56 protein-coding genes (1 of these 56 cut by a window edge) are annotated in these 56,464 nt (G+C 61.7%); 20 read left to right on the forward strand and 36 right to left on the reverse strand.

Annotated elements, in window-relative coordinates; all coding sequences use genetic code 11:
- Positions 1-36 precede the first annotated feature (36 nt).
- Together FHT79_RS01360 and FHT79_RS01365 are read left to right on the forward strand one after the other, a co-directional pair.
- Positions 37-1,275: a sensor histidine kinase gene (locus tag FHT79_RS01360; RefSeq protein WP_028758885.1), complete on the forward strand. Its 1,239-nt coding sequence runs from the start codon at positions 37-39 to the stop codon at positions 1,273-1,275.
- A gap of 13 nt (positions 1,276-1,288) precedes the next feature.
- Complete coding sequence (locus tag FHT79_RS01365; RefSeq protein ID WP_008536437.1) at positions 1,289-2,011, forward strand: response regulator transcription factor; 723 nt, start codon at positions 1,289-1,291, stop codon at positions 2,009-2,011.
- Between the two features lie 21 nt (positions 2,012-2,032).
- On the opposite strand, the gene FHT79_RS01370 is transcribed toward FHT79_RS01365, so the two are convergent.
- Positions 2,033-3,358 carry a PLP-dependent aminotransferase family protein gene (locus FHT79_RS01370; protein ID WP_183902874.1) on the reverse strand — a complete coding sequence of 442 codons (1,326 nt, stop codon included), beginning with the start codon at positions 3,356-3,358 and terminating at the stop codon, positions 2,033-2,035.
- 101 nt (positions 3,359-3,459) lie between these two features.
- On the opposite strand from FHT79_RS01370, the gene FHT79_RS01375 reads away from it, so the two are divergent.
- The 8 genes from FHT79_RS01375 (at position 3,460) to FHT79_RS01410 (ending at position 12,989) form a co-directional block, all read left to right on the forward strand.
- Positions 3,460-4,422 carry a nitrate ABC transporter substrate-binding protein gene (locus FHT79_RS01375; protein WP_028758887.1) on the forward strand — a complete coding sequence of 321 codons (963 nt, stop codon included), beginning with the start codon at positions 3,460-3,462 and terminating at the stop codon, positions 4,420-4,422.
- Between the two features lie 73 nt (positions 4,423-4,495).
- Positions 4,496-5,386: an ABC transporter substrate-binding protein gene (locus FHT79_RS01380; protein WP_047612092.1), complete on the forward strand. Its 891-nt coding sequence runs from the start codon at positions 4,496-4,498 to the stop codon at positions 5,384-5,386.
- Complete coding sequence (locus FHT79_RS01385; RefSeq protein WP_097542564.1) at positions 5,383-6,312, forward strand: amino acid ABC transporter permease; 930 nt, start codon at positions 5,383-5,385, stop codon at positions 6,310-6,312. The genes FHT79_RS01380 and FHT79_RS01385 overlap by 4 nt, the downstream gene beginning before the upstream one ends.
- On the forward strand, positions 6,309-7,088 hold the full coding sequence (locus tag FHT79_RS01390; protein ID WP_097542565.1) for an amino acid ABC transporter ATP-binding protein: 780 nt from the start codon (positions 6,309-6,311) through the stop codon (positions 7,086-7,088). Before FHT79_RS01385 ends, FHT79_RS01390 begins: the two co-directional genes overlap by 4 nt.
- 70 nt (positions 7,089-7,158) lie before the next feature.
- On the forward strand, positions 7,159-8,349 hold the full coding sequence (locus FHT79_RS01395; protein WP_028757909.1) for a M20 aminoacylase family protein: 1,191 nt from the start codon (positions 7,159-7,161) through the stop codon (positions 8,347-8,349).
- 133 nt (positions 8,350-8,482) lie between these two features.
- On the forward strand, positions 8,483-8,962 hold the full coding sequence (locus FHT79_RS01400; protein WP_028757908.1) for an MEKHLA domain-containing protein: 480 nt from the start codon (positions 8,483-8,485) through the stop codon (positions 8,960-8,962).
- 278 nt (positions 8,963-9,240) lie between these two features.
- Positions 9,241-10,365, forward strand: a complete 1,125-nt coding sequence (locus tag FHT79_RS01405) for a metallophosphoesterase (RefSeq protein WP_028757907.1) — start codon at positions 9,241-9,243, stop codon at positions 10,363-10,365.
- Complete coding sequence (locus tag FHT79_RS01410) at positions 10,362-12,989, forward strand: AAA family ATPase (protein ID WP_183902875.1); 2,628 nt, start codon at positions 10,362-10,364, stop codon at positions 12,987-12,989. Before FHT79_RS01405 ends, FHT79_RS01410 begins: the two co-directional genes overlap by 4 nt.
- Before the next feature lie 13 nt (positions 12,990-13,002).
- Here FHT79_RS01410 and FHT79_RS01415 read toward each other — a convergent pair whose 3' ends face one another.
- The 8 genes from FHT79_RS01415 to FHT79_RS01450 all read right to left on the reverse strand — a co-directional run bounded on the left by FHT79_RS01415 (position 13,003) and on the right by FHT79_RS01450 (position 21,638).
- Complete coding sequence (locus FHT79_RS01415) at positions 13,003-14,271, reverse strand: trehalase family glycosidase (RefSeq protein WP_183902876.1); 1,269 nt, start codon at positions 14,269-14,271, stop codon at positions 13,003-13,005.
- A 19-nt stretch (positions 14,272-14,290) separates the two neighbouring features.
- On the reverse strand, positions 14,291-15,349 hold the full coding sequence (locus tag FHT79_RS01420) for an ABC transporter ATP-binding protein (protein WP_183902877.1): 1,059 nt from the start codon (positions 15,347-15,349) through the stop codon (positions 14,291-14,293).
- Positions 15,350-15,362: 13 nt separating this feature from the next.
- A complete protein-coding gene (locus FHT79_RS01425; protein WP_183902878.1) occupies positions 15,363-16,220 on the reverse strand; it encodes a carbohydrate ABC transporter permease in 858 nt (285 codons plus the stop codon).
- The gene (locus tag FHT79_RS01430; protein WP_183902879.1) at positions 16,217-17,068 is read right to left on the reverse strand and encodes a sugar ABC transporter permease; all 852 of its coding nucleotides are present in this window, start codon (positions 17,066-17,068) and stop codon (positions 16,217-16,219) included. Before FHT79_RS01430 ends, FHT79_RS01425 begins: the two co-directional genes overlap by 4 nt.
- 72 nt (positions 17,069-17,140) lie before the next feature.
- Positions 17,141-18,415 carry an ABC transporter substrate-binding protein gene (locus FHT79_RS01435; RefSeq protein WP_183902880.1) on the reverse strand — a complete coding sequence of 425 codons (1,275 nt, stop codon included), beginning with the start codon at positions 18,413-18,415 and terminating at the stop codon, positions 17,141-17,143.
- 41 nt (positions 18,416-18,456) lie between these two features.
- Entirely contained in the window at positions 18,457-19,467 is a 1,011-nt protein-coding gene (locus FHT79_RS01440; RefSeq protein ID WP_183902881.1) for a substrate-binding domain-containing protein, read from the reverse strand.
- A gap of 144 nt (positions 19,468-19,611) precedes the next feature.
- Positions 19,612-19,935 carry a hypothetical protein gene (locus tag FHT79_RS01445; RefSeq protein ID WP_097542572.1) on the reverse strand — a complete coding sequence of 108 codons (324 nt, stop codon included), beginning with the start codon at positions 19,933-19,935 and terminating at the stop codon, positions 19,612-19,614.
- 167 nt (positions 19,936-20,102) lie between these two features.
- Positions 20,103-21,638 carry a cache domain-containing protein gene (locus FHT79_RS01450; protein WP_097596057.1) on the reverse strand — a complete coding sequence of 512 codons (1,536 nt, stop codon included), beginning with the start codon at positions 21,636-21,638 and terminating at the stop codon, positions 20,103-20,105.
- A 457-nt stretch (positions 21,639-22,095) separates the two neighbouring features.
- Between FHT79_RS01450 and FHT79_RS01455 the strand changes: the two genes are divergently transcribed.
- Entirely contained in the window at positions 22,096-23,055 is a 960-nt protein-coding gene (locus FHT79_RS01455) for an HD-GYP domain-containing protein (RefSeq protein WP_047614585.1), read from the forward strand.
- A gap of 67 nt (positions 23,056-23,122) precedes the next feature.
- Here the strand turns inward: FHT79_RS01455 and speB are convergent, their stop codons facing one another.
- Complete coding sequence (gene speB / locus FHT79_RS01460; RefSeq protein ID WP_097622441.1) at positions 23,123-24,178, reverse strand: agmatinase; 1,056 nt, start codon at positions 24,176-24,178, stop codon at positions 23,123-23,125.
- A 96-nt stretch (positions 24,179-24,274) separates the two neighbouring features.
- Between speB and FHT79_RS01465 the strand changes: the two genes are divergently transcribed.
- On the forward strand, positions 24,275-25,438 hold the full coding sequence (locus FHT79_RS01465) for an aminotransferase (RefSeq protein ID WP_183902882.1): 1,164 nt from the start codon (positions 24,275-24,277) through the stop codon (positions 25,436-25,438).
- Here the strand turns inward: FHT79_RS01465 and FHT79_RS01470 are convergent.
- From FHT79_RS01470 to FHT79_RS01485, 4 genes are all read right to left on the reverse strand, one after another.
- Positions 25,418-25,954 (reverse strand): flavin reductase family protein, encoded by a 537-nt coding sequence (locus FHT79_RS01470; RefSeq protein WP_183902883.1) that lies wholly within the window; start codon positions 25,952-25,954, stop codon positions 25,418-25,420. The two genes, FHT79_RS01465 and FHT79_RS01470, sit on opposite strands and share 21 nt — an antisense overlap.
- A complete protein-coding gene (locus FHT79_RS01475; protein WP_097622439.1) occupies positions 25,951-27,306 on the reverse strand; it encodes an LLM class flavin-dependent oxidoreductase in 1,356 nt (451 codons plus the stop codon). The genes FHT79_RS01470 and FHT79_RS01475 overlap by 4 nt, the downstream gene beginning before the upstream one ends.
- 111 nt (positions 27,307-27,417) lie before the next feature.
- Positions 27,418-28,356 (reverse strand): LysR family transcriptional regulator, encoded by a 939-nt coding sequence (locus FHT79_RS01480; protein WP_183902884.1) that lies wholly within the window; start codon positions 28,354-28,356, stop codon positions 27,418-27,420.
- Between the two features lie 28 nt (positions 28,357-28,384).
- Entirely contained in the window at positions 28,385-29,092 is a 708-nt protein-coding gene (locus FHT79_RS01485) for a UTRA domain-containing protein (protein WP_097622437.1), read from the reverse strand.
- Positions 29,093-29,326: 234 nt separating this feature from the next.
- Between FHT79_RS01485 and FHT79_RS01490 the strand changes: the two genes are divergently transcribed.
- The 4 genes from FHT79_RS01490 (at position 29,327) to FHT79_RS01505 (ending at position 32,345) form a co-directional block, all read left to right on the forward strand.
- The gene (locus FHT79_RS01490) at positions 29,327-30,154 is read left to right on the forward strand and encodes a transporter substrate-binding domain-containing protein (RefSeq protein ID WP_025570099.1); all 828 of its coding nucleotides are present in this window, start codon (positions 29,327-29,329) and stop codon (positions 30,152-30,154) included.
- A gap of 96 nt (positions 30,155-30,250) precedes the next feature.
- Complete coding sequence (locus FHT79_RS01495; RefSeq protein ID WP_025570101.1) at positions 30,251-30,892, forward strand: amino acid ABC transporter permease; 642 nt, start codon at positions 30,251-30,253, stop codon at positions 30,890-30,892.
- Entirely contained in the window at positions 30,889-31,557 is a 669-nt protein-coding gene (locus FHT79_RS01500) for an amino acid ABC transporter permease (RefSeq protein ID WP_025570102.1), read from the forward strand. The genes FHT79_RS01495 and FHT79_RS01500 overlap by 4 nt, the downstream gene beginning before the upstream one ends.
- Positions 31,554-32,345, forward strand: a complete 792-nt coding sequence (locus FHT79_RS01505) for an amino acid ABC transporter ATP-binding protein (protein WP_025570103.1) — start codon at positions 31,554-31,556, stop codon at positions 32,343-32,345. Before FHT79_RS01500 ends, FHT79_RS01505 begins: the two co-directional genes overlap by 4 nt.
- Before the next feature lie 51 nt (positions 32,346-32,396).
- Here FHT79_RS01505 and FHT79_RS01510 read toward each other — a convergent pair whose 3' ends face one another.
- Genes FHT79_RS01510 through FHT79_RS01545 form a run of 8 tightly spaced genes read right to left on the reverse strand, consistent with a single transcriptional unit; the run spans position 32,397 to position 39,901 of the window.
- A complete protein-coding gene (locus FHT79_RS01510) occupies positions 32,397-32,750 on the reverse strand; it encodes a cupin domain-containing protein (protein ID WP_183902885.1) in 354 nt (117 codons plus the stop codon).
- Complete coding sequence (locus FHT79_RS01515; RefSeq protein WP_025570106.1) at positions 32,743-33,411, reverse strand: cysteine hydrolase; 669 nt, start codon at positions 33,409-33,411, stop codon at positions 32,743-32,745. The genes FHT79_RS01510 and FHT79_RS01515 overlap by 8 nt, the downstream gene beginning before the upstream one ends.
- On the reverse strand, positions 33,411-34,961 hold the full coding sequence (locus FHT79_RS01520) for an ABC transporter ATP-binding protein (RefSeq protein ID WP_183902886.1): 1,551 nt from the start codon (positions 34,959-34,961) through the stop codon (positions 33,411-33,413). Before FHT79_RS01520 ends, FHT79_RS01515 begins: the two co-directional genes overlap by 1 nt.
- Complete coding sequence (locus FHT79_RS01525; protein ID WP_025570110.1) at positions 34,958-35,659, reverse strand: isochorismatase family cysteine hydrolase; 702 nt, start codon at positions 35,657-35,659, stop codon at positions 34,958-34,960. The genes FHT79_RS01520 and FHT79_RS01525 overlap by 4 nt, the downstream gene beginning before the upstream one ends.
- Positions 35,660-35,670: 11 nt before the next feature.
- Positions 35,671-36,687, reverse strand: a complete 1,017-nt coding sequence (locus FHT79_RS01530; protein WP_047612049.1) for a formamidase — start codon at positions 36,685-36,687, stop codon at positions 35,671-35,673.
- A gap of 12 nt (positions 36,688-36,699) precedes the next feature.
- A complete protein-coding gene (locus tag FHT79_RS01535; protein WP_183902887.1) occupies positions 36,700-37,626 on the reverse strand; it encodes an ABC transporter permease in 927 nt (308 codons plus the stop codon).
- On the reverse strand, positions 37,626-38,753 hold the full coding sequence (locus tag FHT79_RS01540; RefSeq protein WP_047614568.1) for an ABC transporter permease: 1,128 nt from the start codon (positions 38,751-38,753) through the stop codon (positions 37,626-37,628). The genes FHT79_RS01535 and FHT79_RS01540 overlap by 1 nt, the downstream gene beginning before the upstream one ends.
- Positions 38,754-38,773: 20 nt before the next feature.
- Complete coding sequence (locus FHT79_RS01545; RefSeq protein WP_025570118.1) at positions 38,774-39,901, reverse strand: BMP family ABC transporter substrate-binding protein; 1,128 nt, start codon at positions 39,899-39,901, stop codon at positions 38,774-38,776.
- Between the two features lie 339 nt (positions 39,902-40,240).
- On the opposite strand from FHT79_RS01545, the gene FHT79_RS01550 reads away from it, so the two are divergent.
- Entirely contained in the window at positions 40,241-40,915 is a 675-nt protein-coding gene (locus FHT79_RS01550) for a GntR family transcriptional regulator (RefSeq protein ID WP_025570068.1), read from the forward strand.
- Positions 40,916-41,002: 87 nt separating this feature from the next.
- Here the strand turns inward: FHT79_RS01550 and FHT79_RS01555 are convergent, their stop codons facing one another.
- The 5 genes from FHT79_RS01555 to FHT79_RS01575 form a co-directional block, all read right to left on the reverse strand.
- Positions 41,003-41,800 carry an ABC transporter ATP-binding protein gene (locus FHT79_RS01555; RefSeq protein ID WP_025570514.1) on the reverse strand — a complete coding sequence of 266 codons (798 nt, stop codon included), beginning with the start codon at positions 41,798-41,800 and terminating at the stop codon, positions 41,003-41,005.
- Positions 41,801-41,811: 11 nt separating this feature from the next.
- The gene (ntrB, locus tag FHT79_RS01560) at positions 41,812-42,705 is read right to left on the reverse strand and encodes a nitrate ABC transporter permease (RefSeq protein WP_183902888.1); all 894 of its coding nucleotides are present in this window, start codon (positions 42,703-42,705) and stop codon (positions 41,812-41,814) included.
- A 56-nt stretch (positions 42,706-42,761) separates the two neighbouring features.
- Positions 42,762-44,075 (reverse strand): CmpA/NrtA family ABC transporter substrate-binding protein, encoded by a 1,314-nt coding sequence (locus FHT79_RS01565; RefSeq protein ID WP_183902889.1) that lies wholly within the window; start codon positions 44,073-44,075, stop codon positions 42,762-42,764.
- 446 nt (positions 44,076-44,521) lie between these two features.
- Positions 44,522-45,526: an inorganic phosphate transporter gene (locus FHT79_RS01570; protein ID WP_025570519.1), complete on the reverse strand. Its 1,005-nt coding sequence runs from the start codon at positions 45,524-45,526 to the stop codon at positions 44,522-44,524.
- On the reverse strand, positions 45,526-46,170 hold the full coding sequence (locus FHT79_RS01575) for a DUF47 domain-containing protein (protein ID WP_025570521.1): 645 nt from the start codon (positions 46,168-46,170) through the stop codon (positions 45,526-45,528). Before FHT79_RS01575 ends, FHT79_RS01570 begins: the two co-directional genes overlap by 1 nt.
- Before the next feature lie 96 nt (positions 46,171-46,266).
- Between FHT79_RS01575 and FHT79_RS01580 the strand changes: the two genes are divergently transcribed.
- On the forward strand, positions 46,267-46,800 hold the full coding sequence (locus FHT79_RS01580; protein ID WP_063475746.1) for an NUDIX hydrolase: 534 nt from the start codon (positions 46,267-46,269) through the stop codon (positions 46,798-46,800).
- A 35-nt stretch (positions 46,801-46,835) separates the two neighbouring features.
- Here FHT79_RS01580 and FHT79_RS01585 read toward each other — a convergent pair whose 3' ends face one another.
- The 9 genes from FHT79_RS01585 to FHT79_RS01625 all read right to left on the reverse strand — a co-directional run bounded on the left by FHT79_RS01585 (position 46,836) and on the right by FHT79_RS01625 (position 55,449).
- A complete protein-coding gene (locus FHT79_RS01585; RefSeq protein WP_183902890.1) occupies positions 46,836-47,747 on the reverse strand; it encodes an ABC transporter permease in 912 nt (303 codons plus the stop codon).
- Positions 47,744-48,844: an ABC transporter permease gene (locus tag FHT79_RS01590; RefSeq protein WP_183902891.1), complete on the reverse strand. Its 1,101-nt coding sequence runs from the start codon at positions 48,842-48,844 to the stop codon at positions 47,744-47,746. The genes FHT79_RS01585 and FHT79_RS01590 overlap by 4 nt, the downstream gene beginning before the upstream one ends.
- Positions 48,841-50,364, reverse strand: a complete 1,524-nt coding sequence (locus FHT79_RS01595) for an ABC transporter ATP-binding protein (RefSeq protein WP_183902892.1) — start codon at positions 50,362-50,364, stop codon at positions 48,841-48,843. Before FHT79_RS01595 ends, FHT79_RS01590 begins: the two co-directional genes overlap by 4 nt.
- A gap of 3 nt (positions 50,365-50,367) precedes the next feature.
- Positions 50,368-51,465: a BMP family ABC transporter substrate-binding protein gene (locus FHT79_RS01600; RefSeq protein ID WP_183902893.1), complete on the reverse strand. Its 1,098-nt coding sequence runs from the start codon at positions 51,463-51,465 to the stop codon at positions 50,368-50,370.
- 25 nt (positions 51,466-51,490) lie between these two features.
- The gene (locus tag FHT79_RS01605) at positions 51,491-52,870 is read right to left on the reverse strand and encodes an amidohydrolase (RefSeq protein ID WP_183902894.1); all 1,380 of its coding nucleotides are present in this window, start codon (positions 52,868-52,870) and stop codon (positions 51,491-51,493) included.
- Positions 52,871-52,872: 2 nt separating this feature from the next.
- Positions 52,873-53,532 carry a glutathione S-transferase family protein gene (locus FHT79_RS01610; protein WP_183902895.1) on the reverse strand — a complete coding sequence of 220 codons (660 nt, stop codon included), beginning with the start codon at positions 53,530-53,532 and terminating at the stop codon, positions 52,873-52,875.
- Positions 53,529-54,374, reverse strand: a complete 846-nt coding sequence (locus tag FHT79_RS01615) for an aromatic ring-hydroxylating dioxygenase subunit alpha (RefSeq protein WP_183902896.1) — start codon at positions 54,372-54,374, stop codon at positions 53,529-53,531. Before FHT79_RS01615 ends, FHT79_RS01610 begins: the two co-directional genes overlap by 4 nt.
- Entirely contained in the window at positions 54,371-55,024 is a 654-nt protein-coding gene (locus FHT79_RS01620; RefSeq protein ID WP_183902897.1) for a Rieske (2Fe-2S) protein, read from the reverse strand. The genes FHT79_RS01615 and FHT79_RS01620 overlap by 4 nt, the downstream gene beginning before the upstream one ends.
- Before the next feature lie 155 nt (positions 55,025-55,179).
- Entirely contained in the window at positions 55,180-55,449 is a 270-nt protein-coding gene (locus tag FHT79_RS01625; protein ID WP_063475742.1) for a hypothetical protein, read from the reverse strand.
- Positions 55,450-55,625: 176 nt separating this feature from the next.
- Between FHT79_RS01625 and FHT79_RS01630 the strand changes: the two genes are divergently transcribed.
- Together FHT79_RS01630 and denD are read left to right on the forward strand one after the other, a co-directional pair.
- A complete protein-coding gene (locus FHT79_RS01630; protein ID WP_183902898.1) occupies positions 55,626-56,354 on the forward strand; it encodes an FCD domain-containing protein in 729 nt (242 codons plus the stop codon).
- 21 nt (positions 56,355-56,375) lie between these two features.
- Positions 56,376-56,464, forward strand: the 5' portion of a protein-coding gene (gene denD / locus FHT79_RS01635; protein WP_183902899.1) for a D-erythronate dehydrogenase. 898 nt of this gene lie beyond the right edge of the window; the window shows 89 of its 987 coding nt (coding positions 1-89); its start codon is at positions 56,376-56,378; its stop codon lies beyond the right edge, outside the window.

Raw genomic sequence — 56,464 nt, forward strand, 5'->3', positions numbered from 1 at the left:
CGAGGAGCCTGCTGCCATCTCGGGGAGGAACTGACGATGCTGCATCTTTCACCCGCAGTCATGTTCGACCACTATCTCGGCATTTCCCGGCTGCTCGCGGGCCAGCTCGACTTCCGCTCGGCTATCCGTTCCGTCGCCGCCGAGGTCGCCCATATCATCCCGCACGACCATCTCGATGTCTGCGTGCTGCTGGAGGGCGGCAATTACCACACGGCCTACGAGACGGGGATCGAGACCGCCTGGGGCGATCTGGCCGGCGCGCCCGTCGTCAACAGCCCCATCCGCTCGCTGCTCCGGGGCGAGGTGGACTTTCTGCTGGCGGACGACGCCATGACGGATCCGCGTTTCCACTTCGAGGGTGCGTTCAAGCGGCCGATCGTCGAACAATCGCTGAGGAGCCGCCTGCATGTGCCGATGAAGGTGCAGGGCACGATCATCGCGGCACTGTCCTGTTCGTCGCACCGGGCGGGCGTCTATACGATGGAGGATATTGAACGCGCCCGCATCATCGCCGACCTGCTGACGCCCTATTTCTTCGCGCTGCAGGCGGCCGAGCAGGCGCAACGCTCGGCCATCGTCGAGGCCGAAGCCCGCGCCCGCGAGGAGGGATTGCGGCAAGGTGCGCTGAAGCTTACCGAAGCCCTGGAGCAGGAACGCCAACGCATCGGCATGGACCTGCACGACCAGACGCTTGCCGACCTGACGCGGCTTGCCCGGCGGATCGATCGGCTGTCGCGCAACGGCGAAGTGGCGTCCGAGGCACTGGAGCCCGTTTCCCGTTCGCTCCAGCATTGCATGCAGGATCTGCGGCAGATCATCGAGCAGGCGAAACCCTCGGTGCTCCAGCTCTTCGGCCTCGCCCAGGCGATCGAGCATCATCTCGACCGGTCGACCCGCGACACCGGATCGGCCATCGAATGGGGCCTCGTCGACGAGACCCACGGCGCGTTGGAACGACTGGAGCCGACCGTCAGCGTCGCGCTGTTTCGCATCGCCCAGGAAGCGATCAACAATGCGGTGCGCCATGCAGCTCCGCTCACCGTCACGGTGCGGCTCGAGGCCGACGACGAACGGCTGTCGATCGAAATCTTTGACGACGGAACCGGGCTCGCCAAGGCGCGGGGACGGATCGGCGGCGGCATCGACAATATGAAGACCCGGGCGCGGCTGATTTCGGCGCGCTTCACCACCGGGCCTGGCCACAACAATCGCGGCACCGTGGTGCGTGTCGTGCTGCCGCTTGGCCCACATGACCCGGCGAACGGGCCAAACTGAGGAGAAGGGCACGATGAAAGTTCTGATCGTCGAGGACGACCCGCTGCACCGGTCCTATCTGCACGAGGCCGTCAACGCGGCCCTGCCGGAATGCGACACGGTGATCGAGGCGGAGAACGGAACCGTCGGCGAGAAGCTCGCCCGCGACCACAAGTCTGCGCATATCGTCATGGACCTGCAGATGGCGAACCGCAACGGCATCGAGGCGGCGCGCACCATCTGGAAGGAGCGGCCGGAGACCCGCATCCTGTTCTGGTCGAATTATTCGGACGAAGCCTATGTGCGCGGCGTCTCGCGCATCGTGCCGGATGGCGCCGCCTATGGCTATGTGCTGAAGTCCGCCTCCGACGAACGGCTGAAGCTTGCGCTGCGCTCGATCTTCATCGAGAGCCAATGCGTCATCGACCGCGAGGTGCGGGGCCTGCAGCAGAAGAGCCTCGGCCAGACGAACGGCTTCACCGACTCCGAATATGAGATCCTCGTTGATATCGCGCTCGGCCTCACCGACCGGGCCATCGCCAAACGCCGGGGTCTGTCGCTGCGCAGCGTCCAGAACCGCCTGCAACAGCTCTACGACAAGCTCGACGTCTACCAGAGCGCCGGCGACGACCACGAGGACGGCCGCTTCAATCTGCGCGCCCGCGCCGTCACCGTCGCTTTCCTGCGCAAACTGCTGAATTACAGCGCGCTGGAGCGGGCGGAGGCAGAGCTGCAGGAGTGGCTTGACGGAAAGTAGTGTCCCCGCGGCGTCTGCCTTTCACGGCGCATGCGCCAGCGCGATCGCGTCGGCAGCTTCCTCGCAACGATCCACAAGCGTGCTGGTTGCAACGCGAATATGACTGCTGGGCAGGACGGAGAATTTGCTGCCCGGATTGACGGCGATATTGCGTGCGGCGAGCGTCACCATCGCGAATGGTTCGGAGACGACGGGCACCCACAGGCACAGGCCCTGGCCTGGGGGTATCGCCATTCCCCGTTCGCAGAGTGCGTCGGCAAGAGCGTCGCGCCTCTGCTGATAGATCGCGCGCGCCTCGCCGATGAGGCGCCAGGTTGCCGGATCGCGCAACAGCCAGGCGGCGGCACTCTGCAGGATGCGGCTGGTCCAGCCGGCGCTGAAGGAACGGTAGGACTGGATCTGGTCGACGATCGGCGCGGAGCTCGACAGGACGGCGAGCCGCAGATCCGGACCGAGGCTTTTCGAGAGTGAGACGATATGGATCGTCCGCTCCGCAAATCGGCCGCCGAGCGAATGCGGAGGTGCCGCCGACACGTCGCCGACGCCGTCGTCCTCGATGACAAGCGTGTCGCTGCCTTCCAGCACATCTCCGAGCTGATGGAGGCGGGATGCACTGACCGTCGTGCCGGTCACGGAATGCAGCCGCGGCTGGAACAGGAAGGCCGCCGGACGTTGCTGCAACGCCTCGCGCAGCGAATCCGGCAAGGGGCCGTCGCTGTCGCAGGCGACGGGGATGATTTTTACCCCGAGATCTTCCAGGATATCGAGCAGCCGCATCGCGGTCGGATGTTCGATCGCGACTGACGAACCCGGAGAGACCAGCGCATGCAATACCGTATAGACGGCGTTGTAGCCGCCATTGGTGGCCAGAAAGGCTTGCGCCTCATGGGGCCATCGCACAGAAACGGCGTCCTTCAGCTCCGGCACGATACGACTGCGCTCATAGCTGTTGAGGTCGGCGGCTGACGCGCCATAGGCCATGGCTTCGGAAAGGCGGGGAAGAAGTGCAGCATCCGGCCCGGCCAAGGTGAGGTCGAGCACACCTGCGGCATAATTTCCCGAGCTCGCAAGACGCTCCGGCCTGGCGACAAAGCGGTCGCCGCTGACCCAGGTGCCGTTTCGCCCCCGGCCGCTGATAATTTTCTGTCGCCGCAATTCACTCCAGGCCTGGGAGATCGTCGCCGGGCTGACACGCAATTCGTAGGCGATATCGCGGATCGCCGGCATGCGCGTGCCGACCGGCAGGGCACCGGCGCGGATCAGCGCACTCGTTTCGAGGGCGATCCCCCGGATGCTGCGATCGGCTATTTTTTCGGCAAACCAGGAAGCCTCGACCGTGTCGCCCATTTTTCTCTCACTTTAAATGTTCAATAACGTAATAACATTTGTACTCACCATTTTGAACATTTAATTTCCCGCTCGTCGAGCCATTTCAGTGAGTTTTTGCATTGCCTGTGACGCTTCGCATCGCCCTCAGAGACTGGGATTACATGACGCCGCTTGTTCTCGGAGATGTCAGTTCGTCCCGTCTCGACATCAAAGTGGATCGCGTCGGCACGCTGGTCTCCAGCCTTGGCGATGACGAGGCTCATGACGCCGCGGAAATGTCCTTCAGCCGCTATTCGCAGATGCGTCATGACGGCGATGATCGGATATTCGGCATGCCGAACTTCATCATGCGCGGCTTCCGCCATCGCTGCATCATCACCGCCAAGGGCAGCCCGATCCGCACGCTGTCCGATTTGGCCGGCAAGAAGATCGGCGTGACTGGCTGGCGCGATTCCGGAAATACATGGACCCGGGCCGCGCTGCGCCGCGAAGGCGTCGGAGTCGAGGATGCCATGTGGTATGCCGGACGCCTGACGGAGGCCCATCCGATCGCCGACCGGCTCGATGGCTTTGGACGGCCCGGCCGCATCGAGGCGGCCCCCGGCGAGCGCCCGATGGTCGATCTCTTGCTGGATGGCGGGCTGGATGCCGTCTTCACGCCTTTCATGCCGAAGGGTTTTTTCGATCAGGAATCGCCCCTGCGCCAGGTGCTGGATGATTTCCGCGCCGCTGAAGTCGCCTACTTCCACGAGGTCGGTTACGTCCCGGGCATGCATCTGATCGGCTTCAAGGCTGATATCGTCAGGGAGCATCCCTGGATCATGGATGAACTCAGCGGGCTGATCGACGAGTCCCAGCGTCTCTGGCTGGAGAAGCGTGAGAAATATGCCGACACCACGCCCTGGATGATCGACGAATTGCGCCGCTGCGCGGCCGACCTGCCGCCAAGCTGGAACGTCAGCGGGTTTGCCGAGAACGAGGCGATGATCGCCGACTTTGCCGAGGAACTTTACGAACAGAAGATCATGCCGCGCCGTTTGACGCCGGCCGAGCTGTTTCCGTGGCACGCCAAGGTCCGGTGAACGAGGCCAGCGAAACTCCTCACAGGCCTCGACGTTGAATCACTATTTTCGCAAAACCAAAAAGGGGAATGACATGCATTCGAAACTGATCGCTTCCGCCGCCCTGATGGGCTTGATGATGACGACGTCGGTCTTCGCCGAGGAGTCCGCCGTTGCCAAGCAGACCGTCAACGACGCGCTTCGCGCCCGCCTGCCGGAGAAGATCCGCACGGACGGCAAGATGATCTCCGTCAACAACGGTTCCTTTCCTCCCTATGAGATCGTCACCGGCACGGAACTGACCGGCGCCAGCGCCGATCTGACCGATGCGATCGGCCAGATGCTCGGCGTCACGATCGAGCACGAAACCGTCAGCGGACTGACCGCATTGCTCGCCGGCATCAATTCCGGCCGATACCAGTTCGCCTTCGGCCCGATCGGTGACTTCAAGACCCGTGAAGAGGCCAATGACTTCGTCGACTGGGTTCAGGAATACGTGGTCTTCTCCGTCCAGAAAGGCAATCCGAAGGCCATCGCTTCGCTCGACAGCGCCTGCGGCAATCGCATCGCCGTCATGGCCGGCGGCTCCGCCGAAAAGGTGATCCAGGCTCAGGTCGAAAAGTGCAAGACGGCGGGCAAACCCGCGCCCGAAGTGCAGTCCTATACGGACCAGCCGAGCTCGATCCTGGCGGTCCGCTCCAAACGCGCCGATGCCTTCTTCTCGTCGCAGGCACCATTGACCTATTTCGTGTCTCAGGCAAACGGCCAGCTGGAACTGAGCGGCGTCGGCCAGAAGAACGGCTTCGACGATCTCTACCAGGGTGCCGTCGTGCCGAAAGGCTCGCCGCTCGGCCCCGTTCTGCTCGACTCGATCAAGGCGTTGATGGATAACGGCACCTATGCCGCCATCATGAAGAAGTGGGGTCTTGAGAACAACATGATCAAGCAGCCCGGCCTCAATCTTGGTGGAGCCCTGCCGAAATGAGCAATCACGGCGTGACTGCCGCATCGCCTTCGGGCGGTGCGGACTTCCGGGATGTTGCCCACGCCCACAAGCCCTTTCGAACGGGTCGGCTCGTCCTATGGATGGCCGTGCTCCTCATTGCCGCGAACTTCCTGTGGATCGTCGCCCATAACGAGAATTTCGGCTGGCCCGTCGTCGCGGCCTACTTCTTCGATCCGACTGTCATCAGTGGCCTCTACGTCAGCCTGGGCCTGACTGTGATCGCAATGGCCATCGGCATCGTTCTCGGCCTCGGGCTGGCGATCGCCCGGCTGTCGAACGACCGGCTCGCAAGGTCGCTGGCATCGCTGTTCATCTGGTTCTTTCGCGGCACGCCGCTCTTGGTGCAGCTGATCTTCTGGTACAATCTCTCGACCCTTTTTCCCGAACTTTCGATCGCCATTCCATTCGGCCCGACGCTGGCGAGCTGGGAGACGAACTCGGTGATCACGCCGATGACGGCGGCGATCGTCGGTCTTGCCTTGAACGAAGCGGCCTATATGGCCGAGATCATTCGCGGCGGCCTGCTCTCGGTCGATCGCGGCCAGTTCGAGACGGCGGAAGCCTTCGGCATGACCAAGGGCAGGGCGCTGTGGCGGATCATCATTCCGCAGGCGATGCGCTCGATCGTGCCGCCGACGGGCAACCAGCTGATCAGCATGATCAAGGCGACCTCGCTCGTCAGCGTCATCGCCATGGCCGATCTGCTCTATTCCGTCCAGTCGATCTACAATCGCACCTTCGAGATCGTGCCGATGCTGCTCGTCGCGGTCCTCTGGTACCTGTTCATCACCTCGATCCTCAATCTCGGCCAGAGCTATATCGAGGCCTATTACGGCCGTAGCGAACGGCGCAACAATGCCGTCACCGCCAAATCTGAGACCCTTGTCGAGGAGGCAAGCCATTGACCGCCGCCGCGATTGCAAAGCCGCTCGTCAGAGCCCGCAACGTCCACAAGTCCTTCGACCAGCTCGAAGTGTTGAAGGGGATCGACCTCGACGTCATGCCGGGTGAAGTGGTCGTCGTGCTCGGCCCGTCCGGCTCGGGAAAATCGACCTTCCTGCGCTGCATCAACCATCTCGAAGCGATCAATAAGGGGTTCATCGAAGTCGATGGCGAACAGATCGGCTATCGCCTGCGCAAGGACCGGCTGGAAAAGCTGTCCAGCAACAGGATCGCTCATCAGCGGCGCAAGATCGGCATGGTGTTCCAGCAGTTCAATCTCTATCCGCATATGACGGTGCTGCAGAACATCATCGAGGCCCCGGTCGGCGTGCACGGAGAAAGCCGCAAGGCCGCGACCGAGAACGCCATGCGGCTTTTGGAGCGGGTCGGCCTGGCGGAAAAGGCGGGGAGCTATCCCCGCCAGCTCTCCGGCGGTCAGCAGCAGCGCGTCGCCATCGCCCGCGCCCTTGCGATCAAGCCGAAGCTGATGCTGTTCGACGAACCCACCTCTGCGCTCGACCCGGAGCTCGTCGGCGAAGTCCTGTCCACCATGCGCGATCTCGCCAAACAGGGCCTGACCATGATCGTCGTTACCCACGAGATCGGTTTCGCCCGCGAGGCGGCCGATCGGGTGGTGTTCATGGACGGCGGCAATGTCGTCGAGATGGGCAACCCCGAGGATGTCATCGGCAATCCGCAACATCCCCGGACCCAGGCCTTTCTCGCCCGTTTTCTCTGAGCGATATCAGTCGGTTGCTTCGACCCTCGGGCCGGATCAACGGTTCTTTCGATCAATACTGGATGTTTTCATGCCCACGCTCGACAATGCCTATGCCCGCCTTTCCGATTTCGAAGCCATGGAAGCGGAGTTGAAGGCGACCCGCCAGTACCTGCATGCCCATCCGGAACTCTCCTTCGAAGAGGCGGAAACGGCGCGTTATGTCGCGGAAAAGCTGGAAGGCTGGGGTTATGATGTGACCCGCAATGTCGGTGGCCATGGCGTCGTCGCGCGGCTCAGCGCCGGCCGGGGTAACAAGGGCATCGCCATTCGCGCCGATATGGATGCATTGCCGATCATCGAGGCAACCGGACTTCCCTATGCCAGCAGCACGCCAGGCAAGATGCATGCCTGCGGCCATGACGGCCACACCACCGTGCTGCTTGGGGCCGCCGAATATCTTGCCCGCACCCGTCGCTTCAACGGCACGGTGACGCTGATTTTCCAGCCGGCAGAAGAGGCGGGCAAGAATAGCGGCGCCCAGGCGATGATCGCCGACGGCCTGTTCGAGCGGTTTCCGTTCGACGCCATCTTTGGCCTGCACAACCACCCCGGCGCTCCTGAAGGCACCATCCTGCTGCGATCCGGCCCGATGATGGCGGCGTCCGATACCGTCGAGATTACCATCAAGGGCAAAGGCGGCCATGCCTCACGGCCGCACCTGACCATCGATCCGGTGGTCGTGGCGTGCAACCTCGTCGTCTCGCTGCAGACGGTCATCTCGCGCAACCTCGATCCAACCCAGACGGCGGTCATCACCGTCGGCACCATCCATGCCGGCGATGCCGTCAACGTCATTCCGGAATATGCCAAGCTCGCCTTGAGCGTGCGCTCCTTCGAGCCTGGCATTCGCGATCTCTTACAGGAGCGCATCACCAAGCTTGCCCACTCGGTGGCCGAGGGTCACGGTGCTTCGATCGACATCGACTATGATCGCGGCAATCCTGTCGTCGTCAACTCGCCTGCCGAGACGGATTTTGCCCGCATCGTCGCTGGAGAATTGATCGGCGAAGACAAGGTCGCGACCTGCCCGCTCATTCCCGGCAGCGAGGATTTTTCACACTTTCTCGAGCACAAGCCGGGCAGCTTCCTGCGCCTCGGCAACGGCATGAATTCCGCCATTCTGCATAGCCCCAAATATGACTTCGCCGATGCCAGCCTGACGGTCGGTGCGGCAATGTGGGCAAGGCTCGCGGAGCGTTACCTCCGGGACGACACCTGAAATCCCGGATGCCCAGCTTTTACGGCGTCCCATTTGGAGCTTGCACTTTTTTGTAGCGCGAAAGGATTTCCTAGTCCCTTTTCATGCGAGAACTTCCCTTCAGGATCTCTCGTCGCAATCCAGGATGCGCAGCATGATTGCCAACTATCACGACGCCGGACTCGACTTGTCCTGCGATCTCGAATTTTACGCCCTGATGGCGGAAAGCTTCGAACGAAGCGTGGGACGCCGCCTGGCGCCGGAGGGCCAAGGGGCCGAATGGCTTTACCACACGTCGCCGGCCGTGGTCCTTGCTCACAACACCGAAGCCGATCCACGCTTCATCTACGCCAACCGTGCGGCCCAGGCCTGCTTTGAATATTCATGGGACGAGTTCATCACTTTGCCGTCGCGTCTTTCCGCAGAGGCGCCGGACCGTGCGGAGCGCGAGAGATTGCTGAATGTCGTGGCAGCCAACGGCTTTATCGCCGACTACCGCGGACTTCGCATCGCCAAGTCAGGGCGGCGTTTCTATATCGAGAAAGCCATCGTCTGGAATCTCGTCGACCGCAACGGACGCCGTCACGGTCAGGCGGCAACGTTCGATTCCTGGCAGGACGAGCAGGTGAGCTGAGCGCTGGTGGTGTTCGACCAGGTTCCTCAACGCCGGCATTCCGTCGCTGTTGGCAGCTGACAATAGCGGACAAGGGACGGTGGCGGCTGGGCAATGCGATGTCGTATATCGCTGAGAGTTAGACAAGCATTGGATAACAGTGCGTTTGTCCAGGATAAGCTTGCCTCGCCAGTTATCGGGAGGCATGGTCTGTCCCTGAACAACGGAATCACGACGCTGCGGGCGAAGCCCTTGGCCATGCTCGGAAGCTCGCGGCACATCGTAGACATGGCTGGCTAATGTTTTCCTTTCTGCACAGTTCGGACCTTCATATTGGCAAGCGATTTGGCAATCTTCCGGAGGATTTGAGAGGGCGCCTGCGTGAGGCCCGGCATGGCGTGATCACCAGGCTTGCCAATGCGGCGCGAGAGCATGGGGCGGGCGTTGTCCTGCTGGCGGGCGATACATTCGATACCGAGACGCCGACACCCGCCGTGCTTCGGCAGGCGCTTGGCGAGATGGCCCGGAATACGCCGCTGCGCTGGGTCCTGCTTCCGGGCAATCACGATTCGCTGCTGGCGGACCAGCTCTGGAGCGCGGCGCGCGGCGTGTTGCCCGACAATGTCATTCTGGCGACGGAAGCAGCACCCCTTGCGCTTGGACCTGACGCCGTCCTGCTGCCGGCGCCTTGCACGACCAGGAGGCCGGGCCGCGACCTGACCGAATGGATGACGGGTGCCGCCACGCCGGACGGCGCTATCCGCATCGGCCTCGCCCATGGCCCTATCCAGGAATTTTCGGAGGATGCCACGGCCACGAACGTGATTGCGCCGAACCGCGCGGCGCTGGCCGGCCTCGACTATATGGCGCTTGGCGATTGGCACGGATCGGTAACGGTGGACGCCAGAACATACTACAGCGGCGCTCCCGAGCCGGACCGTTTCAAGCATGACCGGCCAGGGCAGGCGATGGTCGTTTCCATTGCCGGACAGGGGGCGATGCCGACAACGACGGCGGTGACGACCGCCAGCTTTTCCTGGCAGACATTGCACCTTCCTCTGCTGGCATCGGAAGACGGTGTTGAAGCGCTGAAGGCCGCATTGCCGGAACCGTTCGCGCGGCGACAAACCCTGTTGCGCGTCGCGCTGTCTGGCCGTGCCCGGTTGAACGGGCGGACGGCAATGATCAGCCTGCTGGAGCAGGTCGCGCCGGAATTTGCACATCTGGAGATCGATACCGACCTCCTAGGGACCGATTGCGAGAGCGATGATCTCGAGACTATCGACCGAGCCGGTGCGCTGCGCGATGCTGCGGACTTGCTGCTTGCCGAGAGCCTCGACGAGGCCCGTTCCGGCGACGACAGGGCCGTGGCGCGTCAAGCATTGATCCGGCTGTTTTCTTATTGCGAGGCGATCGATCGATGAAACTGACCGCCCTTCGCCTCCACAATGTCAAACGCTTTGCCGGCCGCGGCATATCAGTCGAAGGAATCACCGACGGCGTCAATGTGCTGAGCGCCGCCAACGAACATGGCAAATCAACCTGTTTCGAGGCGCTGCATGCCCTGTTTTTCCAGCCGCACAGCGGCACGCCAAAGAACGTGCAGATGCTGCGTCCCTATAGCGGCGGCAATCCGATCGTCGAGGCCGATATCACGATCGACGCCGGCCGCTACCGCCTGACCAAGCAATTCTATGGCGGACGGCGCGCCAGCGTCACCGATCTCGGCAGCGGTCGGCTCGTCGCCCAGGCCGACGAAGCCGAGGCTTTCATCGGCGATCTCATTTCCGGCGGAACGTCGGGTCCGGCAGGTCTGCTCTGGGTGCGCCAGGGTGTCACTGGCATCGAAAATCGCAGCAAGAGCGAGGAAGAGAACGACAAGCGGGTCCGCGAAAGCCTGCTGTCGTCGGTGCAGGGCGAAGTGGAGGCGCTGACCGGCGGACGGCGCATGTCGGCGGTGCTTGAAGCCTGTGAGGAAGAACTCAATCGCCTGGTCACCGCGACGCTCCGGCCGAAGACCGGAGGCCGCTTTGCCGCCGCTCTCGAGGAGCGTGACCGGCTGCAGGAGGAGGAGGCGCGGCTGGCCAAGGAGGTGGAGATGCTGCACGGCGCGCTCGACCGCCGCCGCTCAGTGCAGGCGAGACTGAACGAGCTGGAAAATCCGGACGAGGAGGCCGGCCGGAAGGCGGCGATTGCCAATGCCGAGGCGGTGCTTGAAGCCGCCAAGCTGCACGAGAGGGAACTCAAGGCGCTCGATGCCGAGGCTGCCTTGGCCGCCAGCCGCCGCGAGGAGGCGCAGCAGGCATATGAGCGCTTCCAGGCCGCATTGAACCGCAGCGGCGAACTCGCGCGGCGTTTCGCCTTGGCGGAGAACGAGCTTTCCAGTGCAGCCGAGCGACGCACGGCATCGCTAGTTGAAAGCGAGGCCGCAACGGCGGAGGTGCAGGCGGCCGAAGAAGACGAGCGGGTCAACCGCGAATTACTCGCGCGGCTGGAGGCGGCGCTGCGTTCGCGCCACGCCGCCGAGCGTCTGGCCGAGGTTCGTCTGCGTCTCGAACAGGCGGAAGCGGCGCGGCAGCAGATCGAGGACGGGGAGGCGGCGCATGCCTTGCTCGCCATTCCAGCCGATGGGATCGAACGGCTCGAAGCGCTGGATCTCAAGATCGTTGGCCTGCGCGCAGCCGCCGAAGTCGACCTTCCCACGCTCCGGATCGACTACCTGAAAGACGCCTCCGGATCGGTGAGCATGGACCACCAGCCTTTGCCTGGGGGCGAGGATAAAAGCTTTGCCGGAATGGCGAGGCTCGACATAGCAGGCGTCGGCACCCTGACCATTCATTCCAGCCGGCAGGTTGAGCAGGACGGAGCGCTGGAGACCGCGCAATCCGCCCGCCAAACATTGCTTGCCAAGCTCGGTGTCGACAGTCTGCTCGCGGCGCGGCAGCGCGACATTGCCGCGCGGAGCAAACACGAGGAGCTGGTGCGGGCGCGCCAGCGGCTCGCCGATCTCGCCCCGAAGGGCATCGACGCCCTTCACCTCGACGCCGCCCGATTTGCCGAACTCAGCCAGGGTCCGATCGAACTCGACGCCGACCCGGAAGAGGTGCGCGCCCGTCTCGCGGATGCGACGCGGCGCATCGAACTGGCGCGGAACCGGGCGCGGGAGGCATCGGTGATGCGCACCGAGGCCGGCGAGGCGATATTGCGCGCGCAGACAGAGCACGCCAGGCTTGGTCAGGAACTCGAGGCCATCGAGGCGATCATCGGTCCCGAAGCCGGCCGAAATGCCGTGCAACAGGACCTTGCCGTAAAATTGTCCAGCGCCAAAGAGCGGTTCGATGCGGTCGAGCTCCGGGCCGGACCCTTGCGCCGGACAGCGCGGGACCTCGCAGGCGCAGAGGCCGCCCTTGCCCGGGCGCGCTCGGTTGCCGACGCCGCAGGACGCGAAATTGCCAGGCTTCGCGAGGAGCTTGCCGATCTCGGCGGTCAGATCCGCACCCGCTCGGACAGCGCGGTGGAAGAAAACTGGTTGGAAAGCCGGGATTTGCTTGCAGCGGCGCGCGAGCAGGTGAAGCGTTTCGAGATGGAGGTCGGCGTGCTCGATCGCCTGCGCAAGGCGCTGACGGCGACGCGGGCGGCGGCGCGCGACCTCTATCTCAAGCCGGTCATGAACGAACTCGCCCCGCTGCTCGGCCTGCTGTTCGACGATATCTCGATCACCTTCGACGGCGACACGCTGCTACCGCAGATCGTGCGCCGCAACGGCCAGGACGAGGATGTCGATCGGTTGAGCGGCGGCATGCGGGAGCAGCTCTCGGTGCTGACCCGCCTTGCATTCGCCCGGCTGCTTGCCCGCGACGGCCGGCCGGCGCCTGTCATCCTCGACGATGCGCTTGTTTATTCCGACGACGACCGGATCGAGCGGATGTTCGATGCGCTGCACCGCCAATCGCGCGACCAGCAGATCCTCGTCTTCTCCTGTCGCCAACGCGCCTTCGCCAAGCTTGGCGGAAACGTGCTGACCATGCAGCCATGGCAGCCGGATTGATCGAGATCGATGCTCAGGTAACGCCGACGCGTCGCTCAAGCCACAGATAGGCGGCAGCCGTCCAGGAAAAGCCGAGGCCACCGCAGCCTTGGCCGGTGACCGGGTCGAAATATTCGGCAAAACCTTCCGTTTCGATCGCTGTGATCGTGGATCGCCGCAGCCTTTCGGCGACAGCCGTGTGGCCGTTGCGCTTCAATCCGTCGATCAGAAGCCAGTTGATGATTGCCCAGGCGGGACCGCGCCAGTAACGCTTCGGCTCCCAGCTGGCGATGCCCGGCTTCGTCGTCGGAAAGGCGACCTTGAGATCCTTCGACCAGGCCTTCATTTCCGCAACCAGCGCGTCGGCAATCTGCTTGTCGAGATCCAGTGAGAGGAGGGGGATGAAACCGGCTTGCGTCGCCGCTTCGACATCTTCTCCCGAGATCAAGTCTTGCGAGACGAAGCGCGCGAGGTCCGGCCGCCATTGGGCCATGATCGCCTTGCGAGTGCGGTTGTTGAAGGCAGCGGTCTCGATCGCGTCCTCGGTCCGGTCGAACAGCCGGGCAAGGTGCTCGAGGTCTTCGCCGGCCTTGAGCAGGATAGCGGTCGTCTGGATCTCGGCGACCTTGAAGGACGCCTTTTCCCATTGTTTCGCCGGATCCCAGCCGCAGGCGGCATAGGTATCGACCAGATGAATGAAGCGGCGGTAATCCTCGTCACGCGGACGCATGTCGGCATCGACATGGCCGGTATCCTTGCGCACGACAGGGGTATCGGTGGTGGTGGGTACACGAGCGAGCGCGATGTCCCAGGCGGGAGAATTGTCGCTGCCGCTTTCCCAGGGATGCAGCAGCGCGACCAAGCCGGTGCCATCGGGATCGCGGGCGGAATACCACCAGCGGTGCCATTTCAGCGCCGCTTCGTAAAGTGGCAGGGTACGGGCTTCGGCACCCTTGCCGGCGGCTTCATGCAGCTTGCGCAGTGCGATCGCGAAGACCGGCGGCTGGGTTATGCCGGAGGTCGCGATCGTGTGCTTCGTGCGCCAGACATCCGGTCCAGGAAAATAGGTTTCGCTTGGGGCGTGGAAGACGATATGCGGGATCATCCCGTCCGCCCACTGGCCCTCGACCAGCCGCTCCAGCTCGCGATAGGCGCGGTCGGTGTCGTAGAGCGCGAAGCCCATGGCGACGAAGGCGGAATCCCAGTTCCACTGGAAAGGGTAGAGCCGGTCGGTCGGCACCGTATAGCCGCCGCGATCGTTGGCGGCGAGGATGCGCTTGGCTTGGTCGACATGCATGTTCATTTCGAGAACTCCGGTATTCTCAGGCCAAGACGGCCGGAAACGACTTGCCGCTTTCGGGCGAAAGCCAGGTGATGCGCTTCTGGTCGAGCTTCAGGCCAATCGTCTCGCCGCTCTTCACGGTTTCCGAGGCCGGCAGGATGACGCGGACCGGCTGATCGTGGATCGAACCGGTCAGAAGCAGATGCGAGCCCATCGGCTCGGCAACGCGCACTCTCATTTCGAGACCCTGCGGCAACGGCGCGAGTTCGACGGCCTCGCCACGCAGGCCAAGGATGACTTCATTGCCGGATTCCCCAGGCGCTGCAAACTGCTCGGACCCTGCCGCCACCTGGCCGTTCGAAACCGGCACCTTGATGAAGTTCATCGGCGGATTGCCGATAAAACCGCCGACAAAACGTGTTGCCGGGTGATTGTAGATCTCGACCGGATGGCCGACCTGTTCGACCACGCCGCCATGCATGACGGCGATGCGGTCGGAAAGGCCCATGGCTTCCGTCTGGTCGTGGGTGACGTAGATCGTCGTCGTCCCCGCCGATTGCAGCACGGTCTTGAGTTCCGTGCGCATTTCGAGGCGGAGCAGCGCATCGAGGTTCGAAAGCGGCTCGTCCATCAGGAGAACCTTCGGTTCGACGGCAAGGGCACGAGCGACCGCGACGCGCTGGCGCTGGCCGCCGGAAAGCTTGTTCGGGTAGCGGTCGAGATATTGCTCGATATGCAACAGGCCGGCGGCCATTTCGACCTGCGCCTTCACCCTGGTGTCGTCGGCCTTCTGCATCCGCAGCCCGAAGGCGACGTTCTCATAGACCGTCATATGCGGAAAGACGGCGTAGTTCTGGAAGACCATCGCCAGGCCGCGATCCTTAGGCGGTAGACCGATCACCGACTTGTCGCCGATACGGACATCGCCTGATGTTGCGGTCTCGAGGCCGGCGATGATGCGCAGCAGCGTGGTCTTGCCGCAGCCGGACGGACCGAGCAGCGAGACGAATTCGCCGTCGTTGATCGTCAGCGAGACCTCTTTCAGCGCCTGGAAGGCTCCGAAGCTTTTGCGGATGCGGTCGATGACAATATTGGCCATGTCGATGGTCCCGTTATTTGGAGGAAATGCCCCAGATCGCGAAGAGGTAACGCCTGACCGCGAAGATGAAGACAACCGAGGGAAGGATGAGCATCAGGCCGCCGGCAAAGCGGTAGTGCATCGGGCTTTCCGACAGCACCGTCAGCAGGTAGGCGGTCAGCGTGCGGTTGCGCACCGTCAGCACCGACGCGGCAAAGACCTCGTTCCACGAGATGACGAAGGCAAAGACCGCTGTCGCGACGATGCCGGGCAAAGCCAGGGGCGCGACCACCTTGAAGAAGGCCTGGATGCGGGTGCAGCCGAACACCCAGGCGGCTTCTTCCAACTCTCTGGGCACGCCGAGGAAAATGCCCTGGGTGACGAGCGCGGCGAACGGAAGCGCCAGGACCGTATGGATGAGGCCGACGCCGACGATCGTATCGTAAAGGCCGAGCCGGATGAAGGAGACGGTCAGCGGCAGCGCCAGGATTGCCAGCGGGAAGGCGCGGGTCAGCAGCACCAGAAGGCGGTAACTGTCCTTGCCGCGGAAATCGTAGCGGGCGAGGGCGTAACCGGCCGGCGCGCCGAGCAGGATCGAAAGCGCCACCGTGATGCCGGCCGCACCAAGCGAGTTGAGAAAGGACTGGACGACGCCTTCGGTCTTCAGGAAGAGAAAAAAGGGCTCGAGGGATAGACCGGTGGGAAGGCCGGTCTTCGGCCAGACATAGACGCCCTGGCGACCGCCGAGTGCGCCGAGCGCCACCAGATAGATCGGCACCAGCACCCAGGCGCAGAGTGCGGCAATGCCGCTCCAGAGCAGCCAGCGGCGTGAAGAGATGAAGCCGGCGGCTTTGGGTGTGTCTGCGGCCGCGCTGATGGTGTCCGTGGTCATGGCAGGCGCTCCGGATCGACCTTCAAGGCCTTCAGATAGATGAGCGTGGCGGCGAGCGAGATGATCATGATCAGCACCGCATAGGCGGCAGCGACGCTGTAGTTCTGGTTCTGGTTCTGCCAGTTGTAGGCCTCGCCGACGAGGACCGGGAAATTGCGCCCGCCGAGCGCATAGACCACCGCGAAGACCTCGAAGGCGAGCACGGTGCGCAGGATCAGCGCCGATTGCAGGGCGGGGCGGATCAGCGGCAGGGTGATGCGCCAGAAGCGCGTCCACGGACCAGCCCCGAAGATTTCGGCGGCTTCTTTGAATTCCTTTGGCACCTGGTTCAGGCCGGCGACGATGATGACCATGACGATGGCCGTGCCGCGCCAGATTTCGGCAACCGCAATGGCGATGAAGAGCGCGACCGGCGTCTGGTAGGAAAGCCAGCTTGCCTGCCTGCCGATGATGCCGAGGCCGAAGAGCAGCGAATTCAGATAGCCGGTATTCTGCAGGATCGACAGCCAGACGAGACCGGCGGCGAGATCGGAAATGCCGAGCGGGATTGTCCAGATCCAGAGGATCGTCTCGCGGCCGCGGCCGACTTTGGCGACCATCGTGCCCATGGCAAGCGCAATGGCGATCTGCACCGGCACGACCGCGATCGTCAGCAGGAAGGTGTTCCTCACGGAGCGGGTGAAATTGATGTCGGTGACCATGCGCTCGGCATTCGCCAGCGACGGCGCGCCATTGTCCGAAACCGCCAGCCAGATCGTCTGCACCAGCGGCACGACGAACAGCAGCGCCAGAAAGGCGACGGATGGCAGGATCAGCAGATAGGGGATCCAGGGTCGGCTATTGGTCATCGGCTTCCGCCTCGACGAGCAGAGGGTTGAAAGAGCGCCCGGGCATTTCGCCCGGACGCGTCTCGGGCGGATTTATTCGACCGGGCAGGGGCCGTCGCTCTTGGCATCGGGCGCCCAGCAGGCAGCCTTTGTGTCGGTCATCAGCTTGGCCATGGTGGCGCCCTGGGCTTTCAGCACGTCTGCAACGGGCTCGTTCTGCAGCACGATGCGCTGAAAACTGTCCATGTAGACCTTGTTGAATTCGCCGCCCTTGTCGCCGAGGCCGACCGGCAGCAGCGAGATGATGGCGTCCTTGGAAGCCTGGGTGGCCGCGACCGCCCCGGCGAGCAGCGCGACGCCGGCATCGAGATCCGGCGGCAGCTTGACGCTGAGGGTCGGGAAGAAGCCGACCTTGGAGGCGGTCAGCAACTGCGTCTCCGGCATGGAAAGGTGCTCGATGATTTTTTCTGCGCCGGCCTTGTCAGGCGCGCCCTTCGGAATGGCGAGACCTGCAACGACTGGCATGTAGCCGCGGCCCTTGGGACCGGCGGGAGCGGGGAAGACCACATAATCATCCGGTGCGGCGGAAATGGCATTCTTCAGCCGGGCGATATGGTCCCAGGCGACCATGACTTCGCCGGCAGCCAGCGGCTCCTGCATGAAGTCGTAGCTGGTCGAGTTCGGTGTCACATAGGTCCATAGCGCCTTCAGCTTCTCCCAGCCGGCCGCGGCGTCCGCACTTTGGAAGGTGCGCACGACACCCCCTGTGAAGGATGGATAGAAGTAGCCCTGGAAGTAACGCGCCATCAGCCCCTTCGGGCCGGCCGGGAAGCCGATCTGCGGCTGGCCGGTCGCCTCCTGCATATTCTTGCCCCACGCGATCAGCTGATCGTAGCTCAGCGCGTTTACGTCGGCGCCATCAGGCAGGTATTGCAGCGCTTCCTTTTTGGCGGCCATCACATAGGTCGCCTGCATCCACGGAATGTACTGCTGGGTGGACTTGCCGAGCTTGCCGAGATCGAGCAGCGACTGCGGCATGCCGCTCGCTGCCAGCTTCGTGGCGAGATCGTCGAGCGGTTCGAGCGTGTCCTTGTCGGCGAGCGGCGAAAGCTCGCCATGCAGCGCGCCGACGAGGCTGACGGTGCGCTTGCCGGCCTGGCGCTCGGCTTCCATGCGGACAGCAAACTGCGGCGGCTCTTCGACCACGTAATCAACCGTGCCGACGTCCTTCAGGAGTTCCTCGCGCACGACCGTCGCCTCCTCGATCGGGCGAAGCTGGGTGGACACGAACACCGTCTGGGCAAGCACTGGCGAGGCGAAGGCCAGCACGGTGGAAGCCAGAATTCCAAATGACATGATATGTTTCATCTTCTCCTCCTTCATTGTTTTTGTTTGAGATGCACTGCTGTCTATGCCGCCTTCAGGGGACGGCGATGGCTGTCGCGATCGACGAATTCGATCGCGTGAAGCTCCTGGAGTTCTTCGGCGGGTTCCCCGGCAATGGCGCGCAACAGCAGCGAGGCGAAGCTCGCGCCGAGATTTTCGCCGGTCATGCGCATGGTCGAGAGCGGCGGACTGGTAAAGGCGCCCATCGGCAGGTCATCATGGCCGACGATGCTGATCTGATTGCCGCCATCGACCTCGCGCAGCGCCCTCAGCGCCCCGATCGCCATTTCGTCGGTGGCGCAGACGAGCGCGGTCGGACGCGACGGCTGGCGCAGTAGTTCGAGCGCCGCGAGATAACCGCCCTGTTCCAACGGCGCACCTTCGGCGCAGAGGTCGGTGGCTAGGCCGCATTCCTCCATCGCCGCCCGCCAGCCACGGCAGCGGTCATGTGCGAAATAATATTCCTGCGGGCCGGCGATATGGCCGATACGGCGGTGGCCGGTGGCATGAAAACGCAGCGTCGCGGCCCGAAAACCGGCAAAGCCGTCACCGTCGATAAACGGATGCGGCAGCAGGCTTTCGGTGCGGCCGTTGGTAACGAAGGGAATACCGCGCGACTGCAGGAATTCGACGCGCTCGTCCTTCCGCTTGGTGCGGACGAGAAGCATGGCGTCGACGCGCCGGCCATCGACGAAGCGGCGGCAGATATCGAGTTCGCTCTCGCCGCGCGGCACCGGCGCAATCACCAGATTGAGGCCGGCAGCAGCAAGATGTTCGGCGCAGCCCGACAACATATCGAGGAAATGCGGAGGGCCGATATGGCCGGGATCACTCGGCAGCGTGACGGCGACCAGTTCGGCGCGCTGCCTGCGCAGACGGCGGGCCGAAGCATTCGGCCGGTAACCAACCTTGTCGGCAGCCTCGCGGACCCGCTCGCGCGTGGCCGCCGACACATCAGCATAACCGTCAAGCGCACGCGACACAGTGGTGATCGACAGTCCCAGCGATTGCGCGAGTTGTTTGAGATTGGCCAAGGTCTTCCTCCCGAAGTGAGAAAAAGATTCTCCAAAACGTTTTGGGAGTCAAGCCAAAACGTTTTGGATTTCTGGCGACGTCATGCGTATGATCTTTCCATATGAGCAGAGACGTCACGGAGATATGCAAAGGGCGGGGTCTTCTCAGCGCAGCCTAGGCGGAACCACTATCTTGTGTATCTGGATACGCTCGGGAAGTTCGCACAGTAGTTCTGCGTCCCGTTCCAAATGGTGAACCTGCTGTGGATCGCCTTTCGTAAACGCGGTCATCGATTCCATGTCGGCCCAATACGAAATTGTCGTGAACCACGTCTCATCCTCACGGTCTTCGCGCAGCAGTTGAACGCCAAGCGCTGTCTTTAACAGGGGAGGAATTCCCACTGCCCGGTTGTAGGCTTCATATTCGTCAGCGAATTCCGGCTTCGTGCGGCCGCGCCAGATGCGAGCTATGCTTGGAACATTCGTCATGTCTTTCTCCCGGTGACATCTGACAAGCTGCGGTCGAGGAAATCGCGCACCAGCGGCAGTGCATTCTGGAAGATGGGTCGCCCAAGCGCGACGAAAAGTGTTCCCCGATGCAGCAGGCATAGAAGGCCTGCATTGCGCAGGGACGCAGGCATCGAGTTGATGCTCGCTCAATCAGTGAGCTTGAGTGTCGCCGTAAACTGCGTCCCGTCCTCGCGGTAGTATTCCGCCTCGCCATGCAGTTGATTTACAAAGGCTTTAATCAGCCTTGTCCCCATTCCGGGTTCGTCCGATCGACCGTCGAATCCGATCCCGTTATCTGCGACGGTCAGCCTGGATTGCTCTCCCTCTGTCGCGTGCAGCATGACGCGAATATTTCCGGATTCTCGGCCCTCGAACGCGTATTTCATGCTGTTGGCAATCAACTCGTTGAGCAGGAGGGCAAACGGCGTTGCCTTGTCAGCAGCAATGACGATGTCGTCGATTTCAAAGGCGACGGACACGGCGCGACCATGGACGTCGACCAGCGTCTTGACGAAGGATGGAATGAATTCGCGCGCGGATATCCCGCTAAACTGGTCGAAGCCGTACATCTGCTCGTGAACGGCGGACATCGCAGAAATGCGCTGATTTAGTTTTTGAACGGCTTCCTGCTCAAAACCCTGTAAGCGCAACAGGGCCATCACCGTCTGCAGGTTGTTCTTCACTCGGTGATGTATCTCCCGCATGAGCGTTTCATTTGACCGCAACGCATCCGCAAGCTGCCTGGTGTGCAATGTGTCGACCTTGATGAGATTCTGGATCCACAAAGCGGCTGCCAAAGCTCCGATGAGGGCGAAGGCGATCAACGAAGCCGCAATTTTGGCATCCTCCCAGAAGGGCTGCATGATTACATGGATGTCTGCCGACGCAATGGCCACAAAAGGGGTGCGTTCGAGGATCCGGTATGCGACCAAGCGATCCTCATGGTCGACTGGCGACACGGAGCGGTAGGTGCCTGATGTCGCCTTCCTCATATAGTCGGTAAACAGCTTGTGGTTTCGCATATCGACCGGTCCGTCGGGTTCCGGGTATCGGGCGATAAGTTGCCCGTCGCGTCTGATGAGGCTGACGATCGAGTTCTCGCCTAACGCGACTGCGTCCCATATTGGCCTTAGAATGCTCGCGTCGAAGGCAATCACGGCGACGCCGGCGAACACGCCGTTTCGTTCTAGCCTGCGGCTGAAGACGAATATCTGCCGCTGGCTAAGGCGGCTGATGATCAGCGAAGATGTATATTCGTCGGCACCGTTTCTCAGCCGGACGAAGTAGTCGCGGTCTCTAACGTCGATCGGCTTGATATCGCGATCATTCGAGAAGAGCGTTTTTCCGTCGGCCCCGATGACATAGGCAGTCGCCAGAGGCGGGAGGTCGTTGACGGCAGCGGCAAGATCGCGCAGGCGATCCGGGCCGGGCAAAGATGTGCTCGGCCCCAGAGTATCATCGATCCGGTGCAGGGTCTCACGAGCAAGGGAATTCAACCAGTTCGCGTTGGCTGCAACGATTTTGGAAGCGGCGCTGACACGCTCGTCGCCACGGCGCACAGTTGTCTCGTAGCTGGATACCAGCCAGAGCGACAAGAGGGTGATCAGCGACAGAAACATCAGCGCGATGATCGCGAGCGATGCTTTTCCTACGGAGCCAACATATTTATCGCCACCGATCATCTCTTACGCCAAATTCCATTGTGCGGCGACGGCCAGATGGGGACATTGCAACGCATTCCGAACCATATCCGATAAGCTGATTTCTTACTCTCGAAAATTATGCGGCTCACGCTCCGGCGCTCTCAAGGGTACGACTTAGGATTGTATGTTCACAGTCTTTAGAGAATGACGTGACATCAGGTCAATCTCACTGCTTTCGAAAAGGAGTCAGAATGGTGGAGAAAACCTTTCATACGCGAAGCTCGGCTTCCGGCGTCCATTCGATCAAAATCTAATCAACCTCGTAACCTGATCTGAAAGTCGGTTTGGTAGGGAGCATGGACAGCGGCTCAGCAACAATAACACCTCTGCGAGAGCCTTCAGCCCCTCTTGACCCCGGATGGCGGGATTTCCGCGCCAGGACCATCCGATACCCGACACTACGCTGATACCAAGGTCATTCTGAATCGGATTAGAAATGCGAAAAAGAATACATGTGAGTCAATTGCGGGTGGGAATGTATGTCGAGGATGTTGAAATTCATGGAGAAGATACGACACGCCGGTTCAAACCGTTCCTGATCTCATCGGCCGGTCAGGTTGAGAGCTTGATGGCACGTCGCCTGATGACTGTCGTCATTGACGTCAGAAAAGGCTCGGATGTCGAACCAGGTGGGCCACAGGAAATCGATCGGGTTGCGTTTGACGCCCAGCTCCGCGCCGTGTTTTCGGCGCGGGAAATCAAGCAGGCGAGACAATGCGTAGAGGATACGAGACCGCAAATTCGCCACATGCTGGCTGACGCCAGGATCAAAGCCACTTTTGCCAGTGATGCGGCAAGCTCTGCTGTGGAGAGGATCATGTCTGCAGCCCTCGACAACGCCGGTGCACTCATCGCAATCGCGAGGCTGAAGGACAAGGATGAGTTGACGTTCCTCCACTCGCTGGCGGTTAGCGCGTTGATGATCACTCTCGGGCGCGGCCTCGGTCATGGTGAAGAGGAGGTACGGGTACTGGGACTTGGCGGCCTGGTTCATGATCTTGGAAAAATGGCGCTCCCCGACGAAATTTTAACGAAACCCGGCAAGCTGACGGCTGAGGAAATGAGTCTCGTTCGCGGGCATCCTCAGCGGGGATATGAGCTGGTTTCTCATGTCGCCGATGTGCCCAAGCAGGTGCTCGACATTTGCCGCCATCACCACGAGAAATTCGACGGCTCCGGCTATCCTAGTCGGCTCGCGGGAAAGAATATCCCATACGTAGCCCGGCTCGCGGCCATCTGCGACGTGTATGAAGCCCTGACGACAATCAGGCCGTATAAGCGCGCTTTCTCACAAGCTGAGGCGATCAACATCATGATGAATTCGCCAGGTCATTTTGACAGCCAGCTGCTATCCGCGTTCGTGTCAAAAATGGTGATCAGCGGCACGCTTCACTAAGCATGTCGCGAAAAGGTGCCGCGGTGGCCCATCCGTCCAATTGCCAGAGTTGACCGAGAGGTCGGCCTTAGCGTTTGCCGATCGACGGACTAAACACCATGAGGCTCAGAATTTCGAAGAGCACCTGTGCTGCGGCGTGGGCCGTGTTGGTCGTTGCGTCATATTGCGGGGCGACTTCGACGACGTCCCCACCCACCAGGTTGATCCCTTTCAGCCCGCGTATCAGTTCCAGGACTTCACGCGTGGTCAATCCACCGACCTCGGGCGTGCCCGTGCCGGGCGCAAAGCTCGGATCAAGGCTGTCGACGTCGAAAGAAAGATAAGTCGGGCCATCGCCGACGATGGATTTTGCCTTGGCAATGACAGCGGCAATCCCCATTCCGCTGATGTCTTCTGCGTGGATCACCGTCATTCCCGACGCATAGGAGAATTCCCACAAATATTCCGCCGAACCCCGGATGCCGATCTGGATCGTCCTTGTCGGATCGAGCACGCCGTCCAGCACCGCATTGCGGAACGGTCCGCCGTGATGAAACTTCGTCTGATCGAAGGCGCCGCTTGTGTCGCAATGGGCATCGATGTGAATGAGGCCGACCGGTTGCTGCCGACCGATGGCCTTCAAAATCGGTTGGCTGATGGAATGATCGCCTCCGACGGAAAGCGGGGCAACGCCGGCATCGACGATCTGGCCGACGCGTTTTTCGATGTCGTCGTGGCTGAGCTCCAGCCGGTAACGGCTCTGGAACGGCACGTCGCCAATGTCGGCGACCCGAAGATCGAAGACCGGCGCCGTGGCGAGAACGTGATTGTAGGGGCCGATCCTTTCGATAGCGCGAAGCGCTCTCGGTCCGAAGCGCGAGCCTGGACGATTGGTGACGCCAAGATCCATGGGGATGCCGGTGATCGCAACCTGGAGATTGCCGAAGTCCGGATCCTCGGCCGCAACCTGCATGTAAGGCGCGCTGAGGAAAGTCGGTATTCCGGCATAGGGCGCCAGTCTCGTGCCGTTCTTGGAGATGATCTTCTCCGCCACTTTCCGAAACTTCTCGTCGAAGATCTCGCCGCCATTGGCGTCCGCAAATTCTGCCCGCAGTTGTTCCAGCCGCGTTTTGTCCCACACCATGCGCTTGCGTCTCCGCTTCAGGTCCGTCTCGTCAGACAAAGAGGTTGAGAAAGCAATTGGTATCGTTGTAGCAATCGGTATCAAAGAGAAATCGACATGATCGCTGCAAAACCCAATTCCCTCGTTGCCCGCCTCTCTGCCCCGCCTATTCCTTCGGTCGTCGCCTGGAGCCGCGAATACAAGGGCGAAAAAGGACCGCTCATCGATCTGTCGCAAGCCGTCCCCGGCTATCCCGCGCATCCGGAAATGCTTCGTCTTCTGGCCGAGGCGGCCGGTCAACAGGCGATGACCGGATACGGGCCGATCGAGGGCGAACCTCTGTTGCGCAAGACCTATGCGGCTCACCTTGCCGAGCTTTACGGCGCCGAGCTTTCCGCCGGCAATATCCATATCACCGCCGGCTGCAATCAGGCCTTCATGTGTGCGGCGATCGCGCTTGCGGGCGCCGGCGATACGGTGGCGCTCACCAATCCCTTTTATTTCAATCACGACACAACGCTGTCGATGCTGGGCATCGGGCGTCGATTGGTCGATTGCGCCGCCGCCGGCGGGTTCCTTCCCGATCCGCGTTCGGCCGAGGCTGCACTTGCGGCCGGCGCGAAGATGCTTGCCGTCGTAACACCCAACAATCCCACCGGAGCGGTGTATCCGCCAAGCCTGCTGCACGAGCTTTTCGTCCTCTGCCGGAAATATGGCGCCTGGCTGATCCTCGATGAAACCTATCGCGATTTCCTTGGCGAGGATTATGGGCGGCCGCACTCTTTGCTGTCCGAGCCGGACTGGGAGGACACGCTCGTTCTTCTCTACAGTTTTTCGAAATCCTTCTGCATTCCCGGTCATAGACTGGGTGCGATCACGGCAGGCCCCAAGCTCATCGCCGAGATCGCCAAGGTCATGGACAATATGCAGATCTGCGCGCCGCGCTCGGCTCAGATCGCCGTTGCATTGGCCCTCCCGGCGCTTGCCGATTGGCGGGCCGGCAATCGGCTGGAGATCGCCCGCCGGGCCGATGCGTTGAGGCAGGTCTTTTCCGGGCTGCCGGATTGGAAGATCGGAGCGATCGGCGCCTATTTTGCCTTTGTCCGCCATCCCCACGCCGATCGATCGTCTTCAGAGGTTGCCGAAAAGCTCGCCAGGGAAGCCGGCATAGTTTGTTTGCCCGGCGCCTATTTCGGGGAGGGACAGGAGCGCTACCTCAGACTTGCCTTCGCCAACGCGGATGTCGGCTCGATCGGATTATTATCCGAGCGCCTTCGCTAGACCGCCGCGATCGGCCTCCGCCGGAAGTTGATGATAGCCACCGCGCCAGTAAAGCAGGGGTCCCATGTCCTGCCGGATTTCGATAGCGCAGACATGTCCGACCAAAATCGCATGAGAATTGTAGTGGAATGCGGTTTCGAGCTTGCAGTCCAGGACCGTCAGGGCATTTTCAAGGGCGGCGGCACCCGTCTTGAGGCGATACCATCCCGCGTCGCCGTAACGTTCGGCGCCTTTTCGCCCGTCGAGACCGGCAAAGGATTGGGCCACCTGCTGCTGGTCGGCGGCGAGCACGTTGACACAGAAGCAGCCGTACCGCTGCAGCGCCGGCCATGAGGAAGACGCGCGGTTGACACTGACGATGACGGAAGGCAACGCCGCCGAAAGCGAGGACACCGAGGTTGCGGTGAAGCCGGTGCGGTCTTGCCCGTCGCCGACCGTAATCACGCTGACCGCCCCTGCCAGATGACGCATCGAAAGCTTGAAGTCCGCCTCGCTGATCAAAGCCTCGGCACTCATCGGGCTGACTCTTTCGTTTTGGCAAAGCGGTTTACAGGCATTGAAAGACCGAGGTTTTCACGCAAGGTCTTGCCCTCGTATTCCTCGCGGAACAGCCCGCGGCGGCGAAGCTCGGGCAGGACCAGCCGCACGAAGTCGTCGAGACTCGACGGCAAGGTCGGAAACATCAGGATGAAGCCGTCGGCGGCGCGCGTCTCGAACCATTCCTCCATGAAGTCGGCAATCTGGGACGGCGTGCCCGTGATACCATTTCCAGTATGTTTCTCGGCATAGTGCCGGATGAGTTCGCCGACGGTGTGGCCGCCTTTCACGAAATCGACCAGCTCGTCGAACAGAGCGCGTGACCCCTTCGGCGCCGCCGGCAGCCGATCCATAGGGAAGGGCTTGTCGAGAGCGACGTCGTGCAGGTCCGCTTCCAGGAATTCGGAGAGCATCAATCGGCCGACATCCGGATGCATCTTGTCGATCAGATAATCGACCTTGGCCTTTGCCTCGGCCTCGGTTTCACCGACATTGATCACGATGCCCGGCATGATTTTCAGATCGTCCGGATCGCGTCCATAGGCCGGCATCCGGCGCTTGACGTTTTCGTAGAAGGCCCGGTTACGCTCGATATTCGATGCGAGGCTGAAGACGATCTCGGCGGTTCGCGCCGCCATGTCTATTCCGGGTTCCGAACCGCCCGCCTGGGCGATGACGGGGCGGCCCTGGGGCGTTCGCGCGATGTTGAGGGGGCCGCGAACCTGGAAGTGCTTACCTTTGTGATTGAGCGTATGGTGCTTGTCCTTGTCATAATAGACACCGTTTTCACGGTCGAGAAGCAGTGCGCCTTCCTCGAAGCTGTCCCAAAGACCGAACACGACATCGACGAATTCGTTGCCGCGCTCATAGCGTAGAGCATGCGGGTCGAGCCCCTCGCGGTTGAAGTTGTAGCCGGTTTCGTCGTGATCTGACGTGACGACGTTCCAGCAGACGCGGCCCTGGCTCAGATGGTCGATCGAGGCGAACAGACGCGCGACATTGTATGGCTCGTAGTAACTGGTCGAGACGGTCGCCACGAGACCGAGATCGCTGGTGGTGACCGCCAGAGCCGAAAGCAGCGAGAGGGGTTCGAAACGGTTCATCTTGGTCGGAATGCGGGCAAGCGCATTGGCGTCGCCGACGGCAGCGGCGGGGGAATCCGCCATGAACATGAAATCGAATTTCGCCGCTTGGGATCGTTTGGCGACATCGAGCAGATGGGCGAAGTCGTTGGCGCCCTTGACGTCGCTTGCCGGATGCAGCCAGGAGGCAGGATGAAAGCCGAAGGTATAGACGAAAGTCCCGAGTTTCATCTTGTCGGTGCGCGCCATTGAGCTCTCCTGCTTTGTCGGGTCATGCCGCCAACGCAGGGCGACTGAGCGAATTATCGCCCAGCGCAAATTTTCATCAATATCGCCCAGCTGGGTTCCATTTTAGTTTTTCTAAAGCATTGGCTTGGGTGCCGATGCCACGGCCTGCTGACGGGAAATAGCGATGAGCCAATCGCGGAATTCGCGCCCATGGGGCTTCTGCAACGCCGCACGATCCCAGGCGAGGAAATAGCTTTCACGCAGTGCAATGCGTATGTCGACCGGAATGACGAGCGTTTGCGCCGCGAGCTCATCTGATATCATCGACATTTGCGCCAGCACGACGCCGCGTTTGTTGACGGCCGCGTCAATCGCACTGCTCGACAGGGTGAAAGAGAGGCCTGATGTCGACGCATCGAAGGAAACGCCGGCCTTGGCGGCAAACTCCGCCCAGCTGGGATAAGGAGTGAAGTGTCGTTCCCACTCGACATGCAGCAAGGGCTGTTCGAAGAGATCGCGAGCCGCATGCGCGCGATCCTGCATCAGCGCCGGCGAGCAGGCCGGCACGACCCAATCCCGAAACAGTTCGGTATAATGTTCGTGCTGCAGCACGTCCGACCCATAGCTCACGCGGAAATCGACATCATCGAAGCCGATCCGGGGCTCTTTGTCGCGTCCGATGATTCTCACCTGCACGTCGGGATGAAGGGCCTGCCAGTCGAAGATGCGCCTGCCGATCCATTTGTTGACGACAGAGGACAGCGCACTGAGGACCAGTGCCGTCTCATTGCGCGCCTTTTCCAGCAGTTGTTCGGCGCGCGCAAATTGCTCGAACCCCTTCGATATCTCCTGATGATAGAGCCGGCCCCAGGCGGTCAACTCGACGGTTCGTCCGCTGCGCTCCAGAAGTGAAACTCCCAGAAAGCTCTCGATCTTGCGAATCTGCTGGCTGATGGCCCCTGGCGAAACCTTGAGCTCCAGTGCCGCAGCCGTCACGCCGCCGCAGCGCCCCACGGCCTCGAAGGCTTGCAAACTCTTCAGCGGGATCGTCTTGAAGCGCTCATCGGTCACTTGCAGAGCCTCTCGTGATTTGCGCCACTCAATTTGCCATCGGATGAAAGGTCCCCGCAAACTGGAACCGGTCGCCTGGATGGACAAACTCGACATAAGTCACCGTGCGGCCATTCTGCCAGGTCTGGCGGACGAGGCTAAGGCAGGCCTCGCCTTTCTCTGTCTGCAGGATTCGGGCGGTCGCACTATCGGCCGAAACGGCACGAATGACATGTTTGGCCTTGGACCAGGGAACCTCCTGCAGCAGCCATTTGCCGGGGGGAGTCGAGGCAAAGCTTTCTTCTCTCGCCCGCGGGACGGCATCAAGCATGATGATGCGCCGCTCGATGGCATTCGGTCTGCCGTCGACGATATGCAGGCATTGAAGCCTGAGGACTTCTGCATCGGCAGCTTCCGACAGCTGCTGCGCTTCCACCTCTCCGAGGCGCTCGATCTTGCGGGCGAGGATTTCGAAGTGGTGTTCGTGCCCGGCCAGTTCCGCCTCGGTGCTGATATCCTGGATATCCATCACCGTGCGGTCGATCTGGGGGGAGGCGACGAACGAACCGGTCTTGCGCCTTCTGACGATCATGCCGCGCTCGGCCAGCGCCGACAGCGCCTTGCTGACCGTCATGCGCGAGCATTGATATTGCGCCACGAGTTCGCGCTCGACGGGAATGCAGTCACCCGGCCGCCAAATGCCGCTGATGATCTTCGTCTCGATATCCGTAAAAATACGCTGGTAAATCGATACCAAGTCCGCACCTCATCCGGCGTCAACGATCATAAGTTCCGGAACGGTCGGGTCGCGCCGGTGCAGATCGCTGCCGCCCGGCACAAATTTTGCGTTCCTCGTCTTTTACATTGACACTCTAGGCCCGCCTATATCTATTTGTATAGTCAAAAGCGGAGCATAGAAATCCGCGCAGAGGAAATCGAAGTCGAGAACCAAAACTCCTCCACCGGGGGAATGAAAACTGGAGAGATGATCATGAAGGCAAATTCACTGCTGAAGGGTCTGGTCGGCGCTGCGTTCCTCATCGGAGCAGCCGTTTCCGCCCACGCAGCCGACACGCTTGCGGCCGTCAAGGCAGCCGGCACCCTCAAGGTTGGCACCGAAACAGCTTTTGCCCCGTTCGATTATATCGATGCCGGGGAACATACGGGCTTGAACGTCGACCTCTTTGCCGAGATCGGCAAGGAACTCGGCGTCAAGATCGAGTGGGTCGCCCTTCCCTGGGACGGTGTCTTCCCCGCGCTCGAGGCCGGCAAATTCGATGTCGTCGCAGGTCCTGCAACAATTACCAAGAAGCGCTTGGAGCGCTATCGCTTCACGCCGCCGATCGCCGAAGCGACGATTGCCATTTTGAAGAAGGCTGGCGATACGACGATCAGCAAGCCGGAGGATATTGCCGGCAAGACGATCGGTGTCGGCAAGGCAACCGCTCAGCTCGACCAGTTGAAGGAGTTCTCCGCCACCCTGCCGACCAAAGTTGACGTGCGTGAATATCCCGCCTTTACCGAATCCTACGCCGATCTCGCCGCCGGCCGTATTGCCGGCGTTGCCAATTCGCTACCGAATATCGCCTTCGTCGCCAGCCAGCGAAAGGGCACGTTCGAAGTCGTTCTGCCGCCATTCGGCAAGAAGTCTTATTTCGGCTTTATCGGCCTCAAGGATGCCGATCATGCGCCCCTGATGGATGCGATCGATGCCGCGATGCTCAAGATCAAGGCAGATGGACGCATGGCGGAGCTGCAGAAGAAGTGGTTTGGTGCGTCTTTCGATACGCCTGATGCTGTCAAGGATCCGGCATTCTGATGAGCCACCGGTGAACGAACGCGCCCCGCCAATGGTCGGGGCGCAATCTGCCGTGGCATCAGAGCTCACGGCCGCAGCGCCAGGCAAACACCGCCCATGTCCATCAAACTTTTCGAACTGCTTCTGCAAGCGTCGATCTACACGGTAACGATCAGCGTGGTTTCTATCCTGATCGGCTTTGCGATCGCGATCGTTATTTCCGCCATGCTGCTGTCGCGACAGCAGCTCTTCGTCCTGCCGGCGCAAATTTTCATCAGTTTTTTTCGTGGCGTGCCGCTGCTGGTGCAACTGCTGCTGATCTATAACCTGCTGCCGGCGATTGGCCTCAACGTGCCGAGTATCGTTGCGGCCGTCGTTGGTCTTTCGCTGTGTACGGCAGCCTATCAGGCTGAAAATCTGCGTGGCGGTTTTGCCAGCGTTCCCATGGGTCTTGTCGAGTCTGCCGAAATGGTCGGCATGACTCCCGTTCAGATCTTCCGCCGGATCAAGGCCCCGATCGCCCTGCGCCTGACTTTCCCGGCGCTCGTCAACGAAGCGATCCTTATCCTGAAGGCGTCGTCGCTGGTCTCGGTCGTCGGGGTCATCGAGCTGACGCGCATGGCCCAGGACCTTGCCGGCAGCACCTTCCTGCCGCTCGAGATTTTCGCGTCCGCAGGGCTGATCTATTTCGTCATCAATTGGATCGTCGCCCTTGCGGGCGGCCTGATCGAACGCTCCCTGCCGGGAGTGCCGCGATGACCTTCGACATCAATGTGATTTTCAACAACCTGCCCGATATCGTCAGCGGTGCATGGCTTACCCTCCTCATCTGGATCGTCACCACGCCAGTCGCTGCTGCGCTCGGCTTCCTTATCGCCGTTGCCAGACGTTTTGGCGGCGTCATCCCGGACAAGGCGTTCGGCATTGTCATTGCGGTGCTGCGCGGCACGCCCTTCCTCATCCAGATATTCCTCGTCTACTACGGCGGGCCCTTCGTCGGCTTGTCACTCGATCCGATCCCGGCCGGCATCATCGGCCTTTCCATCTACGGCGCGGCTTATTTCAGCGAGATCTTCCGCTCGGGTTTTGCCGCCGTCCCGAAGGGACATATCGAGGCCGGCCTGTGCGTCGGCCTGACACAAGGGCAGATCATCCGGCGCATATTGCTGCCGGAGATGACCATGCTGGTGCTGCCGCCTTCGATCAACATGACGATCATCCTCATGAAGGAGACGGCCGTGCTGTCCATCATCACCGTGCCGGAATTGACGGCGACGCTGAGTGCGATCGGCTCGCAGCAATATGCCTTCGTCGAGGCGCTCTTCGTGCTTGCCCTATTCTATTGGGCGCTCGTCGAAATCACCGGCTGGCTCGGTCATCTCGCCGAAACGAAACTCTCCAGATTCAGGTTTTTCAACATATGAGCGTTCCTGCGATCGCAGTCAAAAATCTCGTCAAGACGTTCGGCGGTTCCACCGTGTTGCACGGCATCGACCTCGATATCGTGCAGGGACAGGTTTCCTGCGTCATCGGCCCGTCCGGCTCCGGCAAGAGTACGTTGCTGCGCTGCATGGCCTTTCTCGAGGAATCGACGAAGGGGACGATCGCCATCAATGGCGAGGTGCTTGGCTTTACGGAAAACGCCAAAGGCGTCCGTGAGCGGGTGCCGGCGGCGGCGAACCGGCGGATACGATCGCAGATCGGGATGGTTTTTCAGCAGTTCAATCTCTGGCCGCATATGACGGCGCTCGGCAATGTCAGCGAAGCGCTGAAGACCGTTCACAAGATGAGCCGTAGGGATGCAGAGGAGCGGGCCATGGCCCAGCTCGTCAAGGTCGGCCTCGAGGCCAGGGCAGGGCACTATCCGTCGCAGCTTTCCGGAGGTCAGCAGCAACGCGTCGCCATCGCCCGGGCACTCGCCCTCAACCCGAAGATCATGCTGTTTGACGAGCCGACCTCATCGCTCGATCCCGAGCTGACCGGCGAAGTGCTGAACGTCATGCGCGATCTCGCCGCCGAGGGCATGACGATGGTCGTCGTTTCCCACGAGATCGGATTTGCCGCGACGGTCGGCCAGCAGATCGTCTTTCTCGATCACGGCAAGGTGCTGTTCACCGGCCCGCCGCAGGACGTCTTCAAACGGCCGAGAAACCCCCGGCTCGAACAGTTCCTGGACACCTATATCGATCGCGGAGCCTCGATGCTACTCTGACGTTCATGGCCTTCCTGATCGTCGGAAAGACCTCCAACTCCGACGTCGGGTTCAGGCAATATCGTCTTCGAGTATCTTCACGGGCCGGTCCCACTGGATGAGAACGACACAGCCGGGGTCACTCCAGACCGAGTGTTCGCTGCCCGGCGCATTGACGATATAACTGCCGCTGCCGTAATCGCCCGTCTCGTCGGATTGAACGCCATCGAGCACCAGGATGGTCTCGAGCCCCTCGTGACGATGACGGGGAACGGAGGCGCCAGGCTCATATTTCAACAGCGCCACGCCCGGCTGATCGCCCTCGAAGGGCCGGATCCAGTGAATGGTGACCGCGTCGCGAAAAGGGCCGAATTCCAGCGCCTTCCAGCCGCCCGAGGTCAGCAGTTCGCGGGTCGTGTCAGGCATGGATAATGCTTTCCAGTATGTCGTCGACATGGGCGGTCCAGCCGACGATCGCGCCCTGAGCGCGGATCATGGCGATGGCTGCGGCTTTGAATTCCGGGAAATAGCTTTCCGTCGCCTCCTCGGCGAGCAGGCACTCATAACCGCGGTCGTTTGCTTCACGCATCGTCGTCTGCACGCAGACTTCGGTGGTGACACCGGCAAAGACGAGTTGTTTGATACCCTTCTGCTGCAGCACGGTGCCGAGTTCGGTGGCGTAAAAGGCGCCCTTACCGGGTTTTTCGATGACGACTTCGCCCTTCACGGGCGCGAGTTCCGGCAGGATTGCCGTGCCGGGCTCGCCCGAGATCAGGATGCGGCCCATCGGGCCTTCGTCGCCGATCCTGAGCGCAGGATTGCCGCGGTCGCGTTTGGCCGGCGGCAGGTCGGAAAGGTCCGGCCGATGGCACTCCATCGTATGGATCACAGGCAGGCCGGCATTGCGGAAGCCCTGGATGAGGCGTTTGACATCGGGAACGATCCTGGTGATGCGGCTGACATCGTTGCCGAGGCTTGCACCGAAACCGCCGGGCTCGGCGAAATCGCGCTGCATGTCGATGACGATGAGCGCGAGCTCGTCGTGCTTCACCGGAAAGGCAAAAGGTTCGGCCTTGATCTTCACCATCAATGATGTCCCGCCATGTGGGCGCCGATCACGCCGATATCGGCCGAGCGTGCCGGTGTTTCGTAAACCAGCTTGCCTTCCGAAATGACCATGATGCGGTCGGACATCTCGAGCAGTTCGTCGAGGTCTTCGGACAGCAGCAGCACGGCGGCACCCAAATTGCGTGCCTTCATGATGCGGGCGCGGATTTCGGCAACGGCCGAGAAATCCAGACCGAAACAGGGGTTCGAGACGATCAGCAGATCGACATCGCCGGTCAGTTCGCGGGCGAGCACCGCCCGCTGCACGTTGCCGCCCGAAAGCGCTGCGATCGGCGAGGAGGAAGAGGCGGTCTTGACCTTGAAATCGGAGATCAGCGCCGAGGCGCGCTTCTTCATGCCGCCCCTGTTCAGCCAGATCGCGTCCTTGCCGTCCGCCTTCAAGTCGAAGGTGCGAAACGCAAGGTTCTCGCTCACGCTCATCTTGGGCGCGCAGGCATTCTGCAACGGCTCTTCGGGGATGAAACGCACCTTGTTCTTGCGGGTCTCGTCACGGGTGGCGCCGTAAGCCTCGCCATTGACCATGACCTCACCGGTATCGGTCGGGCGCTGGCCGGCGAGAATCTCCGTCAGCTCCTTCTGGCCGTTGCCCGATATGCCGGCAATGCCAACGATCTCGCCGGAGCGGACCGTCAGCGCGTCGATCTCGATCGTCTTCAGGCCGGAGCGATCGGGGGCCTTCACCTGGCTGACGGTCAGCACCGGTCTTGCCGCTTCGGCCACCGGCAGGCGGCTGTCGAGCTCGGCGAGCTTGACGTCGCCGATCATCATCGCCGCCATCTCGGCGGTGGAGAGTTCGCCGACCTTGCCGGTGCCGACCAGCTTGCCGCGCCGCAGGATCGAGACGGCATCGGCGAACTTCGTCACCTCGTGGAACTTGTGGGAAATCATCAGCACGGTGAGTTCGCCGCGCTCGGTCATTCCGCGCACGATGCCGAGCATCTCGTCGGCTTCGGCCGGCGTCAGCACCGAAGTCGGCTCGTCGAGCACGAGGAAGGAGCGGCCGAGATAGAGCTGCTTGACGATTTCGAGCTTCTGTTTTTCGCCGGCGGCAAGTTCACTTACCGGCCTGTCGAGCGGGATCTTGAACGGCATGCGCTCCATGAAACCCGCCAGGTCCTTGCGCTCCTTGGCCCAGTTGATCACCGCGGGGACTTCGGTGCGGCTGATGACCAGGTTTTCCGCGCCAGTCAGAGAGGGAACCAGGGTGAAATGCTGGTAGACCATGCCGAGTCCATAGGCTGCGGCATCCTTGGGGGAGGCGACCGCCACCTCGCGGCCGTCGACCGACAGCGAACCTGAGGTCGCGTGATAGAAACCCATGATGCATTTGACCAGTGTCGACTTGCCGGCGCCGTTTTCGCCGAGAAGGGCGTGGAAAGAGCCGGCCGGAACGGCGATCGAGACGTTGTCGAGCGCGGTGAACGAACCGAAGCGCATGGTCATCCCGAGCGTATCGATACCGACCGCCTTGCCGGCCTTGGGGAGGGGCGTGTCGCGAACGGTGCTCATGGCAGCTGGCTCACAAAGGTTTCGGAATTGGAGACGGCGCCGAAGACGCCGCCCTGCATCTTCACCATCTTGATGGCGGCGAGGTGGTTTCCGTAGTCGGTCGCGCCGCAGCAGTCCTCCAGCAGCAGGCATTCGTAGCCGCGGTCGTTCGCCTCGCGCATCGTCGTCGAGACGCAGACATCGGTGGTGATGCCGGTGAGGATGATGTTCTCGATGCGCTTCCGGTTGAGGATGAGTTCGAGGTCGGTGGCGCAGAACGAACCCTTGCCGGGCTTGTCGATGATCGTCTCGCCTTCGACCGGGTAGAGTTCGGGGATGATGTCCCAGCCGGGTTCGCCCCGCGTCAGGATGCGGCCGCAGGGGCCGGGATCGCCGATACCGGCGCCGATCCGCTGCGAGCGCCAGCGTTTGTTGGCCGGCAGATCGGCGAGGTCGGGGCGATGGCCCTCGCGGGTATGGATGATGTGGTAGCCCTTGGCCCGCATAGCGGCAAGCACGCGTTTGATCGGTTCGATCGGCGCCTGCACCAGCGACAGGTCGTAGCCCATATGGTCGACATAGCCGCCCTTGCCGCAGAAATCCGTCTGCATGTCGATGATGATAAGGGCGGTGTTGTCAGGCCTTAGAGCGCCGTTATAGGGCCACGGATACGGATCGGCGTCGATAAAATGCCCTTCGGTTTCGACCATCGCGTCCATCATTCTCTCTCCTATTCCGCGGCAGGTTTGAGGGGTTCGCCGTAGCGGCGCATTGGCTTGTCAAATCCGCAGGACGTGCCGTCCTTGACCTTTATCTCGTCTTCCCATGGCAGGCGGTATTTGCCGGCGACGAGGTCGTGCATGTAGGTGTAGGGCGCATCCTGCGCACCGCCGGCGACGGCGACATAACCGCGATGGCCGAACTGGTAGATATTGTTCTCCACGCCCCAGCCGAGCCGGGCCTCGCGCACCAGGTCAGGACGCACCTCGGCGGTGATGATCTCGTTGACGCGGCCGGAGGTGCCGTGGGCGATGATCGTGCCGTCGAAATTGCAGATCATGCCTTCACCCATGGAATCGAACGTGCCGTCCGAGCCGCACATACAGACATTGGCGGTGATCATCAGGTTGCAGAAGGCATTGGCCTGGTTGGTGAAGCGCCAGGCCTCGCGGATCGGCGCCGTGTAGCCGGCTGTGCGGATCATGATTTCGGCGCCCTTATAGGCGCATTCGCGCGCCATCTCCGGGAACATGCCGTCATGGCAGATGATCAGTGCGAGCTTGGCGCCTCGCGGGCCTTCGATGACAGGGATGCCAAGATCGCCGGGCTCCCAGGGCTCGACGGGGATCCAGGGATGCATCTTGCGGTAATAGAGCTTCAACTCGCCTTGGTCGTCGATGACGATGCCGGAATTGTAGGGCATGCCGCCAGGGTTCAGCTCCATGATCGAGAAGCAGCCCCAGATCGCATTGTCCCTGCAGGCCTTCCTGAAGGCCGCGACCTCCGGCCCGTCGAGCGTGCACATGATCTCCGGATTGATGTCCATGGAGAGGCCGTGCAGCGCATATTCTGGAAAGACGACGAGGTCCATGCCCGGCTGGTTGCGCCGCGCTTTGGCCACCAGATCGACGATCACCTGCGTCTGTTTTGCCAGATCCGCTTTGGTGACCGTCACCGGCAGCTGGAGCTGTACCAGGCCGATACCCACACCGTGTTCGGATTTGTTGAGGCCGCCAAGTCCGTTCATCGGCAAGCTCCGTTATTTCGTAAGCGACAGCGCGCCCGGCGCACCGGCGAGCGAGCGGGTGGGCGAGGACGTGGCGATCAGGATGACGAGGGTGAGCACGTAAGGTGCCGCGTAGAAGAGATAGTAGCCTTGCGTGACGCCGACCGATTGCAGCGCCGGGCCGAGCGCGCCGGCGCCGCCGAAAAGCAGGGCAGCGAGAAAGCAGCCGATCGGGTTCCAGCGGGCAAAGATCACGAGCGCCACGGCCATCAGGCCCTGGCCCGACGAGATGCCTTCGTTCCATGAGCCCGGATAGTAGAGCGACAGATAGGCGCCGCCGATCGCCGCCAGCGAGCCGCCAGCGGCGGTAGCCAGCAGGCGAACCCGGTCCGGGTCGATGCCCATGGCTCGGGCCGCGTCGGTGCTGTCGCCGACAACGCGCAGGATCAGGCCGATGCGGGTGTTCTTGAAGGCCCAGAACAGGAAGAGAGCCAGCGCTGCGCCGATGAAGAACAGCACGTTGATATTCAGTGCCGCCTGGATCTGCGGAGTGCTCGACCAACCGCCGAGCGCAATCGAGGGCAGTTTCGGCGCCACCGGCTGGATGAAGGATTTGCCGAGGAAAAACGCCATGCCGAGACCGAACTGCATCATCGCGATGCCGATGGCGATGTCGTTGACCTTCGGGAATTTGCAGATCCAGCCGTGGATAAGGCCGAACATCGCCCCCGCCATCATGGCGGCGAGCACACCGAGGGTCGGCGAGCCGGTGATGACGGCCACCGCATAGGCCGTCATGGCGCCGAAGACCAGCGTGCCTTCCAGGCCGAGATTGATGCGGCCGGAGCGCTCGGTGATCGTCTCGCCGAGGCTGACGAAAATGAATGGTGTGGACACGCGGATGGCGCCCGCGAAGATCGCCAGCGGCACGCCCCAGATGCCGATGCCTGTCTCTTCCATCAGAGGCTCCTTTTCCAGAGGTCGGGATTGAAGATCTTGAAGCGGCCGTAGAAGGTCTCGCAGAAGAGAATGACGATGAAGAGCGTCCCCTGCAGCACCAGAACCGTCGCATCCGGCAGGCCCATGCGCCGCTGGATGAGGCCGCCCGAGGCGTCGATGCCGCCGAGCAGGATCGCGACCGGAATGATCGCCAGCGGATTGTGCCTGGCGAGGAAGGCGACGAGGATGCCGGTATAACCGTAGCCGGCGGCAAGCGAGGCGTTGGCGCTTCCCTGCACCGCCGCCACTTCAATCATGCCCGCCAGACCGGCAAAGCTGCCGGCAAGTGCGGTAAATCCCGCGATCAGTTTGCCCACAGGAAGTCCCTGGATCTGGGCGGCGCGCACGTTGCCGCCGGCGATGCGGGCGGCAAAACCGTAGCTCGTCGCCTCGATCACGATCCAGGACACAATGCAGGCGAGGATGCCGATGACGAGACCCCAATGCACGTCCATGCCGGGAATCTTGCCGAGCATATAGTCCGCCGGCAACGGCCTGGTCGACGGCTTGTTGAGGCTTGCAGGATCGCGGAGCATCCCTTCGACGAACTGGTTCATCAGGGCAATGGCGATATAGGATAGCAGCAGCGACGAGATGGTTTCGTTGACGCCGCGGTAGTGGCGCAGGAAACCGGCAAGGCCGATCCAGATGCCGCCGACCACCATGGCGGCGATCGCCATCAGAATGAGGGTGAGGAAGACAGGCGCGGTGCCGGCAAGCGGCAGAGCCATGGCTGCGGCCGCAACGCCGCCCAGCACGACCGCTCCTTCCCCGCCGATGATGACGAGGCCGAGACGGGCGGGCAGGGCGACGCAGAGCGCCGTCAGGAGAAGGGGTGCGGCGCGGCTTAAGCTGTTCTGCACCGAAAACCAGCTGCCGAAGCCGCCGGTATACATCAGTTGGAAGAGGGTGACCGGCGACTTGCCGACCGCCAGGATGAAGAGGGAGAAGAGCGCAAGACCGATCAGTATGGCCGCAAGGCCGATGACGACAGGTTCGGCTCGCCGCGCGATCCATTCGAGGACGGGGCGCAGCGAAGCCGGTTTTTCCGCGATGGCGAGTGCGGGATCATTGGCCTCGATGGTCATGGCGCTTCTCCCTTCGCGGTTTACGCCGTGGACCCGACGACGCCCTCAACCAGGTAATTCATGCTCTCGAGCTCGATCGCATCTTCGGCGTAGCTCTTGTCGGCAGCCACGACGGTGTCGCCCTTATTGTCCTTCAACGGGCCCTTGAAGACCGAGAAGCCACCCTTCATCATCTCCGCCTGCGTGGCTTCGAAAGCCTTGCGGCCCTCCGCCGACACGGCGGGGCCAAGCGCGCTCATCTTCACGAAGCCGTCCTTCAGGCCGCCGCGCACGAAGTTGCCGAGCTTTTCGCCGGCCTGCGCCTTCTTGACGAAATCGCTGTAGACGTTGCCCCAGGCCCATTCGGCGCCGGTGAGGTATTTTTCGGGAGCAAGCGGGCTCTGATTGGCGTGATAGCCGCAGACGAAGGCGCCGCGGCCGGCCGCCGTCTCGACGACCACTTTGGGGCTGTCGACGTGGCAGGTGATGACGTCGGCGCCCTGATCGACCAGCGCATTGGTGGCTTCGGCTTCCTTGACGGCGAGCGACCATTCACCGGTGAAGATCACCTGGCAGGTGATAGCGGGATCGACCGTGCGCGCGCCAAGCAGGAAGGCGTTGATGTTCTGCAGAACTTGCGGGATCGGCTTGGCGGCGACGAAGCCGATCTTTTTGCTCTTCGTCGCATGACCGGCGGCGATGCCGTTCAGATACTGGCCCTGGAAGATATAGCCGAAATAGGAGCCGGTATTGGCGGGGTTCTTGCCTTCCTGCCAGAGGCCGCCGCAATGGCGGAACTGGATATCGGGATATTTGGCGGCCATGGCCAGCATGTGGGGATCGAAATAGCCGAAGGATGTCGGAAAGAGCAGGGTCGCACCGTCGAGATTGATCATCGACTCCATGGTCTTCTGGACATCGACGGTTTCCGGCACATTCTCTTCTTCGACCAGCGTCACGCCCGGCAGCGCCTTGACCACGGCGGCACCTTCCGCATGCGCCTGGTTGTAGCCGTAGTCGTCTTTGGGGCCGACATAGATGAAGCCGACGGTCAGCGCGGTCTGGGCTGCGGCGGGAGAGCCGATCAGGCCCGGCATGGCGCCGGCGAGCGCACCGGCGGCGGAAGCCTGAAGGAAATTGCGGCGGTTCATGGAAAGGAGTTTGGTCATCGGAATGCTCCTTGCGGCGCTGGGCCGGTTTCGAACGGGTACAGAAAAGTGCATGCAATGTGCGTGCCAGAAATCAATCTATTGTTTTTTATAATTTATTTGTTTCTGCAAAATGCACACTCCGAAAAGTGCATGCAGATTGATCGATTTCTTGCGCAAAAAGTAATCAACAGGTATTTCTTGGTCATCGTGAGTGCGTGATTGCTGATACTTCGCGCAGGCCAAGCTCTCTTATTCATCAGAAAGCGAAAATTTAACAATATCTTCCCTGCTCGATTTGACTTATCGAGTCTCGGACGGCATCTGTATGCAGAGTGTTGATGTGAGCAGATTCGTATTGTGAAGCAGACTAGGCGCAGAGAAGTGATCCGCACCGGAACTACCGTCGAACAGATGGTGCGGGCGATTTCCGACATGATCGTCACAGGTGAAATCCTGCCGGGCGCGAAGTTGGACGAGGTGTCGCTCGCGGTTCGTTTCGAGGTTTCGCGCACGCCGGTACGCGAGGCCTTGCGTGAGCTGGGCGCCATGGGATTGGTCGTCCGCGAGCCAAACCGCAGTGCCCTCGTGACCAATGTCACCGAGGCCTATCTGCATTCGATGTTCGAGGCGATGGCGGAGCTTGAAGCAATCTGCGCCAGGCTGTCGGCCGAGCGCATGACGGTCGATGAGCGGCGCGCGCTGGAGTTGGAGCATCGGGCATCGGTGAGGCTGGTGCATGCCGGCGCCGAAGAGGAATATTCGGCTCACAATACCGAATTCCACACCCGGCTTTATCGAGGTGCGCATAATGATCATGTCTTCGAGATGGTGACGCAGACCAGGGCGCGGCTGGCACCTTTTCGACGGGCACAGTTCCGTTTGCCGGGGCGCTTGGCAAAATCCTATGAGGAGCACGGCCGGATCGTGACCGCGATCATGCGCGCGGACGCCGCGGCCGCGGGGCAGGCGGCCTATTCCCATGTGGAAATTGTCAGTGATGCCAGCGCGGTATTTGCAACGGCAGGGGAGTAGAGAGGACGCGGCGCCTGAAATCAGGCGCCGCCCCCGCTACAAGACACAAGGCTACGACAACCAAACGCTCCAGTTGTTTCGCGGCGTCTACTCCGCGGCTTCGACGAAACGGTGACGTTCGTAGAGGAACTTCAGCACGGCCTCGCGGCATTTGAGATATGTCCGATCGGAGGCGAGTTCGATGCGATGGCGCGGACGAGACATGGTCACATCGAGCACTTCACCGATCCGGGCCGCCGGGCCATTGGTCATCATGACGATGCGATCGGACAACAATACCGCTTCGTCGACGTCATGGGTGATCATCACCATCGTATTGCCAAGCCGGGCGTGGATTTCCATCACCGCGTCCTGAAGATGGGCGCGGGTCAGCGCGTCGAGCGCGCCGAAAGGCTCGTCCAGCAACAGGATCTTCGGCTCCATTGACAGCGCGCGTGCAATGCCGACGCGCTGTTTCATGCCCCCTGATATTTCCGAAGGCCGCTTATCCCTGGCATGCGCCATCTGCACGAGGTCGAGGTTGGCCATGACCCAGTCGTGTCGCTCGGCCTTGGTCTTTGTTCGGCTGAAGACCTTGGTGACGGCGAGATTGACGTTCTCGTAGACCGTCAGCCAGGGCAGCAGCGAATGGTTCTGGAAGACGACGGCGCGTTCCGGACCCGGTTCGTTGACCTCGCGGTTTTCAAGCAGCACGGCGCCTGCCGATACCGGAGTCAGGCCGGCAATCAGGTTGAGCAGGGTAGACTTGCCGCAGCCGGAATGGCCGATGATCGAGACGAATTCACCCTCGGAAATCGTCAGGTTGATGTCCTTCAGCACCTCGGCGCGCACGCCGCCCCGATCGAAATGTTTGTCGATATGGTCGAGTTTGAGATAGGCGTTCATAGGTGCGTTCCTCAGTTGGCCATGGCGCCGCGGGTGACGAGTTTGCCGAGCGCAGCCACCAGCTTGTCAAGGGCGAAGCCGACGATGCCGATATAGGCGAGCGCGACGATGATGTCCGGAAGGCGCGACGAGTTCCATGCGTCCCAGATGAAGAAGCCGATGCCGACGCCGCCCGTCAGCATTTCGGCCGCGACGATGGCGAGCCAGGAGAGGCCGACGCCGATCCTGAGGCCGGTGAAGATATAGGGCGATGCCGAAGGCAGCATGATCTTCCAGAAAAACTCGAACTGGTTGAGGCGCAGCACTTCGGCGACGTTGCGGTAGTCCTGCGGGATATTGCGGACGCCGACGGCGGTGTTGATGATGACAGGCCAGATCGACGTGATGAAGATCACGAAGATTGCCGAAGGATTGGAATCCTGGAAGGCTGCCAGCGACAGCGGCAGCCAGGCGAGCGGCGGGACCGTGCGCAGCACCTGGAAGATCGGATCGAGGCCGCGCATCGCCCAGATCGACTGACCGATGATCGCCCCGATGATGACGCCGGCGACTGCGGCAAGGCCAAAGCCATACACGACGCGCTGCAGCGAAACGAGCACGCGCCAGCCAAGCCCGATATCCTGGGAGCCGTAGTTGAAGAACGGATAGGCGATCAGGTCGTAGCTCTCCTGCCAGACCTGATGCGGCGAGGGCAAGGACGCATCCGTCGATGAACAGAGCACCTGCCAGACGAGCAGGATGAGCGCCAGCACCACGGCCGGCGGAACGACATTGCGAAGTGCGGTCAGCGCCGCTCGACGAAAATCGATCCGCGATCCATGCTTGCCGGAAAATGGCAGAACCTTTGCCGCCGGCTTGGCAGAGGCGACCGTGGAGGGATTTTGTTTATTTGCCAGGGCGGACATCGACGCGCTCCTCATACGAATGAAAGGCCGGCGCGCCGATCGCGCGCCGGAGCGGGTCAGGCGACGGCCTTGATCGAAAGGCTGTCGAGATAGGCGGAGGGATTTTCAGGGTCGAAGACCTTGCCGTCGAAGAAAGTCTCCTTGCCGCGAGACGACGACGCGGGAATATCGGCCGCCGCGACGCCGAGATCCTTGGCGGCCCCGCGCCAGATGTCTTCGCGATTCACCTGGTTGACCAGCGCCTTGACGTCGGTGCTCGCCGGCAGATTTCCCCAGCGGATGTTTTCCGTCATGAACCAGGTATCGTGGCTCTTGAACGGGTAGGAGGCACCGTCCTTCCAGAACTTCATGTAGAGGTCGGTGGCCTTGACCTCGCGGCCGTTGCCATAATTGATATCGCCCTTGAGGCGGCCGAGCACGTCCTTGGTCGGAACGTTGAACCACTGGCGCTTGCCGAGAATGTCGGCCATCTCCGCCTTGTTGTCCATGCTTTCGCACCATTGCTGAGCTTCCATGACAGCCATCAGCAGCGCCTTGGCAGCATTGGGATTCTTTTCGATCCAGTCGGCGCGCAGCCCGAGCGCTTTTTCGGGATGGCCCTTCCAGAGCTCGCCGGTGGTGGCGGCGGTGAAGCCGATGCCCTGGTTGACGAGCTGCTCGTTCCACGGTTCGCCCACACAGAAGACGTCCATGTTGCCAACCTTCATATTGGCAACCATCTGCGGCGGCGGCACGACGATGGTCGAAACGTCCTTGTTCGGATCGATGCCGCCGGCGGCGAGCCAGTAACGGATCCAGAGGTCATGGGTGCCGCCCGGGAAGGTCATCGCGGCCTTGATCTCCTTGCCTTCCGCCTTCTTTTTCTCGAAGGCGGCCTTCAGCTTAGAGGCATCGAGCTGCACGCCGGTTTCGGCATATTCCTTGGCGACGGAAATGCCCTGGCTGTCGAGGTTGAGCCGGGCGAGGATTGCCATCGGCACCGGCTTATTGTTCTGCGTCACCTTGCCGGTGTGCATGAGATAGGGGAGCGGCGAGAGAATATGGGCGCCGTCGATGCCATTGGCCGCGCCGCCCAGCACGAGATTATCGCGGGTCGCACCCCAGGACGCCTGTTTGGCCACATCCGCTTCCGGAAGGCCATGCTTGTCGAAAAAGCCCTTTTCCTTGGCGATGATCAGCGGTGCGGAATCGGTGAGCGCGATAAAGCCGAGCTTGACACCTTTCACCTCGGGCCCTGCTCCGGCTGCGAAGGCGCCCGATGGAAAGGCAGTCTTGACGGCGCCGATGAGGGCAGCCGCTGCAGTCGTCTTGAGCATGCCGCGGCGGGTCATGCCGGTTGTCGAAATCCCAGTCGTCGAATTTTTTGTCATGCGCAGGTTCCCTCTGCTGGCTGAATTTGGACACAAAAAAACGCCGCCGGAAATTGCGTCCAAGGGATGAGAGATCCCGGATTGCAAAGACCTTGCGACGTCGGTGTCTAATGCAGGCGCTTATGCCGCGCCTATCCGCCCCGGTCGCCGTTGACCGGTGCATCTAAGAACGTGCAAGCAGCGTGCCAATTTCGAGAGGAGTTGGTAACAGCATGAAGCAAAAGGAGAAATGCCAAGAATTAACGATTGCCTATTTCTTGGGCGCTATCGTTTTCTGCTTCCATTTTGTGCGATTGCCACGATAGTCACAGCCATGGAAGCGCTCTATTTGTGCAGTGCACGCAACATTAAAGCCGCGATGCAGCTGGCCGGATGGATGTCTTTCCAGCGGCAAAGCTCAACAGGAGAGGGGTAATGCGTGGCGATAGCCTTCGCTCTCACCTCATTCAGTGCAGCAAAGATACGAGTCCGTAGAACGCTGCGGATATTGCTGCCGCCGCCGGCATCGTGACGATCCAAGCGATCACGATGTTGCCGGCCAATCCCCAGCGCACGGCGGAAACACGGCGAGCCGCGCCCACTCCGACGATTGCTCCGGTGATGGTATGCGTCGTCGAAACGGGAATACCAAGCCACGTCGCTCCGAACAGCGTCAGCGCTCCGCCCGTCTCCGCGCAGAAACCTTGCATGGGGTTGAGCCGGGTGATCTTCGACCCCATGGTATGAACGATCCGCCATCCGCCAAACAGCGTACCGAGAGCCATTGCTGACTGGCAGGTAATGACCACCCAGAACGGCACGTAGAATGTCGGGCCGAGATATCCCTGGCTGAACAGGAGCACCGCGATGATGCCCATCGTCTTCTGCGCATCGTTTCCGCCGTGGCCGAGCGAATAGAGCGAAGCGGACACGAACTGCATGATGCGAAAGGTCCGATCCACCGCAAACGGCGTCTGCCGGACGAACAACCAGGAGACGGCGAGTACCAGCACCAGCGCAAGCAGGAAGCCGATGGCTGGTGAAAGGAAAATGGCGCCGACCGTCTTTAGGAGACCATTCCAGACGATCGAGCTGAAGCCAACCTTTGCCAGACCGGCCCCCACCAGCCCACCGACAAGCGCATGCGACGAACTCGATGGAATCCCGAAAATCCAGGTGAGGATATTCCAGATGATGGCGCCCATGAGCGCGGCGAAGATCAGTTGGGGCGAGACGATCGCGGGATCGATGATGCCGGTCCCCAGCGTCTCGGCGACATGCAAGCCGAAGAACAGGAAAGCAATGAAATTGAAGAACGCCGCCCAGGCGACCGCATACTGCGGCCGCAGGACGCGGGTCGAGACGATCGTGGCAATGGAATTGGCCGCATCATGAAGGCCGTTGAGAAAGTCGAAGAACAAAGCGACGACGATAAGGCCGACCAGCAGCGGCAGAGCGAGGGAGGCATCCATCAGACGTTCTCGATGAGAATGCCGCTGATCTCGTTGGCGACATCCTCGAAGCGGTCGACGACTTTCTCCAGCTCTCCGTAGATTTCGCTGCCGATCATGTAGGCCATCGCATTGCCGCTGGCGCCATGACGCAAGAACAGATCCTTCAGACCCTGGTCGTGGAGCTCATCGGAACGTCCCTCCACTCGGGTGACTTCCTCCGCGATGGCGGCGAGACGCTGCGCATTGGCCCCCAATCTGTCGAGCAGGGGTATCGCTTCCGCGACAAGATTTGCCGCCTTGACGATTTCGCTGCCCATCTCCTGCATGAGCGGATCGAAGCTGGATTGCTCGAACAAGCGGATCGTCTTGACTGTCTTGTGCATCATGTCGATCGAATCATCCATCGACTGGATAAGGTCCTTGATGTCTCCCCGGTCGAAGGGCGTGATGAAGCTTCGGCGAACGGCAAGAAGAACGTCACGCGTGATGTCGTCGGCCTCGTCTTCCAATGTGACGATACGTTCGCAGTTTTTCTCGACGTCATTGCCCTTCAGGAGTTGGTCGAGGGCGTAGGCCGCGGCAACGACGGTCTTCGAGTGCTTGGAAAACATGTCGAAGAATCTGTCTTCCCGTGGCATCAGCTTGCGAAAAATGCTCATCATGCCTGGGAACCTTCCTCGTGCGGCCGATTGTCATAAATCTGTCATAAACACGCTCAGGCAATTGAAGCAACATGCAAATTCGGTAATTCATCTACTATGACGCCGAGCAAGAAAAGCAGGAAGCCCCGACCGGACAAGTCCCAGCCACTGCTACGGCAGCTCGCTGCTGTTCCTGAAACGCTGTTCGCCGGTGCATTCCGTCAACAGTACGGCGCTCTTTGCTTTCGCTACGGCGATGCCGGATCCGCGATCGAAATCCTGGTGATCACATCGCGTGAGAGCGCACGCTGGGTCATCCCAAAAGGATGGCCGATGAAAGGGAAAAAGCCTTTCGAAGCAGCGGCAATCGAGGCGTGGGAGGAGGCAGGCGTGCGCGGGGTGGTGAAGAAGAAGCCGGTCGGCCGTTATACCTATCTGAAAGAACTCGACAATGGCGATGTGGCCCCCTGTATCGTCGACATGTTTCAGATTGAAGTCACTGATATCAGCGGCGATTTCAAGGAGCGGGGCCAGCGTATCCTCGAATGGGTCAGCCCGGATGAAGCGGCACGCCGCGTTCGCGAGATCGAACTCAAGTCGCTGCTCGTCCAATTCGAAGCGCGCGGCGGAAAGAAGCTCGATCGCGGCTGACCATCTTCGCCGGCAGATAGCAGCGCCGTGCGTCTTTATCGCTCGAATGGTTCGCCGAGCGAAGCAACGCCGTTCAGTTTCAGCAGGCGACGGTCGGCGGAGATGATGCCGAGCACGATGATCGTGACAAGATAGGGCAGGCTCGACAGCAGCTGCGAGGGAACATCCAGTCCGGTTGCCTGGGCTGCAAGCCCCATCAGCGAGACTGCCCCGAAGAGGCAGGCGCCGAGGAAGATACGGCCGGTGAGCCAAGTCCCGAAGACGACAAGGGCGATGGCGATCCAGCCGCGGCCGGCGATCATCCCATCGGCCCAGAGCGGGGTGTAGACCACCGACGCATAGGCGCCGGCGAAGCCCGCCATCGCGCCGCCGAAGGCGATGGCGAGGACGCGGACTGAGATGACCGGATAACCGATGGCATGCGCGGCCTTTGGGTTCTCGCCGACAGCGCGGACGATGAGACCGAGCTTGGTGTAGGCAAACATCGCCCAGAGAGTAAGCGTCGCCGCGAGCGAAATCCACACGACGATGTCCTGGACGAAAAGGCCGCCGATAACCGGCAGTTCCGAAAGTCCGGGAAGGGCGAGCTTCGGAAGTCCTCTGACGGTGAGGCTTTCATAGGTCTTGCCGAAAAGCGCCGAGAGGCCCTGACCGAGAATGCCGATGGCAAGGCCCGCCGCCACCTGGTTTGCCCGGAATCCCAGCGTGACGAAGGCGAAAAGCAGGGAAAGGACAGCGCCGCCGAACCCGGCGACGACGAAGCCCAGGAGATGTCCGCCGCCCTGATAGACGACGATGAAGGCGAGCACGGCGCCGAAGGCCATCAATCCCTCGACCCCGAGGTTGAGGACGCCGGCGCGCTCGGCCACCAGTTCGCCGAGGGCTGCGAGAAGAAACGGTGTCGCGGCCGCAAGCATGCCGGCAAGAATGAACTCGATGGCGTTCATGACGGGCTCCGGTGGGCGGCGCGGCGCCATTCCAAGCGGTAGCGCACGAAGGCGACGGCGATGAGATAGGCGAGCAGCAGACTGCCTTGGAAGACGCGGACGGCGGCGATCGGCAGGCCGGCCGAGACCATGGCATTGTCGCCACCGATATAGATGACCGCCATGACCAGCGCCGAGACCACGATGCCGATCGGGTGCAGGCCACCGAGATAGGCGACGATGATGGCCGCATAGCCATAACCGCTCGCGACCGAACGCTGCAGCTGGCCGAGCGGACCGGCGACTTCGGCAGCACCGGCAAGACCGGCGGCAAAGCCGCCGATCAGCAGCGACAGCCAGATTGCCCAACCCTCCTTGAAGCCGGCATAGCCGGCAGCCCGCGGCGCCAAGCCGCCGACCTGCAGCTTGTAGCCGATGAAGCTCTTCTGCATGAAGACCCAGGCGGCAACCGACAAAGCGAGCGTAATCAGGAAAGAGACGTTGAGGCGGGTCCCGGAAATCAGGGTCGGGACCATCGCATCATACTGGAACATCACCGACTGGGGGAAGTTGAAGCCGTTCGGATCCTTCCAGGGGCCGAGCAGCAGATAGTTCAGCAGCTGCGCCGCAACGAGGCTCAGCATCAGCGAAACGAGGATCTCGTTGGCGTTGAGGCGCACGCGCCAGAAGGCAGTGAGAGAGGCCCAGAGCGCGCCGCCGATGGCGCCGAGCAGCAGCATCGCCGGCCAGATCCACTGGCCCGTTGCCTGGGGAAACCAGACCGGAATGGCCGAGGCGAAGATCGCGCCGAGAATGAACTGGCCTTCGGCGCCGATATTGAAGACCTTGGCGCGAAAGCCGATCGCCAGTCCCTGGGCGATCAGCAGGAGCGGGCCTGCCTTTAAGAGCACTTCCGAAAATGACGCCCAGGAGAGGAAGGGCTCGAAAAGCATCGCGTAGACGACCGCGATCGGGTCACGGCCCATCAGGATGTAAAGGCCGAGGTTGAGCGCGATCGCTATGACAAGCGCCAAGACGGGCGCAAGCAGGCTCGCGGCAAGCGAGGCGCGCTCCCGGCGCACCAGGGTGGGAACGAAAGCAGGGGACCAAGCGCTCATAGACGGACTTTCTCGGGTGAGGCTTGTGCCCCGATCATGTATCGGCCGATCTCTTCGGGCTGTGTGTCCCGCGTTTTTAGCGGCGGGCTGAGCCGGCCGTGATGCAGCACCTGGATGGAATCGCAGAGCTCGAACAGTTCTTCCAGCTCTTCGGAAATAACAAGGATCGCCATGCCCTGATTGCGCAATGCGACCAGACGGCTGCGGATGGCGGATGCGGCGCCGATATCGACGCCCCAGGTCGGCTGCGCCACGAACAGCAATTTGGGAGCCAGCATGATTTCCCGGCCGACGATGAATTTCTGCAGATTGCCGCCGGAAAGCGTCCCGGCTTCCGCATCCGGGCCGGGCGTGCGGACATCGTACTGACGGATGCAATCCTCGGTGAACGCCGTCGCCCGCGCCTTGTCGAGGAGACCATGGCGTAAAAGCTTGAGCGGATGGGCCGTCAGCAGGCTGTTGAGGACGAGCGACATTTCGGGCACGGCGCCGCGCCCGAGCCGATCTTCCGGAACGAAGGCGAATCCGAGCGTCCGTCGCGCCGCGGCATCGAGCCTGCCGACATCCATCCCCATCATGTAGATCCGGTCGCGTTGGTCGCGCCCCAGCACCGTCTCGCCCGAGATCAACGCGGCAAGCTCGCTTTGGCCGTTGCCCGAAATACCGGCGATCCCCAGAATTTCACCGGCATGCACTTCGAGGCTGATGCCGGAGAGCGACACCGCAAAGGGATCGTCCGGCTGATAGTCCAGACCGATGATCTCCAGCCGCTTTTCCCCGCCGGACAGCGGCAGCGCCGACAAGGGTTCGGGCATGTCGCGGCCGATCATCATGCGGGCAAGGTCATGGGCATCATGTTCACGCGGGTCGACATTCCCGGTCACGCGACCGCCGCGCAGAATGGTCGCCCGGTCGCAGATCGCCCGGATTTCCTCGAGCTTGTGGGAGATCAACAGGATGGAAACGCCGCCGTCGCGCAGCCGGCGCAGCGTGTCGAACAGCTTCTCCACCAGTTGCGGCGGCAGGACGGAGGTGGGCTCGTCGAGGATCAGCAGCTTTGGATCGGTCATCAGGCTTCGGATGATCTCCACCCGTTGCCGCTCGCCGACGGACAGCGCATGCACATGGGCGAGCGGGTCGACTTCAAGGCCGAATTCCCGTCCAAGCGTCCGGATGCGTTCCTTGAGCTCAGCCTTGCGGCCCGGCACGACCAGCCGAATATTCTCCAGGACGGTCAGGGTCTCGAACAGCGAAAAATGCTGGAATACCATGCCGATACCGTTGCGCCTTGCCTCCGCCGGAGAGGCGAGGCGCAAGGGTTTTCCTTCCCAGACGACGTCTCCGTCATCCGGTTGCTCGACGCCGTAGATCAGCTTCATCAGCGTCGATTTTCCCGCGCCATTTTCTCCGAGAATCGCATGGATCGATTGCGGAGCCACGTCCAGATCGATGGCCTGGTTGGCGTGAATCTGGCCGTAGCTCTTCGAAATGCCGCGCAGCGACAGGAGCGGGGTCGTCATGACTTATTTCGGCAGCGGCGTGGACACGCCCTTGACGTGCCAATTCATGGCGATGATCTCGGGGTCGGCCAAGGTCGCGCCGGATGCGACACCTTCGCTGCCGTCGGCCTTGGCGATCGGCCCGGTGAAGGGCGAGAAGCTGCCGTCGGCGATCTTTGCCTCGATCTCCTTGATCTTGGTCATGACGTCAGCCGGAATATCCGAATTCCAGTCGACCACTTCGACGACCTTGTCGGCGACGCCGAGGAACGCATTGGCCCCCTTGAAGGTACCGGCGAGATGGGCATCGACCGACGCCTTGAAGAACGGCGACCAATCCGTCGCGACGCAGCCAAGATAGGTCTTCGGCGCATATTTCTTCATCGAAGAATTGAGGTTGAAGGCATAGACGCCGGCTTCCTCGCAGGCCGAGATGACGGACGGCGTGTCCTGGGCGTTGGAGAAGATCACGTCGCACTTCTGCGCAATCAGCGCCTTGGCGGCTTCCTGCTCCTTGGCCGGGTCGAACCAGGAGTTGACCCAGACGACCGAGACTTCGATGTCGGGCTTGACGGCCCGGGCGCCGAGCGTGAAGGCATTGATGGATGTGATGAGCTCGGGGATGGCAAAGGCCGACACGGAGCCGAGCTTGCCGGTCTTGGAAAGCGCTGCCGCTGCCATGCCGAGCAGATAGGTGCCCTGGAAATATTTGGCGGCGAATGGCGAGAAGTTCGGAGCGACCTGGAAGCCGGAAGCATGCAGAACCGTGACGCTCGGATCACGGCGGGCGATCTGCAGGGCGCCGTTCTGATAGCCGAAAGAGCCGGCGACCAGGAACTTGTTTCCATCGGCGACGGTCTTGTTCATGATGCGGTCGGCATCCGGGCCTTCAGCAATATTCTCAAGCACGGTGACCTTCACCTTGTCGCCGTAAGCCGCCTTGATCGGCTCGAGGCCGGCGGCCAGTGCATGTCCCCAGCCGACATCGCCGATCGGCGAAGGGACGACGAGCGTGATGCCGAGCGGCGCGTCGGCGGCCAAAGCAAGGCGGCTGCCGAGCACACCGGCAAGGCCGGTGGCGGCAGCGGCCGTCATCAGGTTTCTGCGGGTCAGTTTGGTCATGGTCTCAGTTCCCTCTTTTGGTTTTCTAGAATTTCACGGCGGATAGGGCAGCTTCCGCTTCGGCAGCCAGCTTGGCCTCGTCGAGCCCGGGGAATTCGCCCTTCTGCCAGACGATGCGGCCATTGATCATGGTTATGTCGGTCGCCAGGCCGATGCCGACGCGGGCAATCAGGCTCAGCGGGTCGTGCCGCGTGCCGACATAATCCATGCGGCGGGTGTCGATCGCAAACAGGTCGGCGGCCATGCCGGGCGCCAGTCGGCCGATATCGCGCCGGCCGAGCAGGCTGGCACCCCCTGACGTGCCGTAGCCGAGGAAATCGACCGGCGGCGGCACGGGGTGGGTGCGGGTGGAGGAGACGAGGCACTGCAGCATGTAGGCGGAGTGCAGGCAGTGCATCAGGTTGGAATTGTCGTTGGAGGCAGCACCGTCGCAGCCGAGGCCGACGCGCAGGCCGAAAGCGGCCATGGCGGGAATATCGGTGACTTCTGCGCCGACCAGATAGACGGGTTCCGGGCAGTGCGCCACCCCGGTGCCACTGGCCGCCATCTTCCTGAGTTCGTCGTGGGTCAACTCCCAGCAATGGGCATAGAAGGCGTCGGGTCCGGCAAAGCCGAGTTCTTCCAGATAGTCGACCGTGCGCATGCCGTGACGCGCCTGAATGACCGGACTTTCGCCCTCGCCGACATGCGTGTGCATCATGACCCCGCGATCACGCGCCAATGCCACCGATTCCACGAACGTCTCACGGTAGCAGTTCACCGGCTGGCAGGGCGCGACCACGACCTGGCGCATGCTGAAGCGGCTGGTATCGTGATAGGTCTCGATCAGCCGAGCGCAGTCGGCGATGAATTCGTCCGTCGTTTCCAGCATCTCGTCGGGAATGGTCGAGCCTTCCGACTTCGGCAGGGTGTTGCCGCCGCGGCCGGCATGGAAACGCATGCCGAGCAGCTCGGCCGCTTCGAACTGGCGATCGATCAGCCGCTTCCCGGCATGCCGGGGGAAATTATACTGGTGATCCAAGGCCGTGGTGCAGCCATGCTTGATCATCTCGGCCATCGCGGTGACGGAGGAGTGGTAAAAGCACTCCTCGTTGAGCTGAGAAAAGATCGGGTAGATGCGGTCGAGCCACTCGATCACCGAGAGCTTCGTCCAGTCGAGATCGGCGCGGTTGCGCACGAAGCACTGGAAGAAGTGATGATGGGTGTTGACCAAGCCTGGATAGACGAACCAGCCGGCAGCATCTTGAACGGTCGTGCCGGGAGGCAGTGCGTCCGCCGCGAGATTTTCGCCGATCGCCACGATCTCTGGGCCGCTGGTCAGCAGATCGACATTGCGATGGACGACCGGTCCCTTGCCCTCGTCGACGATCACGGCCGCGCAATTCTTCAGGAGGTAGCCGGCCATCATCACGCCTCGCCCGGTTCGATCTGGGGTTCGGGCTTCAATTCGTGCAGCCGGTGAATGCCTGGCATCTCGATGAAGTTGTCGAGGGCGCGCAGCGCGCGGGACCAGAGCCGGATGGCGGGATAGGAATCCAGTATGACACCGCCATCGGGGGCCAGCGCCACATAGGGGAAGCAGGCGATATCGGCAATTGTCGGCCGGTCGGCTGCGAGGAAACGCATGCCGCGAAGGCCCTGCTCGACAAGCCCGGCCTCAAGTTCGCGAAGCGCGGCGATGCCCTGGGCCTGCAGCGCGCCGATATCGCCCGGCCGCAGCAGCATTTCGTGAAGCCGCGCTGCCCCGAGGCTTGCCGTCAGCCGGCCGGAGAACGACAGCCATTGCTGCACCCGCGCTGCTTCCTCGGCCCTGCCGCTGCTGAGCCATTCGGGTGCTGCCTTGGCGGCGAGATAGACGAGAATGGCCGAGGATTCGGTCAGGATCAGGTCGCCATCCTCCAGGATCGGAATCGAGCCTGCCGGATTGAGCGCAAGCAGCTCGGGGTCGCGATGCTCGGCGCCGGGATGAAAATCGACCGGGCGGAGTTCCAGCTTCACTCCGGTCAGCGCCGCCATCAGGCGCACCTTGTAGCAGCTCGGCGAGAGAATGTAGTCGTAGAGCTTCATTGCGCCACCAGCTGTGCGCCATAGGTATAATTGTGGCGCTTCAGCCAGCGCCGGTAGGCGATCGATGTCAGATCGGCCCGCGTCGGGATTTCCATGCCGGGGTCGAGCGGCAGCAGCCGCGGAATCTGATTTTCGAGGATCGAACGGTCCTGCAGAAAGATCGTCTGCTGGAAGTGGATGAGGTCGGTCATCGCGGTCTCGTCGTCAAAGAGCGCCATCCATGGCCAGACGTCGCAGAGGTCCTCGGCCAGCGGCTGCACGAAAAGCGTGATGACATCCCATTCGCTCGGGCGCGGCGGGCAGGTTTTGTAAAGCACGGAGCAGGTCGGTGCCGGCACGCGGTACATATATTCCGTGGTGATGCCGCCGCTTGCCGACTTGGCAGCCTGCGGCTGGTAGAATTTCACCTGCGTCGCCCAGACCTCGTCTTCTTCCTCGCGGATCTCGACCTTGTAGTTCTGAACCTCGGTGTGCGGCTCCGCGCCGAGAATGTCGGTGTGGACGAAGGGGAAATGGGCGATGTCGAGAAAATTCTCGACCGCACGCAGCGGCGAGCAGCGCACCCGCACCACGCCGACATCGACGAAGCGGCGGCCGGGCTGGTCGGCCTCGGGAATCGGGAAAAGTTCCTTCTTCGGCGCGCCGAGGGAAGACCAAATATGACCGTAACGCACGCGCACCGGCAGTACACGGCCGTCGCCGCCCGTCACCTTGGCATTACCGTCGCCATCGCGCGCCACTTCGATCGGCTCGCCCATCAGTGCCGTCCTGCGACCAGCGCCGTCGAGCTGGCTGAAGAGCCCGACCGGATACCATTCGTCGGTCATCGCCTGCATGGTCATTGGCCGATCTCCTTCCTCTGAAGATCCTCGGCCCGGCGGCGCAGGCTCTCGGCGGCCCGCGAAGCGCCAATGCCCGCCGCGGGGCCGGTGTCCGGCTTCAGCAGCACGTGGATCAGCGTCTGTCCATCTTCCTGAGCGGATAATAGCAGACAGACGGTCCCGCTTGTTGCATTGAACTCGAGCAAGCCTTCAGGACTTGCCTTCGCGCCAGCAGCCGCCTCGATCGCCGCAATGCCGGCCAACGCCGTCAGCGATCGCAGGGGAATGAGGCCCTCAAGCCGCGGCGGCTTCGCAGCCGGCGTGCCCACGGCGACCCAGATCACGTTGTCCGCCTCCTCTACGTCATGGGTGGCGACGCGGATGGTTTCCGGTGGCGCCAGCCCTGGATGGGCCGGAATGCGGAGACAGTTTCCGGCCTGACCATAACTCCAGCCGTGATAGATGCAGGAGAGCGCCTCGCCGCGCACGAAGCCGTGAGACAGACGCATGCCGCGATGCGGACAGCGATCGGCCGATGCCGATATGCGCCCGGAAGCGCTGCGCCACAGGGCAATCGATCCGGCTGCCGTCCGTGCCGGCATGACGGTGCCGGCTGGCAAATCCCGGGACAGAGCGACTGGCGTCCAAAAGCCGGTCGTAGCGGATGGCATGACTAGAGTTCCCAAACAAAATCATATGCTTGCCGAGCACGTCCCGCCTCCGCATCGAGGCAATTCCGCTCAACCTTATCAGGTTTGCATAATTATTTCGCATTGGCAACATTGAGTAAATAATATGCACGGCGCAAAATACACGGTAGCCGGTACTAGGCTCTTTCGCCGATGATCGTCGTGCGTTCTATGCTCTCGACCCATACGTCGATAGGCCCGAGAGAGCATCCCATCTCCATCATGTCGATCAGCTCCTCCGGCCCGCCAACCTCAAGTTCGATCCGCATGGGACTCGTATGAGAGATGGTGTGCGACAGCCCAAGCTTGGCGGCGTGGCGCCGGATCCAGGGGACAAAGGAGGCGGCCTCGAGATCACCGACGATCGTCATCCGTTCCAGGAGGTGGCTTGTATCTTGTCCCGTCATCACGCTCGCTCTTGCTTCCCCATACTATAACGCCTGGATGACCGTGCGGAAGGGGTCATCGTCAAGGCGAGGATGCTCGGCCGATCATGACGTGCTGCATTGACAAGCCTCTTGCGCTCAGGTCTACTGGTCCACTTACCGGACCAGTAGACCTGAGCGCGGGGAGGGGGAAAGCAATGGATGTTCGAGCAATGCTCGAAGACGACGTTGCGACGCTCGGCGGAGCGCCGAAGAAGTCGATGAAAGACTTCGTCGTCCAGAAGATTGCGACCTTCATAGCGACGGGCATCCTCAAAGTGGGCGATCCCTTGCCAAGCGAGCGCGAATTGGCTTCCGCGCTGTCGGTCAGCCGCGAGACCGTCCGTGGCGCGATCCTCATCCTTTCCACGCATGGGATTCTCTCCGTCGCGCATGGGACCCGAACCGTGGTGGCATCGGAGGATGTCGGCGAATTGGCTGTCCAGGCTGCGCGGTATCGCGACATTGCGGCCTACAGTCTCGACAATGTTCATGAGGCGCGACTTCTCATCGAAGCGCAGGTCGTCAGGGCTGCCGCGGTCAAGATGGAGCCCTCGACGCTTGATTATCTCCGCGAGTCGATCGCAGCACAGGAGGCCGCCTGTGACGATCCTGTCCGTTTTTTGATATGTGACCGGGAATTTCACACCGCTATCTACCGTTCCAGCGGCAACGCGGTGCTGGCTGATATGGCCGCCGACCTCTATTCCTATCTTCTCAGCCACCGAAGGCGCGTCGTATCGCAGCCCGGAAGCATCGCCACCAGCATCGCCGATCACCGGATGATCCTTGCCGGCCTGGAGACGCGGGACCCGGATGCTGCGGCCGCGGCCTTCGCAATCCACGAAACCCGTATTTATACGACGACCAAGTTACTCTTCTCGTAGTTCGCAGGGAGGCGAAACACGATGCATATTCTCATTATCGGCGCGGGAGGAATGATCGGCCGGAAGCTCGCCGCCACACTGGGGCGCAGCGGTTCCCTCGGCGGCGATAC

Source organism: Rhizobium sp. BK212 (assembly GCF_014197475.1).
Taxonomy (GTDB): domain Bacteria; phylum Pseudomonadota; class Alphaproteobacteria; order Rhizobiales; family Rhizobiaceae; genus Rhizobium; species Rhizobium anhuiense.

Coding starts and splice junctions, on each gene's coding strand:
- FHT79_RS01590 (WP_183902891.1), bottom strand. CDS start 48,844: ATGAGCGCTTGGTCCCCTGCTTTCGTTCCCACCCTGGTGCGCCGGGAG.
- FHT79_RS01525 (WP_025570110.1), bottom strand. CDS start 35,659: ATGGACGCGATGGTCGAAACCGAAGGGCATTTTATCGACGCCGATCCG.
- FHT79_RS01410 (WP_183902875.1), top strand. CDS start 10,362: ATGAAACTGACCGCCCTTCGCCTCCACAATGTCAAACGCTTTGCCGGC.
- FHT79_RS01565 (WP_183902889.1), bottom strand. CDS start 44,075: ATGACAAAAAATTCGACGACTGGGATTTCGACAACCGGCATGACCCGC.
- FHT79_RS01405 (WP_028757907.1), top strand. CDS start 9,241: ATGTTTTCCTTTCTGCACAGTTCGGACCTTCATATTGGCAAGCGATTT.
- FHT79_RS01595 (WP_183902892.1), bottom strand. CDS start 50,364: ATGACGACCCCGCTCCTGTCGCTGCGCGGCATTTCGAAGAGCTACGGC.
- FHT79_RS01575 (WP_025570521.1), bottom strand. CDS start 46,170: ATGATGAGCATTTTTCGCAAGCTGATGCCACGGGAAGACAGATTCTTC.
- FHT79_RS01385 (WP_097542564.1), top strand. CDS start 5,383: ATGAGCAATCACGGCGTGACTGCCGCATCGCCTTCGGGCGGTGCGGAC.
- FHT79_RS01470 (WP_183902883.1), bottom strand. CDS start 25,954: ATGAGTGCCGAGGCTTTGATCAGCGAGGCGGACTTCAAGCTTTCGATG.
- FHT79_RS01365 (WP_008536437.1), top strand. CDS start 1,289: ATGAAAGTTCTGATCGTCGAGGACGACCCGCTGCACCGGTCCTATCTG.
- FHT79_RS01545 (WP_025570118.1), bottom strand. CDS start 39,901: ATGACCAAACTCCTTTCCATGAACCGCCGCAATTTCCTTCAGGCTTCC.
- FHT79_RS01570 (WP_025570519.1), bottom strand. CDS start 45,526: ATGGATGCCTCCCTCGCTCTGCCGCTGCTGGTCGGCCTTATCGTCGTC.
- FHT79_RS01610 (WP_183902895.1), bottom strand. CDS start 53,532: ATGAAGCTCTACGACTACATTCTCTCGCCGAGCTGCTACAAGGTGCGC.
- FHT79_RS01450 (WP_097596057.1), bottom strand. CDS start 21,638: ATGATCGGTGGCGATAAATATGTTGGCTCCGTAGGAAAAGCATCGCTC.
- FHT79_RS01630 (WP_183902898.1), top strand. CDS start 55,626: ATGGATGTTCGAGCAATGCTCGAAGACGACGTTGCGACGCTCGGCGGA.
- FHT79_RS01520 (WP_183902886.1), bottom strand. CDS start 34,961: ATGAGCACCGTTCGCGACACGCCCCTCCCCAAGGCCGGCAAGGCGGTC.
- FHT79_RS01495 (WP_025570101.1), top strand. CDS start 30,251: ATGTCCATCAAACTTTTCGAACTGCTTCTGCAAGCGTCGATCTACACG.
- FHT79_RS01505 (WP_025570103.1), top strand. CDS start 31,554: ATGAGCGTTCCTGCGATCGCAGTCAAAAATCTCGTCAAGACGTTCGGC.
- FHT79_RS01370 (WP_183902874.1), bottom strand. CDS start 3,358: ATGGGCGACACGGTCGAGGCTTCCTGGTTTGCCGAAAAAATAGCCGAT.
- FHT79_RS01430 (WP_183902879.1), bottom strand. CDS start 17,068: ATGACCAATAGCCGACCCTGGATCCCCTATCTGCTGATCCTGCCATCC.
- FHT79_RS01490 (WP_025570099.1), top strand. CDS start 29,327: ATGAAGGCAAATTCACTGCTGAAGGGTCTGGTCGGCGCTGCGTTCCTC.
- FHT79_RS01395 (WP_028757909.1), top strand. CDS start 7,159: ATGCCCACGCTCGACAATGCCTATGCCCGCCTTTCCGATTTCGAAGCC.
- FHT79_RS01415 (WP_183902876.1), bottom strand. CDS start 14,271: ATGAACATGCATGTCGACCAAGCCAAGCGCATCCTCGCCGCCAACGAT.
- FHT79_RS01445 (WP_097542572.1), bottom strand. CDS start 19,935: ATGACGAATGTTCCAAGCATAGCTCGCATCTGGCGCGGCCGCACGAAG.
- FHT79_RS01435 (WP_183902880.1), bottom strand. CDS start 18,415: ATGAAACATATCATGTCATTTGGAATTCTGGCTTCCACCGTGCTGGCC.
- FHT79_RS01425 (WP_183902878.1), bottom strand. CDS start 16,220: ATGACCACGGACACCATCAGCGCGGCCGCAGACACACCCAAAGCCGCC.
- FHT79_RS01510 (WP_183902885.1), bottom strand. CDS start 32,750: ATGCCTGACACGACCCGCGAACTGCTGACCTCGGGCGGCTGGAAGGCG.
- FHT79_RS01515 (WP_025570106.1), bottom strand. CDS start 33,411: ATGGTGAAGATCAAGGCCGAACCTTTTGCCTTTCCGGTGAAGCACGAC.
- FHT79_RS01530 (WP_047612049.1), bottom strand. CDS start 36,687: ATGAACGGACTTGGCGGCCTCAACAAATCCGAACACGGTGTGGGTATC.
- FHT79_RS01585 (WP_183902890.1), bottom strand. CDS start 47,747: ATGAACGCCATCGAGTTCATTCTTGCCGGCATGCTTGCGGCCGCGACA.
- FHT79_RS01380 (WP_047612092.1), top strand. CDS start 4,496: ATGCATTCGAAACTGATCGCTTCCGCCGCCCTGATGGGCTTGATGATG.
- FHT79_RS01625 (WP_063475742.1), bottom strand. CDS start 55,449: ATGACGGGACAAGATACAAGCCACCTCCTGGAACGGATGACGATCGTC.
- FHT79_RS01555 (WP_025570514.1), bottom strand. CDS start 41,800: ATGAACGCCTATCTCAAACTCGACCATATCGACAAACATTTCGATCGG.
- FHT79_RS01475 (WP_097622439.1), bottom strand. CDS start 27,306: ATGGCGCGCACCGACAAGATGAAACTCGGGACTTTCGTCTATACCTTC.
- FHT79_RS01620 (WP_183902897.1), bottom strand. CDS start 55,024: ATGCCATCCGCTACGACCGGCTTTTGGACGCCAGTCGCTCTGTCCCGG.
- FHT79_RS01580 (WP_063475746.1), top strand. CDS start 46,267: ATGACGCCGAGCAAGAAAAGCAGGAAGCCCCGACCGGACAAGTCCCAG.
- FHT79_RS01535 (WP_183902887.1), bottom strand. CDS start 37,626: ATGGAAGAGACAGGCATCGGCATCTGGGGCGTGCCGCTGGCGATCTTC.
- FHT79_RS01420 (WP_183902877.1), bottom strand. CDS start 15,349: ATGGCCAATATTGTCATCGACCGCATCCGCAAAAGCTTCGGAGCCTTC.
- FHT79_RS01500 (WP_025570102.1), top strand. CDS start 30,889: ATGACCTTCGACATCAATGTGATTTTCAACAACCTGCCCGATATCGTC.
- FHT79_RS01455 (WP_047614585.1), top strand. CDS start 22,096: ATGCGAAAAAGAATACATGTGAGTCAATTGCGGGTGGGAATGTATGTC.
- FHT79_RS01465 (WP_183902882.1), top strand. CDS start 24,275: ATGATCGCTGCAAAACCCAATTCCCTCGTTGCCCGCCTCTCTGCCCCG.
- FHT79_RS01540 (WP_047614568.1), bottom strand. CDS start 38,753: ATGACCATCGAGGCCAATGATCCCGCACTCGCCATCGCGGAAAAACCG.
- ntrB (WP_183902888.1), bottom strand. CDS start 42,705: ATGTCCGCCCTGGCAAATAAACAAAATCCCTCCACGGTCGCCTCTGCC.
- speB (WP_097622441.1), bottom strand. CDS start 24,178: ATGGTGTGGGACAAAACGCGGCTGGAACAACTGCGGGCAGAATTTGCG.
- FHT79_RS01600 (WP_183902893.1), bottom strand. CDS start 51,465: ATGACCAAACTGACCCGCAGAAACCTGATGACGGCCGCTGCCGCCACC.
- FHT79_RS01615 (WP_183902896.1), bottom strand. CDS start 54,374: ATGACCATGCAGGCGATGACCGACGAATGGTATCCGGTCGGGCTCTTC.
- FHT79_RS01360 (WP_028758885.1), top strand. CDS start 37: ATGCTGCATCTTTCACCCGCAGTCATGTTCGACCACTATCTCGGCATT.
- FHT79_RS01605 (WP_183902894.1), bottom strand. CDS start 52,870: ATGGCCGGCTACCTCCTGAAGAATTGCGCGGCCGTGATCGTCGACGAG.
- FHT79_RS01400 (WP_028757908.1), top strand. CDS start 8,483: ATGATTGCCAACTATCACGACGCCGGACTCGACTTGTCCTGCGATCTC.